Annotated in this window: 45 protein-coding genes and 2 tRNA genes (1 of these 47 only partly in view); 14 read left to right on the forward strand and 33 right to left on the reverse strand. The window is 70.4% G+C overall.

Annotation, left to right across the window (positions count from 1 at the left end; translation table 11 throughout):
* From G9H71_RS02065 to G9H71_RS02095, 7 genes are all read right to left on the reverse strand, one after another.
* On the reverse strand, positions 1-1541 hold the 5' portion of the coding sequence (locus tag G9H71_RS02065; RefSeq protein WP_166277043.1) for a methyl-accepting chemotaxis protein. Its footprint begins 46 nt before the window's first position; only the first 1541 of its 1587 coding nucleotides appear in the window; its start codon is at positions 1539-1541; its stop codon lies off the left edge, out of view.
* 772 nt (positions 1542-2313) lie between these two features.
* Positions 2314-2880, reverse strand: a complete 567-nt coding sequence (locus G9H71_RS02070) for a hypothetical protein (RefSeq protein WP_166277046.1) — start codon at positions 2878-2880, stop codon at positions 2314-2316.
* A 57-nt stretch (positions 2881-2937) separates the two neighbouring features.
* Positions 2938-3882 carry a hypothetical protein gene (locus G9H71_RS02075; protein WP_166277049.1) on the reverse strand — a complete coding sequence of 315 codons (945 nt, stop codon included), beginning with the start codon at positions 3880-3882 and terminating at the stop codon, positions 2938-2940.
* Positions 3883-3891: 9 nt separating this feature from the next.
* Positions 3892-4227, reverse strand: a complete 336-nt coding sequence (locus tag G9H71_RS02080) for a nucleotide pyrophosphohydrolase (RefSeq protein WP_166277053.1) — start codon at positions 4225-4227, stop codon at positions 3892-3894.
* A 576-nt stretch (positions 4228-4803) separates the two neighbouring features.
* Positions 4804-6702, reverse strand: a complete 1899-nt coding sequence (locus G9H71_RS02085; RefSeq protein ID WP_166277056.1) for a hypothetical protein — start codon at positions 6700-6702, stop codon at positions 4804-4806.
* Entirely contained in the window at positions 6699-7157 is a 459-nt protein-coding gene (locus tag G9H71_RS02090) for a hypothetical protein (RefSeq protein WP_166277059.1), read from the reverse strand. The genes G9H71_RS02085 and G9H71_RS02090 overlap by 4 nt, the downstream gene beginning before the upstream one ends.
* Before the next feature lie 115 nt (positions 7158-7272).
* Positions 7273-8349, reverse strand: coding sequence for a dsDNA nuclease domain-containing protein (locus G9H71_RS02095; RefSeq protein ID WP_331272685.1), 1077 nt, complete (start codon positions 8347-8349; stop codon positions 7273-7275).
* Between the two features lie 468 nt (positions 8350-8817).
* Here G9H71_RS02095 and G9H71_RS02100 point away from each other — a divergent pair, with 468 nt between their 5' ends.
* On the forward strand, positions 8818-11310 hold the full coding sequence (locus G9H71_RS02100; RefSeq protein WP_166277065.1) for a DEAD/DEAH box helicase: 2493 nt from the start codon (positions 8818-8820) through the stop codon (positions 11308-11310).
* Positions 11311-13157: 1847 nt separating this feature from the next.
* On the opposite strand, the gene G9H71_RS02105 is transcribed toward G9H71_RS02100, so the two are convergent.
* Positions 13158-13379, reverse strand: coding sequence for a helix-turn-helix domain-containing protein (locus G9H71_RS02105; protein WP_231133986.1), 222 nt, complete (start codon positions 13377-13379; stop codon positions 13158-13160).
* A gap of 208 nt (positions 13380-13587) precedes the next feature.
* Between G9H71_RS02105 and G9H71_RS02110 the strand changes: the two genes are divergently transcribed.
* Both G9H71_RS02110 and G9H71_RS02115 read left to right on the forward strand, forming a co-directional pair.
* Positions 13588-14145 carry a hypothetical protein gene (locus tag G9H71_RS02110; protein WP_166277068.1) on the forward strand — a complete coding sequence of 186 codons (558 nt, stop codon included), beginning with the start codon at positions 13588-13590 and terminating at the stop codon, positions 14143-14145.
* 133 nt (positions 14146-14278) lie between these two features.
* Complete coding sequence (locus tag G9H71_RS02115; protein ID WP_231133987.1) at positions 14279-15316, forward strand: tyrosine-type recombinase/integrase; 1038 nt, start codon at positions 14279-14281, stop codon at positions 15314-15316.
* A 4-nt stretch (positions 15317-15320) separates the two neighbouring features.
* Here the strand turns inward: G9H71_RS02115 and G9H71_RS02120 are convergent.
* Positions 15321-15394 (reverse strand) — tRNA-Ile (locus G9H71_RS02120).
* A gap of 593 nt (positions 15395-15987) precedes the next feature.
* Between G9H71_RS02120 and G9H71_RS02125 the strand changes: the two genes are divergently transcribed.
* Complete coding sequence (locus tag G9H71_RS02125; protein ID WP_166277074.1) at positions 15988-16314, forward strand: hypothetical protein; 327 nt, start codon at positions 15988-15990, stop codon at positions 16312-16314.
* Between the two features lie 60 nt (positions 16315-16374).
* Here the strand turns inward: G9H71_RS02125 and G9H71_RS02130 are convergent, their stop codons facing one another.
* Both G9H71_RS02130 and G9H71_RS02135 read right to left on the reverse strand, forming a co-directional pair.
* Positions 16375-16863 (reverse strand): hypothetical protein, encoded by a 489-nt coding sequence (locus tag G9H71_RS02130; protein ID WP_166277077.1) that lies wholly within the window; start codon positions 16861-16863, stop codon positions 16375-16377.
* Positions 16860-17207 carry an STAS domain-containing protein gene (locus tag G9H71_RS02135; protein WP_331272686.1) on the reverse strand — a complete coding sequence of 116 codons (348 nt, stop codon included), beginning with the start codon at positions 17205-17207 and terminating at the stop codon, positions 16860-16862. Before G9H71_RS02135 ends, G9H71_RS02130 begins: the two co-directional genes overlap by 4 nt.
* A gap of 198 nt (positions 17208-17405) precedes the next feature.
* On the opposite strand from G9H71_RS02135, the gene G9H71_RS02140 reads away from it, so the two are divergent.
* The 3 genes from G9H71_RS02140 to G9H71_RS24895 are packed head-to-tail and all read left to right on the forward strand — an operon-like array spanning position 17406 to position 20124.
* Positions 17406-18119, forward strand: a complete 714-nt coding sequence (locus G9H71_RS02140) for a response regulator (protein WP_166277080.1) — start codon at positions 17406-17408, stop codon at positions 18117-18119.
* Positions 18116-19522: a sensor histidine kinase gene (locus tag G9H71_RS23310; RefSeq protein WP_166277083.1), complete on the forward strand. Its 1407-nt coding sequence runs from the start codon at positions 18116-18118 to the stop codon at positions 19520-19522. The genes G9H71_RS02140 and G9H71_RS23310 overlap by 4 nt, the downstream gene beginning before the upstream one ends.
* Positions 19519-20124: a GerMN domain-containing protein gene (locus G9H71_RS24895; protein WP_166277086.1), complete on the forward strand. Its 606-nt coding sequence runs from the start codon at positions 19519-19521 to the stop codon at positions 20122-20124. Before G9H71_RS23310 ends, G9H71_RS24895 begins: the two co-directional genes overlap by 4 nt.
* A gap of 8 nt (positions 20125-20132) precedes the next feature.
* Here G9H71_RS24895 and G9H71_RS02155 read toward each other — a convergent pair whose 3' ends face one another.
* Together G9H71_RS02155 and G9H71_RS02160 are read right to left on the reverse strand one after the other, a co-directional pair.
* A complete protein-coding gene (locus tag G9H71_RS02155; protein WP_166277089.1) occupies positions 20133-21428 on the reverse strand; it encodes a DUF1501 domain-containing protein in 1296 nt (431 codons plus the stop codon).
* A 5-nt stretch (positions 21429-21433) separates the two neighbouring features.
* On the reverse strand, positions 21434-22954 hold the full coding sequence (locus tag G9H71_RS02160) for a DUF1800 domain-containing protein (RefSeq protein WP_166277092.1): 1521 nt from the start codon (positions 22952-22954) through the stop codon (positions 21434-21436).
* Positions 22955-23304: 350 nt separating this feature from the next.
* Between G9H71_RS02160 and G9H71_RS02165 the strand changes: the two genes are divergently transcribed.
* On the forward strand, positions 23305-23481 hold the full coding sequence (locus G9H71_RS02165; protein ID WP_166277096.1) for a hypothetical protein: 177 nt from the start codon (positions 23305-23307) through the stop codon (positions 23479-23481).
* A gap of 45 nt (positions 23482-23526) precedes the next feature.
* Here G9H71_RS02165 and G9H71_RS02170 read toward each other — a convergent pair.
* Positions 23527-23599, reverse strand: a tRNA-Asn gene (locus G9H71_RS02170).
* Positions 23600-23876: 277 nt separating this feature from the next.
* Between G9H71_RS02170 and G9H71_RS23015 the strand changes: the two genes are divergently transcribed.
* The 3 genes from G9H71_RS23015 (at position 23877) to G9H71_RS02185 (ending at position 25913) form a co-directional block, all read left to right on the forward strand.
* The gene (locus G9H71_RS23015) at positions 23877-24269 is read left to right on the forward strand and encodes a mediator of RNA polymerase II transcription subunit 8 family protein (protein WP_196791519.1); all 393 of its coding nucleotides are present in this window, start codon (positions 23877-23879) and stop codon (positions 24267-24269) included.
* Between the two features lie 70 nt (positions 24270-24339).
* A complete protein-coding gene (locus G9H71_RS24900) occupies positions 24340-24759 on the forward strand; it encodes a DUF5709 domain-containing protein (RefSeq protein ID WP_166277099.1) in 420 nt (139 codons plus the stop codon).
* Between the two features lie 29 nt (positions 24760-24788).
* Positions 24789-25913, forward strand: a complete 1125-nt coding sequence (locus tag G9H71_RS02185; protein ID WP_166277102.1) for a DNA topoisomerase IB — start codon at positions 24789-24791, stop codon at positions 25911-25913.
* A gap of 36 nt (positions 25914-25949) precedes the next feature.
* Here the strand turns inward: G9H71_RS02185 and G9H71_RS02190 are convergent, their stop codons facing one another.
* The 8 genes from G9H71_RS02190 to dusB form a co-directional block, all read right to left on the reverse strand.
* Entirely contained in the window at positions 25950-26441 is a 492-nt protein-coding gene (locus G9H71_RS02190) for a hypothetical protein (RefSeq protein ID WP_166277105.1), read from the reverse strand.
* Positions 26442-26714: 273 nt separating this feature from the next.
* Positions 26715-32168, reverse strand: coding sequence for a ThuA domain-containing protein (locus G9H71_RS02195; RefSeq protein ID WP_166277108.1), 5454 nt, complete (start codon positions 32166-32168; stop codon positions 26715-26717).
* A 481-nt stretch (positions 32169-32649) separates the two neighbouring features.
* Complete coding sequence (locus tag G9H71_RS02200) at positions 32650-33891, reverse strand: RNA polymerase sigma factor (RefSeq protein ID WP_166278946.1); 1242 nt, start codon at positions 33889-33891, stop codon at positions 32650-32652.
* Positions 33892-33981: 90 nt separating this feature from the next.
* Positions 33982-35835 carry a DNA primase gene (gene dnaG, locus G9H71_RS02205; RefSeq protein WP_166277111.1) on the reverse strand — a complete coding sequence of 618 codons (1854 nt, stop codon included), beginning with the start codon at positions 35833-35835 and terminating at the stop codon, positions 33982-33984.
* Positions 35836-35970: 135 nt separating this feature from the next.
* Positions 35971-36498, reverse strand: coding sequence for a SixA phosphatase family protein (locus G9H71_RS02210; RefSeq protein WP_166277114.1), 528 nt, complete (start codon positions 36496-36498; stop codon positions 35971-35973).
* A 153-nt stretch (positions 36499-36651) separates the two neighbouring features.
* A complete protein-coding gene (locus tag G9H71_RS02215; RefSeq protein WP_166277117.1) occupies positions 36652-37890 on the reverse strand; it encodes a deoxyguanosinetriphosphate triphosphohydrolase in 1239 nt (412 codons plus the stop codon).
* The gene (locus G9H71_RS02220; protein ID WP_166277120.1) at positions 37891-38505 is read right to left on the reverse strand and encodes a YdcF family protein; all 615 of its coding nucleotides are present in this window, start codon (positions 38503-38505) and stop codon (positions 37891-37893) included.
* A gap of 103 nt (positions 38506-38608) precedes the next feature.
* Positions 38609-39964, reverse strand: a complete 1356-nt coding sequence (gene dusB / locus G9H71_RS02225) for a tRNA dihydrouridine synthase DusB (RefSeq protein ID WP_166277123.1) — start codon at positions 39962-39964, stop codon at positions 38609-38611.
* Positions 39965-40312: 348 nt separating this feature from the next.
* On the opposite strand from dusB, the gene G9H71_RS02230 reads away from it, so the two are divergent.
* Positions 40313-41269: a type IV toxin-antitoxin system AbiEi family antitoxin gene (locus G9H71_RS02230; RefSeq protein WP_166277126.1), complete on the forward strand. Its 957-nt coding sequence runs from the start codon at positions 40313-40315 to the stop codon at positions 41267-41269.
* 301 nt (positions 41270-41570) lie between these two features.
* Here G9H71_RS02230 and G9H71_RS02235 read toward each other — a convergent pair whose 3' ends face one another.
* Both G9H71_RS02235 and G9H71_RS02240 read right to left on the reverse strand, forming a co-directional pair.
* On the reverse strand, positions 41571-42956 hold the full coding sequence (locus G9H71_RS02235) for a glycine--tRNA ligase (protein WP_166277129.1): 1386 nt from the start codon (positions 42954-42956) through the stop codon (positions 41571-41573).
* Positions 42957-43001: 45 nt separating this feature from the next.
* Complete coding sequence (locus G9H71_RS02240) at positions 43002-43433, reverse strand: antibiotic biosynthesis monooxygenase family protein (protein WP_166277133.1); 432 nt, start codon at positions 43431-43433, stop codon at positions 43002-43004.
* Between the two features lie 288 nt (positions 43434-43721).
* Between G9H71_RS02240 and G9H71_RS02245 the strand changes: the two genes are divergently transcribed.
* Both G9H71_RS02245 and G9H71_RS02250 read left to right on the forward strand, forming a co-directional pair.
* Positions 43722-44012 carry a DUF6703 family protein gene (locus tag G9H71_RS02245; RefSeq protein WP_166277137.1) on the forward strand — a complete coding sequence of 97 codons (291 nt, stop codon included), beginning with the start codon at positions 43722-43724 and terminating at the stop codon, positions 44010-44012.
* 76 nt (positions 44013-44088) lie between these two features.
* Complete coding sequence (locus G9H71_RS02250) at positions 44089-44499, forward strand: Fur family transcriptional regulator (protein ID WP_166277140.1); 411 nt, start codon at positions 44089-44091, stop codon at positions 44497-44499.
* 105 nt (positions 44500-44604) lie between these two features.
* Here G9H71_RS02250 and G9H71_RS02255 read toward each other — a convergent pair whose 3' ends face one another.
* From G9H71_RS02255 to ybeY, 9 genes are all read right to left on the reverse strand, one after another.
* Entirely contained in the window at positions 44605-45903 is a 1299-nt protein-coding gene (locus tag G9H71_RS02255) for a YibE/F family protein (protein WP_331272688.1), read from the reverse strand.
* Positions 45890-46795, reverse strand: a complete 906-nt coding sequence (locus G9H71_RS02260; protein ID WP_331272689.1) for an isoprenyl transferase — start codon at positions 46793-46795, stop codon at positions 45890-45892. Before G9H71_RS02260 ends, G9H71_RS02255 begins: the two co-directional genes overlap by 14 nt.
* Complete coding sequence (gene recO, locus G9H71_RS02265) at positions 46792-47523, reverse strand: DNA repair protein RecO (RefSeq protein WP_166277149.1); 732 nt, start codon at positions 47521-47523, stop codon at positions 46792-46794. The genes G9H71_RS02260 and recO overlap by 4 nt, the downstream gene beginning before the upstream one ends.
* 102 nt (positions 47524-47625) lie before the next feature.
* Positions 47626-49326 (reverse strand): 2-isopropylmalate synthase, encoded by a 1701-nt coding sequence (leuA, locus tag G9H71_RS02270; RefSeq protein ID WP_166277152.1) that lies wholly within the window; start codon positions 49324-49326, stop codon positions 47626-47628.
* A 339-nt stretch (positions 49327-49665) separates the two neighbouring features.
* The gene (locus tag G9H71_RS02275; RefSeq protein ID WP_166277155.1) at positions 49666-51450 is read right to left on the reverse strand and encodes a S8 family serine peptidase; all 1785 of its coding nucleotides are present in this window, start codon (positions 51448-51450) and stop codon (positions 49666-49668) included.
* Positions 51451-51595: 145 nt separating this feature from the next.
* Entirely contained in the window at positions 51596-52765 is a 1170-nt protein-coding gene (gene era / locus G9H71_RS02280) for a GTPase Era (RefSeq protein WP_166277158.1), read from the reverse strand.
* A complete protein-coding gene (locus G9H71_RS02285; RefSeq protein ID WP_166277161.1) occupies positions 52762-53118 on the reverse strand; it encodes a cytidine/deoxycytidylate deaminase family protein in 357 nt (118 codons plus the stop codon). The genes era and G9H71_RS02285 overlap by 4 nt, the downstream gene beginning before the upstream one ends.
* On the reverse strand, positions 53115-54581 hold the full coding sequence (locus G9H71_RS02290) for a hemolysin family protein (RefSeq protein WP_166277164.1): 1467 nt from the start codon (positions 54579-54581) through the stop codon (positions 53115-53117). The genes G9H71_RS02285 and G9H71_RS02290 overlap by 4 nt, the downstream gene beginning before the upstream one ends.
* Positions 54578-55051 carry an rRNA maturation RNase YbeY gene (gene ybeY, locus G9H71_RS02295; protein WP_166278949.1) on the reverse strand — a complete coding sequence of 158 codons (474 nt, stop codon included), beginning with the start codon at positions 55049-55051 and terminating at the stop codon, positions 54578-54580. Before ybeY ends, G9H71_RS02290 begins: the two co-directional genes overlap by 4 nt.
* Positions 55052-55122: the final 71 nt, after the last annotated feature.

The raw sequence follows: 55122 nt of genomic DNA on the forward strand, positions 1-55122 counted from the left end.
CGGGAGACCTCTTCGGCCGTCCCCGCGGTGTGCGCCGCGCCCGTCGTCGTCTGGGCTGCTGCGGCGGCGATGCCGGCGATGTTGGACGAGATGTCCTGCGAGCTCGTCGACACCTCGGTGACGTTGCGGACCATCTCCGCCGTGGTCGCCGACTGCTCCTCGACCGCAGCGGCGATCGTCGACTGCAGCTCGTCGATCCGACCGATGACGTCGGTGATCTGCGCGATCGCCAACGAGGCCGCCTCGGCGTCGGCCTGGGTGGCGCCGACGCGCGCCGTGATGTCACCGGTGGCGCGGGCGGTCTCCTGCGCCAGGTCCTTCACCTCGCCCGCGACCACGGCGAAGCCCTTGCCGGCCTCGCCCGCGCGGGCGGCCTCGATGGTCGCGTTGAGGGCCAGCAGGTTCGTCTGCTCGGCGATCGAGGTGATGAGCTTGACCACGTCGCCGATCTCGCGGGACGACGCGCTCAGCCTGTCCAGCGTCTCCTGAGCGGCGCGGGCGGCAGCGACCGCGCTCGCCGCGGTGGCGGTGGCCTCGGAGGTCGACGTCGCGATCTCGCGGATCGCGGCGGTCATCTGCTCGCCGGCGGCGGCAACCGTGCCGATGTTGCCGGAGATCTGCTGGCTCGTGGCCGACACCGACTGCGCCTGGGCCGAGGACTCCTCCGCCCCCGAGGACAGCTGCGTGGCGACCCCGGTCAGCTCCTCAGACGAGGACGCGAGCGTGGTGGCATTGGCGGCGATGTCGCGGATGGTCTCGCTGAGCCGGTCCATCGTCGCGTCCACCGCACCGGCCAGCTTGCCGACCTCGTCCCGGCTGTCGTAGGCGACGCGCTGGTCGAGGCGGCCCTCGGCGAGGCCCTCCACGACGACCAGCGTCCGGCCAAGGGGGCGGGCGACGCCGCGGGCGATGGCGTACGCGATGCCGACGCCGAGCACGACCGCGACCGCTCCGACGACGAGCAGCAGCACGACGGACCCGTGGTAGGTGTCGTTCCCCTGGTCGGCCAGGTCGACCGCGGCCTGAGCCTCGGCCGTACGGAACTCCGTCAGCATCCCGAAAAGCTCGTTCGCCGGCGGAGTCACCTCGGCCTTGCGCAGGTCGATGAAGCCCTGGATGTCACCGGAGTCGGCGAGCGGGATGAGCTTGTCGGCGGCGGCCTCGTACTCGGCCAGCTTGGCCTCGAAGGCATCCCGGGCCTGGGCCGTCGCAGCGGGCGCGCTGGCGAGGTACGCGTCCCAGGCCTGGGTCAGCGCCTGCTGGTCCTCCTCGAGCGCGCTCTTCACCTCGGCCCGCCCGGCCGCGTCCGGGCTGAGGCCCAGGTTGGCGTAGTCCATCCGGACCTTAAGGAGAGCCGAGCGGGTGTCCCCCACCGTCTGGACGGACGCCACGCCGGAGGTGGACATCGTCCGCAGGCTGTCCTGCAGCCCGCCCAGGCGGTTGATGCCCACAGCGACGGCAACGATCAACAGCAGACAGACGACCCCGAAGCCGGCAGCGAGCTTCGCGGCGACACGGAGGTTGCGCACACGGTTCAGCATGTCCAGACCATCGGACGAGTGCGCCGGTCTCTTGAGGTTATCCCCCATGCATCATCTAGATCGGTCGAGCGGCGCGAGCGCAGCCAGGCTCCTGCCGCACGGGCTGCTGTCCGTCGTGGACGGCCCTTGGGGGGCCCGGCGAAGGTGTCGGGGCTCGCGTACCTCGTCGGGGCTTCGCGGGCGAGGCATGGTGGGGCGGGTGGGGCTCGAACCCACGACCCAGGGATTATGAGTCTGTTCGCGGTAGGTCGTTGGCCTGGTGCATACAGCGCATCGCCGCAGGTCAGGCTCTCGCGAAGCCCTGCCCAGCCCCGCCCGCTTCTGCCTGGTCCTGTGTGTCCTGCGGACTGTGTGCGGACCGCGAGAGCCGGTCTGCGACGCCGTACAGCAAGACGCTTGAGCGTGTGCCGTCGCTCTTGACCCCGGTCATGCTTACTGGCGTTCGCGTATATGTGTGACTAGTGCCCGAGGAGTCTGACTGACATGCCGTAGCTGCGGAGCTACGCAAGGTCAGCATCATCAGCGATGTCCCAGTGCATGGGTTGGTCACGCGTCGCAACCGTCCCGCGGGGCGGCTAGGGAACAGCTCGAAGTGCGTTTCCTGTTAGCATCTCGGTCTGTGCACGAAGGCACTACATGGCCTTCGCTTGAGTGAAGGACGTGCAGGGTGATCATCCTTCACGGAAGGTCAGCGTGGGAGTTCCTCCGCCGCACGGTTCACCAGCCTCCAGATGCTCAAGCAGCAGAGCTGCCTCTACCGCGAGGAACAGCTTCATAGCCGCCCCTCGCTCTTAAGACGCTTTATCACCCGACGATTGCGGGCCTTGGTGACCAGTCGGGTGCCTTGCCACCAGCGGGACAGCTTGCCGAGCTCTCGGAGCTCACCAGTGATGGTTCGTACCCAAGTCTTCCCTGAGTTGTCTCGGAACAGTAGAACCTTGTCAAAGGCGTAGTGGTGGTCTCCGATGGCCTCCTCCTTTCCGCCGGGTAGGAGAACATCCGCTCGCACCCCCCAGCTGTCCAACACGGACCTCCCCTTAGCCAACCAGAAGACCACGTCGTAGATTGGCTCGTCACTAAGGTTGGCAACGACATAGTAAGTCCAGGTACGGTGCTTACCCTCAACCTGCTCCGGGAGCCGGGCACGCCGCTCGGTATAAAACGCCACCTTTCTCGCCTGTTCACGGCGCCGAACCTTGGCGTCGCGCCTGATTACGTAGAAGGTGGCGAAAAAGGCAAGCGATGTGCCCGTGGCGGACACCCACTGCCCGAGGGTGCCCCAGTTCTGCGCGTCGAAGTGCGGCGTCTGAAGTGCGGCGACCAACGCATCGCTAGACATCGCTTGTCCTACGAGTGAAACCCACTCCGGGTGTGCGTCGCCTGCTTGCCTGCCTTATCATCGGCGCTCCCGGGAGTGCCGGCTGGCGTGAGCGGCGAAGTACTCGCCCATCCGCGCGGTATGGCCGAGCACGGCTTTGCCTGCGAGACGCGCAATTGCGTTGTTCAAGTCTTCTGTTGCAACAGTCAACTTCTGATTCCGAACCACCCTGCCCGTCTCGTCGACCATCACAAAGCCTCGCTCAAACAGTTCGTCGCAGCCGAGAGTGCATGCCGGCATCATATTGGCGGAATCCAAACGTTCCGCGGTCGTAGAATCAGCTCGCCGCTTGATGTGCGCCAATCTCAGAAGCGATATGGGCAACTCCCGATGACATAGGCTGCACGCTAGTGACGCGTGCCGCCCGAGGATTGCGCGCCGGAACTGCTTCTGCTCCTTCCGCACTAGGGCAAGTGCCAGGCCGTCTAGCCCCTCAAGCCCGGATAGTAGTCGGTCGGGAACTAGCGGCTCGTCGTCGTCTGGCACTGGATCGTCGTCCTCGTCCAAAGGTGGCGGGCCGACAACGGGCATACCCCTGTGATGCACCGCCCCATGCACGGCTTCGATTCGCGCCTCTCCCCGTACTGCCAGCGGCGCGCCTGGCAGCTCAATCGGGGAATCCAGTGCCACTCGGTAGGGGTAGACGTCGTTCTTCCATAACGGCGTCGTGTCCTCGCGTAGAGGTCGAACGACCCGCGCAACTGTGACCGAGTTCAGTGACGCATGGCGCCAAGCCGGATGATGCAGAGGAGTGCGTGGCCATCCCGAAGGCGGATCAGTGGTCTTGACCCCTTGAGCGAAGACAAGGTAGGTCGGCCTGGACAACGCGCGCAACTGATCCATTGCTGCGTCGACCTCCGCACCCAGAGAGTCCTGCTTCCAGCCCCATGTGAGGTTGTTCAACCCGGTGTTGAAGTTTTTCTTGGCAGCCTTACCCGCGTAGACGTACAAGTACCGCGACATCTCTTCCCCCTAGCGATCCCGACTCCACTTGCCGCGCCACTCCGCCGCGGGGAACCGGGCCTCGTTCCGTTCGATCTTGTCTGTCACAGCAGTCTGCAGGTCTACACCGACCACGTCCGCGAAACGCAGAAGATAGATGAAGACGTCAGCTAGCTCATCCTGAAGCCTGCTACTCGAGACGGAGGCGTCGTCAACGACCCACTGATACAGCTCTGCTAGCTCGCCAACCTCGCCTATCAGCGCAAGCAGCAGGTTCTTCGGGGTGTGGACCCGGGTCCACTCACGCGCCTCCGCGAAGTCCCTCAGCCGAGCCTGCGTTGCAGCGGTCCAGTCCTGCTCCGACATGGAAGACATCCTGCACGAGGCGGTTGCCGCGACACAGGCCAACCGTAGATGCGGTGGTGCCGCGTGACCCCGGATCGTTGAGTGTGTTCCCAACAGGGGGATGACCAGGCCTGAGGACGTGTTGACGCAGGTGAACGGCTCTTCCGTTCCGCCGGAGACCGATTACACCTCCCCACGCACCCCTAGTTTGCGGACTGCCTGCGACTGCTCGAGCCTTAGCGCACCGTGCCTACGGCGCTACCCGCGCTGATGTCTGTCGGTGTCCCCGAGGCCGCCTACGGCTGCTCGTGGAGGGCAACTTCACGCTCGGACCCGGTTCGACCATCAGTCCCTGCAAGGGCCAGTTCTGTGACGAGAACTGGCTCCTCCGGAGAGTGGACGAAGCGACGGCCTCCGAGGAGTCTCCCTGGTCACGACGGCAGCCGGCCGCATCTTGACCCGGGGATGCTGGCACACGACAGCTTCATTTGGGCACGTCTCGCGTGTAGGTCTAGCTGACGAACTGCTACCGCCGAAGTAGGTCCGGAGAAACTCCGCACGTTCGCGCGGCTGGACGAACAAGCAAGCCATCGACGGCTACTTCAGGTACTCACGTGGCATACGGATGACATGAGCTGCCTTCATAGCTCCGCGCACTGGTTTAGCCTGAGTGCTCACTACCTGCGTACGGGTCTCCAGCGCAGCGTCAAATAGGAGGCGCAGCGCCACCTCAACTCGGGCGTCAGGTAGGCCATGCTGGTAGGGGTTGTCCAGAAGCAGAAGACCCGGGGGGCAAGCACGGTCACCCAAGTCAAGCTGAAGGTAGAGGATGGCGTAGCTGTACGCAAAGAAGAAGAGGACGCGCGCCTCGGCTCCCAACTGCTGATCCCAAGGGCGCGACCCGACGAAGAAGGTCATGTCGTCGCCGTTCAGCACCACATAGTCATGACCCCACCCATTCCCGGAGAAGTTGCGTAGGAACTCATTCATCCTCCCGGCGAACACGGTACATCGATCCGCGATCTCCCGGCGGGGATCGGGCAGGTCTCTGGCCTGTTGCAATAGGTCATCGAGTACGGCCTCGGCATCCTCGACGGCGGCAACTGCTACCTCAACTTCCTTGTAGATCGCGCGCACGGCGGGAAGTGAAGCCAACTGGACTTCTACCCGGGCCTGCCGCGCAGCGAGTTCCTCTAGAGCAGCCACGAAAGGAGCGAGCACTGAGGCTCTCTCATTGTTTAGCCGACCCGCTAGTTCCGCCCGTTTCTGCCCCAGGTGCGACAAGCGGCTGCTTTCATTCTCAAGGTCGACTAGCGCATCCGAGATGGCGTCATTCAAGTCAAGGATTTCGGAGGCCAGGGCACGCTTCTCGATCTGAGCCCGTCTCTTGCGTTGGTCAGGAGATACAGGCTGACTACAGACGTAGCATTCGCCAGACTCTTGACGAGCCCTGCGACTGACCGTCTGGGCACAGGCGGGGCAGACGCGGACAGGTGTTTCGTCGAAGACGTCGACGGCGGAGATCAACCGATCAAGTCGGTCTTGATCCAAGACAGCCTCAGCTAGGGAGTGCCTATGTTCTTCCAATACAGATTCCAAGCCGGCCACGGCCTGTGCTGCCCGCGTCTCAGCCTCGGCTACAGCCTTGTACTGCTCTCCGAGATTACTGTCGTGCCCGGCGGCAGTGGCCGCCCCAGCTTCGGCCCCGCGCTCAGTTATGTCTCGACGTGCTCCCTCGATCTCCGCCAGAGCTGCTAGCAAGTGTTGTCGCGCCTGGTCCAAGTCCTCCGCTCCTTCTGCTGGCGGAAGACCAAGTTGGCGCAGAACGGCGCCCGCCGCCGCGTCAGCAGTTTCACGAGCCTGGGCCGCCACGATTCGTCGGGCGATCAACTGTCGGTCGGCCTCGACGATGGCATACTCAACGTTGTTGTACCTTTCTGGCGCAAGCCCTAAGAAGTAAGTTGTTACAGCCCGACGCAGGTACTCCTCCTCCTTGTTGGCGAACGACGTCCAAGACTCCTCATTCCGATGGACGTGTCTTAATAGAGCTCTGAAAGTCAGCGGAATCAGCTTGGATGCCATCTGAACGTTCTGCGCCATCGGTATGGTCAGAACCGGCCAGTCGAGTCTACTGAGCGCCCAAGTGGAGAACTCTTCGGGCGAGAGCAGGCTGCCGTCTACCTCAACTCTCCCGATAGACCCATGTTCGAGACGTCGGACGATCTCATGAATGTTTCCACGGATTCGGACCGTCAGCCTAAACTCGGCGTACTTTTCGGCGATCGACGAGCCGACCCGGTGCTGCGGCCCTTTAGTTGAACCAAGCACGTAATGGATGATCTTGAGCGTCGTAGTCTTCGACGAGTTTGGTGGGCCGTACAGGATGGTGTGCGAGCTCGTGAAAGAGAACTCTTCGATTTCGCCGTTATTAGTGACAAGCACGAGCCGCAGCACGCGCAGTCCCTCCGGAACATCGATCGATGCGCGTGCGCTCACAGCGCGATCCTCGACCTCATAGCAGCGTCGCCTACTTCTCTCGGAAACAGCTCGTAGATGAGCTCCTTGAGTTCCGTCCCAGACATCTTGGCTAGGGTTCCTGACATCACCGCACACCTCGATACGATGGGGCCGAACTCAGGACGGGACACGAGCCGGTCCGCAACGTCAACTCCTGCTCGCGTCAGCACGTACCTCTCAACCTTGCGGCCCTTGCGCACAGACAGCAGCTTTCGGGTCTCCAGGAACGACACGAAGTTCCGATACCTCGGGTCCCAGGGGCCGTACCGATAGCGAATCATGGGAGCCTCGATCTCCCCGTCGCTCACAGCGGAATGTGATCCCGCCTCACCTTCGAGCCCTTGCAACTGAGCTAGTGCCCGCTGCAAGAACTCGGGGTAGCGGACGAAGAAGTCGAGCTTGGCGAGCTTGGTCCTACCCGTCAGGGTCGGCACGTCGGGTTCCTCACTACACAAGCGGAACAGGATCAATAGCCTCGCCGCGTGGAACTCAGGGCTCTCGTCAGGGTCCAAAGGGCGGTGCAGGGGTGGAACAAGCGCCGCCCCAACCTCAAGAATCGGCATATCGGTTCACACACCGAGCGGTCACGTCGTGCAAGGCACCCTGCAGCAGCCGATTGCCAGCGGCGGGGAACTGCGCCGATCCGGCCGCTGTCACGGCCTTCAGTGTCTCGAGATAGGCGGTCTGCGGGTCTTGGATTCTGCCCGCCCGTCTAGCTGCCATCACTAAAGCACAAGCCGCGTACACCTCGTCCGCGATTTCGTCGAACTCGCGGCGCCGCTCGCCAACAGCATCTCGACGCGCGCTCCTGAAGCTGCGCAACTGTGCTTGTGCTGCTCGAATCTCCGCGTCAGGCAGTTTGACCGGCCGCAACTTCTCCTCGAGAGTTGGTTGTGGCACCGCGGCGATAGCGCGACCATCACCGCACACGCGATTGGCTACTTTGACGAGCAGAGCGAGGAAGCTTTCCCGGTTGTGATGCTCCACCTTGCTGGCCCTGGCGCTGCGGGCAACGGCTTCAAGTAGTTGCGCTATGACCTCTTCAACCTCAGCCAGCAAGACGCCCGTGCTTGTAACTTGCTCGACTTGAGGCGCAATCCTCTGAGCAGCTTGGCGCTCAAGGTCCTCAATACTGCGGCTTGAGACAATGACTCGAAAGCCACGGAGGCAGCCGGCAACGCTGAAGCCATCAGGAAGCCGAAGACCTTGTAGCCGCTCACAGACGTCTTTGATCGCGCGTTGAGGTACAGGCGCTTCGGCGAGCTTCTCGGGGGAGAAGGCGTACAAGTCTCGCAGCGGAGTCTCGTTCAGTACTAGGTCAAACCTGTCCCCGATAGTGAGACGCTTGCCCGAGAATAAACGCCCCAAAATGCTCGTTGCCGGGTTGCCGCCCACTTCTGGACGGCACACGCTCGCAATGCTGTGTCGCGAGCCAGGGCCTTCAAGTGTCTTGACCTGCCTATAGATTGAGCCGCGCTCGTCCGAGCAGTGGATGTCCTCGTCAGATTCCCAGCCAACTGAATGATAGGTACCGGCACAGAGCTCCAGACAATCCATGAGCGTTACCACGTCTTGGTACGCGAACCCGCGCCGACTGCGACGACCTCCCCCGCCCGGTCCGTGCACCCCTATGCCCTCGCTCCCCGTCAGCGAATTGTCCAGACGCGGGATGCTACTTGCTTAGACGCGTGATCCGCGGCAAGTTGACAGGTTGCGTCACGGGCGCAGCGGTCCACGCGCCCCCCTGACGCGCCGCTACGCCTACGCCAAGTGGGCGGTCTGCCACCAGAGCGCCAACCAGAGGCGTCGAGTCGACTGGCCGTCTGGTGGGCTTCCCGACGCGAGGGGAGAGCGCCTGGGCACCACAGGATGACCAGCAGAAGCCACACAAGGGCGAGCTGACGGTCGCTCGCCCGCTGCTCTGCCTGCGTCGCGGAGGCAGCTGCGGTGGGCGCCGTCAACCGGGGCGTGCACCGAGCGGGGCGACGTTTCCGAGCATGTCCCCTTCTCGGCAGGCGACGACAGGGCTAGTCTCCCGGTTCGAAGGCGAACTACGTCTCTCGCTTCAGCCGACTCACATAACCGGGGGAACCAGTGGCAGGTCTTGACTTCGGCCGACTAGGCGGGCTTTCCGCCTCCGACACGGAAGTGCACCCCCGGGAAATCTTCGCTGCGCTGCCGGAGAAGATTTCGAAGTTTGAGTACCTGCGCGACGTGCAGCGTGAAGTCTTCAACGCCTGGTACGAGCGGCGCAAGCAACGCGACGTCGTAATCAAGATGAACACGGGGAACGGCAAGACAGTGGTGGGGCTGCTGCTACTGAAGAGCGCCCTAAACGAAGGTGCCGGGCCCGCTGCGTACTTCACCCCGGACAACTACTTGGCGGATCAGGTCGAACAGACCGCGCGTGAGCTTGGTCTTAGGACCTCGCGCGACCCTAGAGACCCGATGGTAGCCGCCGGCACCGCGATTCTTGTGACGAATCTGAAGACCTTGTTCAATGGCAGGAGCAAGTTCGGCGTCGCCTCTGAGGGGCGCAAGATCAAGCTCGGTACCGCTTTGATCGACGATGCGCACGCATGCTTGTCCGTCACCGAAGAACAGTTCCAGTTGCGCATCCCTTCGAACCACGACGCGTACAAGGCACTGCTATCGCTCTTCGAGGCCCCGCTACAAGACCAGTCCCCGGCCCAGTTCCTTAGTCTGAAGGACGGGGACCGTACGGCTGCGATGCTCGTACCAGCATGGAGTTGGTTCGACGAGCAGAAGCGCGTGATAGCTACCTTGCATCCTCACCGGCAAGATGCCGAGTTCGAGTGGACGTGGCCCCTGCTGCTCAATGCGCTCCCCTTCTCTCGGTGCGTATTCACGCCTGAGGCAGTCGAGATCAAGCCCTACTTCCCGCCGGTGCAGGAGGTGCCGAGCTTCGATCAAGCAGCGAGACGCATTTACCTGACCGCGACACTGGCCGATGACAGCGTGCTTGTCACCCACTTCGCCGCCTCGGCGACCTCTGTACGTGAGCCAATCACGCCGAGCGCGGCAGACGATATCGGTGACCGAATGATCATCGTTCCACAGAGCGTTCAGCCGAGCTGGACCGACGACCAGATCAAGGGCTACCTCGCCGAGCTCGCGCAGCGCCGCAACGTCATCGTCATCGTCCCTTCTAATTCGCGAGCCAAGTACTGGGGTGACGTGGCGGCTGCGACACTCACCGCCAGCAATCTGCAGGCTGGGGTGACACGACTGAAGGCTGGGCACGTTGGACTCGTCGTGCTCGTCGGCAAGTACGACGGCGTGGACCTGCCGGACGACGCCTGTCGAGTCCTGGTGATCGATGGGCTGCCGGAGTACTACAGCGGGGTGGAGCGCGTCGAGGCATCCGCGTTGAGCGACACTATGGCGATGACTGGGAGGCACCTCCAGCGGATTGAACAGGGCATGGGCCGAGGTGTCCGCTCACGAGACGACTACTGCGTAGTTCTGCTACTAGGGGCCAAACTGGTGTGGCGTCTACACGACGCCCCTGCGGCAGAGTTATTTGGACCCGCTACGAGGGCGCAGATGGCGCTGTCAAAGGAGGTTGCAAGTCAGCTCTCCTCGGGAGACTTGGACGACCTCAAGGCTGCGGTCGAGCAGTGCCTCCAGAGGGTTCGAGGCTGGACCACTGCTAGCCGCAACGCCTTGGTGGGCGTCAAGTATGGACCCGGAGCGGTACAGCCGGCCGCTGAACATTCCCGTCGAGCCTTCGAGCTTGCTCTGCAGTCACGGTACGGCGAGGCGCAGGGGGCTCAGCAGATGGCCGTGAACGCCCTCGCTGAACCGAGAGAACGCGGATGGCTTAAGCAGATGCTCTCCGCCTATCTACATCCGGAAGATGCTGTGCGCGCCCAAAAGAACCAGATGAGTGCACTGGACGACAACAGGGCGCTGCTTAAGCCTGAGCAAGGTATTGCCTACGTTAAGCTGAAGGGAGCCGCGGGACAGCAGGCTGTGGCTGCGAGTGAATTCCTGTCCGCCACCTACGAAAGCGGCCAGGAGTTGCTGATCGGCGTCAACGCGATGTTGGCCGATCTCGACTTCGATGACGACCCGCTACGAGTAGACAGCTTCGAAGAGGCCGTCGCGAATCTGGGTCGGCACCTCGGCTTCGTGACCCAACGGCCCGAGAAAGACTTCAAGCGCGGACCGGACGGACTGTGGGCACTCGGTGGCCTCAACTATCTCGTCATTGAGTGCAAGAGCGGTGCGGTCACAGACTTCATCCGGAAGAAGGACCTTGACCAACTCTCCGGCGCGGTGAGTTGGTTCCATACCGAGTACGAGGACCCCGCGGCCTGCACACCTGTGATGTTTCACCGGGTGAGCAAGCTTCACCAAGAAGCTTCAGCTGCACCCGGCACCCGCGTGGTCACCGAGGCGCAGCTGACGAAGTTGCGAACCGCGGTGCTCCAGGTGGCCACCGCCCTTGCGGTCGACGACGCTTTCCGGAACCCTGACTTGGTCGGTGAACAACTCCGCTTGCGAAAGCTGCAGGGTCGAGGAGTTGTCGAGGCGTACGCGTCGAGCACACTCATGCCCTAGTGCAGTGTCGGAGCGGCCACCGAGCGCTGCCGGTGGCCCTCCGGCCTGCCTTCCCTGCCACAACAACAGAAATCCGTAATGAGTCGCTTATGCTGTCGCGGCTCGGCTAAGGCATGTCTCTGATGTTGAGCGCGTTCGGCTTGATGATCCTGGGATGAAGCGCGGATCGCTGCTGATGACATTCGGGCTCGGGGCGAGCCGGTGCTCCCGCAGGTCGAAGGGAGGATGGGTCCGGCGACACCTTGGCCCTGCCCGAGCTGCTGACCGAGCAGCGGGTCCCGCGGAGGGGGCGGGGCGGTCCCCGCACCACGCCGCAAGCGCGGCGCAGGGACAAGGCGTACTCCTCGCGCAGGACCCGCGCGCCTGCGCTCGCAAAGCCAGGGCGTGACGCCCGAGCCCGCCGACCAGAAGCAGCACCGCAAAAACCGCATCTCGGCCGGCGGGCGGCCATTGAGGCTTCGACGCCGTGAATCACAAACGCCGTAACGTCTTAGGGCGCTCGCTCAACACCGAACAGTGGCGAGGCCTCACCAGCCGCCACGACAAGCTCGCCCTCGTTCAGCTTGGCGGAATGTCCTCCGCGCGACCACCCCTTCTGGGGGTCATGACCTTCCAGACACGCCCTAGTCCCGTCGCCGTGTCTTCACCCTGTACTCGCTTGGTGCTTGACTACGGAAAGTTTCTCCTGCCTCGATCCTTCGCTTGTTGCGCCAGGCGGCTGCGCAGTGACTACACGCCCACCCGGCCTGCAACATCGTGATCTCGTCGCCCGCTCCGAAGGTCTCTCCCCCCAGGGCGCAGGTGCCACTGTATCTCGCTTGCATGTGTATTGCCCTTCTGTTGGTGCCAACATCGACAGGTGATGCTGAGTGCAGTGCTCGAGGCCCTTGGCGCCTCGACCCCTTACATTTCGCCTTACATGCCCCCCCACATGAGTGGCACTACTCGTTCGTAAGGCAGGTGGCTGGCGCACGCATATGCGCAGGTCAGCGGTGGGAAGGACTCGGTAGCCGCTCGCGGCCATGTACCACAGCTTCGTTCTTTGAGCCGATGCGGAGAACTTCTGCAAGAAGCACGAGTTACACCGGATGCGGCGCAACTCCCAGCAGGACCACGACACTGGCAGGCGCACCCTGTCGTCCTACTGCCGACCGGGCGCACCCTCGCGGCCTGGTGGCTCCACCAAACGTGTACCGCACAGACGGCTTGACGTTAAGCAGCAGGGCGCTCACGCCTTAGAGGAGAATCACTCAGCCCCACGCTTGTTCTCTCTCTATAGAGCTGTCCGGCGTCACCGCAGGTCAGGGCCGCTGTCCGGGGACCAGGACTACCGCTTGAGCGTCACGCTCGGAATCCGCGCTTCCTGGCCTTGAGCCCTTCGGCGAGCTGTAGAGGATCGATCCAGCCGCCGCTCAAGCCGCCAGTCCAGGAGAGTTGGTGACCGTGGGTCGAGCACGGTGCCGGTCGGTACTTCACGTCCGCATCCCAAACCTCCATGGGCAGGACAACGCAGCGATCCGTCGATGCCGGTGAGATCAAGCCCTGTTCCATCAGCCGCCTCAGTGTGTTCCTTACATGGCGGTCGCCGTACGGCCGGACCTCTCCGGTGTTCTTCTGCAGATGCAGAAGGTCTGCTTGCAACTGTCCCTCCTCAAAACGAGCGTGTCCCCCTGGACCTGCGATCGCCGTCGCCAACAGGAAGAGCCTGAGGTCAAGGCTCAGTTCCGTACCCTGCCGTGCGATGCGCCCGCACGCGGGACCGTGCAACTTGCCCCAAAGGAGGGTCCATCCTCCAGGGAAACGGGGGCGGGCAGCAGGAGCGTTCGGCACGTTAGCTCGTGGAGTGTTCACGTCGTGGCCTGCCGGTTCAGCCACTCTTCCACATCCTGATGCCGAAACCGAAGCTGCTTGCCGAGACGCAGTGCGGGCAAGTCGCCCACATTGTTGTAGACCCAAGACTTGGGCTTGGCGATGTAGCTCGCCAAGTCCTCCACGGTGAGCAATCGTTCGCTCATTGTTAGACCTTTCGTGACGGTGACAGGACTCGCGTTGCGATCCGAGAGCTTCATCGGCCCCAGGTTCAGACACCTGTGGCGCCAACCTGGGGATGATTCGCTGCTAGACTAAGAGCCCCTAGGTTCCACCGAGCTACCCTTGAACCTGGGTAGGAGAAGCACGAGTGCGAGGTAGGCGGGGTTGGAAGAGCGAGTGATCTTGTCTCGTGCCGATGTCAAGCGCGGGCTCTATGAGCACGTCGTTGCAGTCGGAGGGTGGTGTGTGGTGATCACTCTCGGCATGCAGGCGTCTCGTCTCGTAGTCGCCGAGTTGCGCGTAATCCCGTGGTTGGAGGGCCTGCCGGAGGACACGGAGCCGGCTTGGCCAGGGACCGCTGACGCCGTCGAGCAACACGTGCCCGAAGGAGGCCTCACGACCTCCGCGCTCGGCGCGCTTCACCTGGGTCGCCTCGTCGAGCAGGCGAGAAGGGAGGCGCGCGTCGCGATCCCTGTCTTGGAAGCCGAAGGCGAACAAGCGGCAGGCATATGGGCAGGCAAGCTCCGTGAGGAGCGGCGCGCGGTCGGACGGCGTGGCTACGACGACGGGTACTACGCGGAGGTCGCACGCGACTTCGCTCGCGAGCGTCTCCGAGGCGGTCGGGGACCGATCAAGCGCCTGGCGGCTCAGTGGTTCGTCTCCGAGGAGACAGCACGCAACCGCGTCCAAGAAGCGCGACGGCGTGGCCTTCTGACTTCCGCACGCCCGGGACGAACCGAGGGCGAGCTGACCGACCGAGCACAAGAGCTGCTGATTCAGCGAGAGGAGCAACACGGTGGCTAGCGCGACAAAGCGCGGACAGGGCAGATGGCTCGGGCGGTACCGCGGCCCGGATGGCAGAGAACGCACGAAGACGTTCGCTACGAAGCGCGACGCTGAGCGATGGGCGCAGGAGCAGGAGCGGAAGGTCCGGACGATGGACTGGACCGATCCGGTGCTCGCGAAGACGACGATCGCAGAGTGGGCCGATCACTGGGTCACGACGCTGCACGTCGCGCCAAGCACGCTGGACTCCTACCGCTCGATTCTTAGGGGGTTGGTGATTCCCCGGTGGGGAGCCCTACGGCTGGATCAGGTGACGTTCACGGCGGTGCAGTCATGGGTGGCGGGCATGACCGGTGCGAAGGGGCAGCTCCTCAGCGCCTCACGCCGACGACATGCGGCGCACCTTCTGACCGCGATGCTGGACGCTGCGGTCGCTGACGGGCGTCTTCCGAAGAACCCGGCACGCCCTCAGGGAGGCGCCGGGAGGAAGGGCATGCTGCCCAAGCTGCCTGCAACGGGCGGGCATCGCTACCTGCGGCACGAGGAGCTGCAGAAGCTCGCGGCTCACGCGGCGTCGTACGAGACGCTGGTCCTCGTTCTCGGCTACTGCGGGGTGCGCTGGGGAGAAGCTGCCGCACTCAGGGTCCGGTCCGTTGACCTGCTGCGCGGGCGGCTTCTGGTCACGGAGTCTGTGTCGGAGGTGGAGGGCGGGCTCTCCTACGGGCCGACGAAGACGCACCAGGCCCGAACCGTCCCGGTGCCCTCGTTCCTGCGCAAGCAGCTCGACGCCCTGATGGAGGGCAAGTCGCCGGACGACCTCCTGTTCACGTCGCCTGAGGGCGCGTCGCTGCGCAACGGCAACTTCCGCAAGCGTGTGTTCCTCCCCGCGATTAAGGCTTCAGGCCTGCCCGCTCTCCGTATCCACGACCTGCGGCACACCGCCGCGTCGCTTGCGGTCGCCTCCGGGGCGAACGTCAAGGCCGTGCAGAAGATGCTGGGGCACGCCAGCGCCACGATGACGCTGGACACGTACGCGGACCTGTTTGATGACGAGCTGGACGCCATCGCCGAGCGGATGGACGAACGCGCTGCGCAGGCGCGTGCGGACTCCCTGCGGACTGCGGACGGCTCAACCTTGGTTTCGCTGCCCGCGTCAGAGGTGCAGCAGGTCGCTGACTTGCGCAGATGATCGGTGGGGCGGGTGGGGCTCGAACCCACGACCCAGGGATTATGAGTCCCCTGCTCTGACCGGCTGAGCTACCGCCCCCGACGGCCGAGGCCGCAGCCCGACTCTGCCATCCCGGCCCGGCCCGGCGCAGCCCGACCCGCCCAGCACGGCACAGCCCGACCCGCCCAGCACGGCGCAGCCCGACCCGCCCAGCACGGAGTCAGCCAGCGTGCGTGGCTGCTGTCACGGCCACGACTGCGGGCTGACTCCGCTCAGGCCCTCGACCGGCACCCAACGCCCCGCCACAGTGATCGTTTGGCGCCCATGGCTGCTGGGACAGCCGATCCGGCCGAACGTCTCCGCCGACCCCGACCCGCGACTCGACCCGCCCCGACCCGACCCGACCCGACCCGACCCGACCCGACCCGACGGAGCATGCGGCGTCTAGTGCCGCACTCACGACAGCAGGCGCCGCGCGCCTCGAGCGCGACCCCCGGGTGCGGCCCCCGACGACTCCCGCCGGGCGCCTGCGCAACCCCGCGGTGGCACCGGCGGCTCGCCGCCCACTCGACCGACGAAGGTGCCACCTCGCGACAGCAGACGCCGCGTATGGACGCCCGGCCCACGTATCGACCGCGTTACGTCTTCGCCGACCGGCTGCAGCCGAGCCCGCGACCCGCCGACGATGACTCATGGCACACGCTCAGGACCCGTACGCCGAAGCGCCCGTCGTCGCGACGATCGCGGCCCGCCTCGCCGAGGACCGGCGAATGACGATCGACGAGCACGACGAGATCATGGTCAAGATGTTCGCCGAGGCGCAGCGGGCGCTGCCGCCGCTGGCGTTCCACGCTTTCGTCGCCTGCTCCTACGCCACCCGGCGTGGGCTCGCCACGGACGAGGAGCTCGACGCGCTCGGGGACGACCCGTACGTCGTGCTCTTCGAACTGGAGCGGCGCGGGATCCTGCAGGAGCTGGCGCGCACGGTCGACGCCATCCCACGCCAGCGTGAGCCCTGACCCCAGCCCGGAAGCAACGCCCGGAGACAAGCCCGTCGAGCCACACGGTCGCGCAGAAAGCTAGACCGCCAGCCTCCGCGCGACGACGACGGCCGTCCCCGCCCCGTCCGGGGACAGCTCGGCGGACCAGGCGCGCACGACCTCGTCCGGGTCGGCGCAGTCGCCGAGCACGAGCGGCATCCGCGCGACGGACTCGAGCGGGAGCGCCTCGAGGAACGACGCCGAGAACGCCGCGATGACCCCACCCTCCTCGAGCAGGTCCTCGGCTGCGCTCGTGCCGCCGATCATGGGCAGCGGAGCGACCAGACCGTGACGGACGACGAGCGCGGACGGCGCGGCGCTGCAGGCGACGTCGACACGGCCGTCGCTCCACAGCCGGAGCACGACCTTCGAGCCTGCGGGCTGCCCGTCGTGCAAGATCACCTGCACGCGCTCCCCGGACGACGTCGCCACTGCCCGGCCGCGGCCGCCGGACGCGGTGCTGACCTGCCACCCCGCGAGCGACGGGGCGGGTGCGGCGAGCCCGGGGTGCAGCCCGACCGTGGTCACCGGGCCCACCCTCCCTGCCGGTCACGGATGTGGAAGACGCGCCACAGGGCGGTGCGGTAGAGCAGGTCGACCACGCCCGGCTCGCAGCCGACGAGCTCGACGCGGCCACCGCGTACGCGACAGAGCCGGTGCACGCCGAGCAGGCTCGACACGACGTCGGAGGAGAGGCTCGGGACGCCGCTGACGTCGACGACGACGGTGCGCGCACCTGACAGGACGGCGTCGCGCAGCTCCCAGCGCAGCTGGCTCACCCCGTCCGCGGGGTCGAGTTGAGAGAGGATGACGGTCACGGTCTCGTTCGCGGGCTCGGCGGTCGGGCGCTCGGGATGGACGGTCTCGATCACGTCGTACTCCTTGCTGCGTAGCCGCCGGGCGACGTGCTGCGCTCCCCCGGAGAGCGGGCCCGACGTGGTGCTTGCGACGCCCTCAGCCTGCGCGACCTTCCTTGCGGTGGATAGGCCAGAGATATTGCAGTCGTATGACTAGACACGGCCATGGGCCGTAACACGGAGGGACTAGCCGGGGCGTGCGAGCATGGCCCGGTGGGAGAGCGCATTCTCGTCGTGGAGGACGACGACCGCATCAGAGCCATGTTGCGACTCGCGCTCGAGGACGAGGGCTATGAGATCGACGAGGCCCCGAGCGGTGAGGCCGGCGTCGAGACGATGCGGTCGACGCCCGCCGACTACATGATCGTCGACGTCATGCTCGGCGGCATGGACGGCTACGAGTGCATCCGTCAGGTACGCCGGTTCAGCGCCGTGCCGATCGTGGTCGTCAGCGCCCGCTCGGACACCCACGACGTCGTCGCGGGGCTGGAGGCCGGCGCGGACGACTACGTGACCAAGCCGTTCCAGATCAAGGAGATCACCGCCCGGCTGCGCGCGCTGCGCCGGCGGGTCAAGCGCGGCGTGGAGCCCATGGACGAGCCGCCGAGCGACGAGGTCGTCCTCGACAGCGGCCCGGAGGGCGACCTCGTCCTGTCGGCGGCGAGCGGGACCGTGCGCCGCGGCGCGGACGAGATCCACCTCACGCTCACCGAGTTCCGCCTGCTGTGCGAGCTGGCGGCCGAGCGGGGGCGCATCCTGAGCCGGTCCGCGCTGCTGGACAAGGTCTGGGACCACGGCTTCCACGGCGACGAGCGGATCGTGGACGTCCACGTGCGACGGCTGCGCACGAAGATCGAGCCCGACCCGAGCGACCCGCGGGTGATCGTGACGGTGCGCGGGCTCGGGTACCGCCTCGACCGCCGGTGAGGAGGCTCTGGCGCTCGTTCCTTCCGGGCAGCCTGCGCCACCGGGTGGTCCTCGCGTTCACCCTCGGCGGGCTGGCGATCTGCGCCGCCTTCGCCGCGTTGTCCTACTCGGTCACCCGCAGCTACCTGCTCGAGCAGCGCGAGCGCACGGTCCTGCGCCAGGCCTACCTCGACGCCAGCCTGCTGCGCGGCCAGCTCAGCGCGTCCGGCACCAGCCCGGCCGACGCGCTCGCCGCGCTCGCACCGCAACGGACCGGCGCGGTCCTGGTGTCGCGGGGCGGTGAGTGGTTCTCCTCATCCCTCGAGGTCGGCTCCGACGTCGTGCCCACCTCGCTGCAGCGGGCCGCGGGCGAGGGCGCGCCCGCGCTGATGCGCGCCGACGTGCTGGGCACACCGTCCGTCGTCGTCGCGATCCCGGTCCCCTCGGTCGACGCAGTGGTCTACGAGGTGTCCCCGCTCGCGGAGCTGCGGACGACGCTGCGCGCGCTCGCCGTCGTGCTCGGCGCGGGAGCCGCGGTCGCCACGCTGCTCGCCGCGGTGCTCGGGCTGCGGGCCAGCCGGGGCGTGCTGCGCCCGCTGGACCCCATGGCCGGCACGGCCGCGGCGATCGCCAGCGGGGAGCTGTCCCGGCGGCTGCCGCGCACCGACGACCCCGACCTGGCCACCATCGTGGGTAGCTTCAACAGCATGGTCGACGCGCTGCAGCAGCGGATCGAGCGTGACACCCGCTTCGCCGCCGACGTCAGCCACGAGCTGCGCTCGCCACTCACCACGCTGGTCGGCAGCGTGGACGTGCTCGTGTCCTACCGCGACCAGCTCCCGGCCCGCTCGGTGCGTGCCTTGGACCTGGTGACGGCCGAGCTGGACCGGCTCCGGATGCTGCTCGAGGACCTCATCGAGCTCTCCCGCGCCGACCCCGAGGCCGTCCGCAAGGCCGCCCGACCGCTCGACCTGCGCGAGCTCGTCGAGGCCGCGCTCGTGGCCGACGGCGACTCCCCCGCCCTGCTGCGGGCAGCCTCGGGCCCCTTCGTCGTGGAGGGCGACCCGCGCGCGCTGCGCGGGGTCGTCACGAACCTGCTGCACAACGCCGATCGGCACGGCGGCGGGGTGGTGGGCGTGTCGCTCGAGCGCGCAGACGGCTCCGTCCTGCTCGCCGTGGAAGACGCCGGCCCCGGCGTACCGGTGGCCGAGCGGGAGCGGGTGTTCGAGCGCTTCGCCACGCTCGGCGGCGCCCGCGGGTCGGCCTCCAGCACGGGGCTCGGGCTCGCACTCGTGCGCGAGACGGTGGAAGCGCACGGTGGAGCGGTCTGGTGCTCCGCGCGTCCACAGGGCGGCGCGCGGTTCGTCGTCTCGCTGCCCGCCGACGCGGGCGCTGGCACGACCGTCGACGGGGTGACGGCGTGAACCGCCGGACCGCGCTCCGGCTGCTCGTCGCCGGCCTGCTCCCGGCTGGTGCCGCGGGATGCGGCGTCAGCTCCGACAGCGGGCTGGAGCGCATCCCACCGGAGGACGTCCCCTACGGGCTGCTCGACGAGACCCCCGCGGCGGGAGGCAACGATCGGACGGCCAGCGCCGCCCCCGGACGGCCACGGGTCTTCTTCCTCGACGACGAGCTGCTGGTCGGGGTCGCCCTCTCCCCCGCCAGCCGCAACCCGCGCGCGGTGCTCGACCAGGCCGTACGCGCGCTCGACGACGGGCCGGACGAGGCCTCGCAGGCACGCGGGCTGACGACCGCGCTGCCGCCGCCGCTCACGCTCACGGTGCTCGACGTGACCGACGGCGTGGTGACCATCGACCTCGGCGGAGAGGCGAACGGCCTGTCCAACCAGCAGAACACGCTCGCCGTGGGGCAGGTCGTCCTGACGGCCACGTCCGTCGCGGGCGTCGACGCCGTGGTGCTCGCCCGCAAGGGCGAGCCCATCCAGGCCCCGGTGGGCGACGGGGCGCTCACCTGGCGCCCGCTGGTCGCCTCCGACTTCACGATCTTGCGCCGCAAAGCCTCCTGAATCGCGATTCAGGTTCTCGGGATCGCAACTCCTGGTCGGTCCGATGCGGCGAGGCCGGGGAAGACCGAGCCGGTCGGCACTCCGCAGCGCTTCTCGAGGATCTCGGCGAGGATCGAGCGGTAGTCCGTCGTGCCGGCGAGGTCGCCGTCGACGAGGCTCGGCGCGGCCAGCCCCGGCCACCGGCCGTGCACGCGGCCGCCGACCACGCCACCGCCGAGCATGAGGACGCAGTTGCCGTGGCCGTGGTCGCTGCCGCCCGAGCCGTTCTCGCCGACCCGCCGACCGAACTCGCTCAGGGTGATCAGGGTGACCCGGCCCAGCAGCTCCCCGAGGTCCGCGGCGAAGGCTGCCAGCGCGGACCCCAGCTCCTTGAGGTGCCGGGTCATCCAGCCCGAGTCGACGGTCCCCTGCCCGACGTGCATGTCCAAGTCGCCGTAGTCGACGGCGACCGCGCGCAGCCCCACGTCGGCCTTCACCAGCCGGGCGACGTCCTGCAGCGCCGTGGCGAGCGAGTTCCCCGTCGGGTACGTGACGCCCGGGGTCGGCGTGTAGCCCGCGTCCTGCAGCACGGACAGCGCGTCGAGCACGCCGAGCGCGTTCTGCGCCGGCGCCCCGACCAGAGCGGGCGCGCCGTTGTGCAAGGTCTGCAGGGCCGAACGCCACTTCGCACGTTCGGTCGGGTTGGTGGCGGCGTTGATCTTGAAGGCGTTGACCGACTGCATCGTGAGCTCGGGGTTCGCTCCCATGAACGCGGTCCCCGCGAGCGGGCCGCCCACCTTGGTCGCGCCGAACGCGGACGTCCCGGCACTGGCCCCGATGGTCCGGTCGATCCAGCCGCTGCGCAGCGAGGACCCTGGCGCCGCCCGCTCCATCTCGTCCATCGCCTCGAAGTGGCTGCGGGTGGGCGCGGCCTGCCCGACCGCGTGCACCGCGCCGAAGGTGCCCTCCTGCCAGAACGGCAGCAGGTCCGACAGCGACGGGTGCAGGCCGAACATCGAGTCCAGCTGGATCGCCCGCGACGCCGGGATGGCGATCGTGGGGCGAGCCAGCGCGTACGCCGGGTCGCCGACCGGGACGACGGCCTGGAGCCCGTCGAGCCCGCCGCGCAGGCTCACGACGACGAGCACGTCGCCGGTGTAGCCCGGCTCGGCGAACGCCACCCGGGCGCTGGTGAGCTCCCCGAGAGCGGTCCACCCCCCGGTCGCGGCGGTGAGGGCGAGGGCCGCGGCGCCGGTCAGGAAGCCGCGGCGCCCGGTCTGGCAGGAGCAGGGCTCGGCGCTGGTGTCGGCGGAGGTCGGAGTCATCGTCATCACCGCAGGAAGAAGTCGGGGGCGTCGAGGAGCATCGCCACGAGCGTCTGGAGCTTGGAGGTCGCGGCCGCGGAGGTCGCGGTGAGCTTCGTCGCGGGCGTCACGCCGAGGTAGGCGCAGAGCGCGTCGCGTTTGGCGGGGCTGCGCCGCTGCAGCAGCCGGTCGCAGAGGACGTCCACCAGCTCCCCGTGCGTCGCGGGCAACGGGGTGGGCAGCCAGGCGGCCCGGGCCTGGTGGACGAGGGTCTTCGCCTGGCTCGCCGTGGCCAGCGAGTAGTGCAGGTTCCAGCGGGCCACCGTGGCGGACGACGACGACCACGCGGCCGCCACCTGCGGATAGCCGTTCGGGGCCGCCCATCCCTGCGGCGGCTGGCCGACGTTGTTCGCGGCCGAGACGAGGTACTTCACCCCGTCGACACCGGCGGGCTCGGGGCCGATGCCGAGGATGCGGACCGTCGCCACGACGTCCTCGAACGGCATCCTGGCCTTCTGTCCGGGGCTGGAGAAGAACCAGGCGTTCTGGAACAGCGCGGTGAGGACGGGCGCGATCCGCGTGTCGTTCTGCAGATAGACCTGCGCCAGCCACTCGACGAGCTGCGGCGGCGGTGTGTCGGTGATGAAGCGCTCGACGAGCTTGTGGGCGATCCGGCGCGCGGTCGCCGGGTGGTGGGCCAGGTAGTCGAGATAGGCGACGGCGGCAGCCTCCCCGTCGGCTGCAGTCGAGTTCGGGTGTGTGAAGCCCATGATCGTGACTCGGCCGACGTAGTGCCGGGACGGCACGAACGCGTACGTCCAGTCCGTGCTCGTCACCGTGAACCCGGTCAGCAGCAGCGCGGCCTGCTTCACGTCCTGCTCGGTGTAGCCCGCGTCGACCCCGACCGAGTGCAGCTCGAGCGACTCGCGGGCGTAGTTCTCGTTGGGCTTGTTCTTCGTGCTGTTCGCGTTGTCGAGGTAGCGCAGCATCGCCGGGTGCTTGGCCGAGGCGATGAGCATGTCGGCGAAGCGCCCCAGCGCGTGCGCGCGGATGACGTCGCGGTCGTAGAGGTGGCGTACGTCCCACACCTCGCTCGAGGGGTTGGGCACGTTGAGGTGGTTGGCCCAGAAGTCGACCATCACCTCGAACAGCTGCCGCCGGGACCAGACCGCCCGTGCGACCGTGGCCTCCCGCAGCGCGTACATCACCGCCCAGTTGCCGTTCGGGAAGGCCGCGCGCACCTCGGCCGCACTCATCGACAGCATCGGCCAGCGGGTCAGCAGCTCGTCCGTCTGCACGTCGTCGATCGACGCCGGGTCGAGCTGCGCGCTCAACCAGCCCGCCAGGCCCAGCGCCCGCGCCTCGTCGAGCGCGGCCTGGGTGGGGCCGTACGTCGCCCGGCTCAGCAGGTGCAGGTTAATGTCGGCCGGCGCGATCTCGGCCGCGCTCGCCGAGGAGGCACGCGTGGAGAGGGCGGCCGCGGCGCCGGCGGCGAGAGCGCCGCGGAGCAGGGCGCGACGCGCGAGGGGAGAGGACGGGACGGTCATCGCAGGGCCTTCCGCCGGGGATGCGACGGGGAGAACGTCCCGCAGGCCGGGCATCGGCGACAATGGCGATATATGACTATGCGTTCGAGGAGGATGTCTGTTCCTCGTCGGCGCCGAGTGGTGAGCCGGCAGCCCTCGATCTCGACCGGGCCCCCGGCTCAGCAGACGCCACCGTGCCGGCCCGGCGTGCATCCGACGGCCGGTGTGGCCGCCTGGACGGAGGCTGTGCGCAGCGCCGCTTCGGCTCTGTTCAGCAGCAGCCGCGGGGCGTGCCCCTCGTCTGGACGGCACCCGGGGCACGCCCATCTACCCCGGCCCCGGCATGCCGGGCGCTCCGGGAGAATGGCCGCATGGACTGGGTCAACATCGGCATCGGGCTCGTCATCGCCGTGCTCGGCGCGACGCAGGCGGCGGGGATGTGGCAGAGCAAGGTGGAGCCCGCGAAGCGGCCTACCGCGCGGAAGATGGGCGCCGCGGGCGTCGTCGTGGGGCTGGTGTTCGTGGTGCTGGGCCTGACGGCCGGCTGACCGTGCCGCCACGACGGCCGCGACCCCGAAGGGGCGAGCGCGAGGCTCCCGCAATTGGACTCGAACCAATAACCTGCCGGTTAACAGCCGGCTGCTCTGCCAATTGAGCTATGCGGGAAGAGCACCAGCCGGGGCCGGCGCAACGGGGATCAGAGTAGCGCATCCGCCCGGCCTGGCCTCGGGGAGCCCCGCGCCCGGCACGGCGGTCGGTTCTGCGGACGGAGGCCCCGCCCAGGCCGCTGCCCGGCGTCCAGCAGCATGCCGGCTCGCCCTCCCTGCGGCCCGTCGTAGCTCAGGTGTCGCCGCCGCCCCCGCCGGGAAGGGCACAGGGGCACGCACGGGGACGGCAGACGCACAGACCAGCAGATGCACACACCAGCCAGGAGGCGGACGCGATGCGCAAGCTCACGTTTCTCGCCGGCTTCGCCGCCGGCTACGTCGCGGGGGCGCAGGCCGGCCGCGAGCGCTACGAGCAGATCAAGAGCCTCGCCCTGCGGACGGCGAACGACCCGCGGGTGAAGGAGACGGCGGACAAGGTCCAGCACCAGGCCGCCGACCTCGCCGGCACGGCCAAGGAGCAGGCCGCCAGCGTCGCCGGCACCGCGAAGGAGAAGGTCCAGCACAAGATGGAGGAGCGCCGCTCGGACTCCGACGCCTCCGCGTCCACCGGGACGGACTCCTACGGCACCACCGCCGAGGACAGCGTCTACGTGGTCGACATCAACGACCGGGCGGGGGTCGGCACGGGCAGTGGCCCGACGGGGACCAACGACCGCATGGGCCTCTGAGCCCACTCCGCCGCACGACGTGGGCGCCGGCCTCCGCCGCCCGCACGAGAGACGAAAGGACCTGCCACCGGTGACGGTTCCCAACCCCGAGAACCCCGGCCTCGACCCCGCGTTCCCTGACATCGTGGACGACGCCGCTCCCGAGCGCGCGCGTTACGTCGACCCGCAGGAACCGGCGCTGCCCGGGGACAGCTACCTCGGCGCACGCGCCAAGGGGACCACGGTCGAGGAGCAGATCGAGGGCGAGTCCCTCGACGAGAAGATCGCCCGCGAGGTCCCCGACACGCTGGCGGACCCGGCTCTCGACCGCCCCGGCGTCGTGGACGAGCTCAGCGACGACACCGACCCCGAGCAGCCGGCGGGCCGGCTCATCGAGCCGGACGAGGGCGCGCACGGGGACGACGAGGCGGACATGATCGCGACCAGCGCGCTTCTCGGTGAGACCGACGTGTCTCCCGAGGAGCAGGCGATGCACATTCGGCAGGCCTGATCCCGCTCCACAGACGACAGGAGACGAGCGTGCCGAGGCTGCGGCGTGCCGAATGCTCGCGCCCCGGCATCACCCGGCGCCGCTACGGCAAGGGCTGGGTCTACTTCTGGCCGGACGGCCGCAAGGTGACCGAGCCCGATGTGAAGGAGCGCCTCGACGCGCTCGTCCTCCCGCCCGCGTGGAAGGACGTCTGGATCTGCCCGTGGCCCAACGGGCACATCCAGGCGCTCGGCACCGACGACGCGGGCCGCCGGCAGTACCGCTACCACGACCAGTGGCGCATCCAGCGCGACCGCGAGAAGCACGAGCGCGTCCTCGCGTTCGCCGAGCGCCTGCCGGCCGCCCGCGAGCAGGCCCAGGCCCACCTCGTGCAGCGCGGGATGTGCCGCGACCGCGTCCTGGCCTGCGCCTTCCGCCTGCTCGACCTCGGCTTCTTCCGCATCGGCAGCGAGGAGTACGCCGAGGAGAACCAGACCTACGGGCTGGCCACGCTGCGGCGCGGGCACACGACGATCGAGGGGCGGCAGATCACCTTCGAGTACCTCGCCAAGGGCTCCAAGGAGCGCGTCATCTCCATCGTCGACGAGGACGTGCTGGCGGTCGTGAAGGAGCTGCTCGACCGCGACGACCCCAACCCCGAGCTGCTGGCCTACGTCGACGATGACGGCGCGTGGGCCGACGTGAAGTCCGCGGACATCAACGAGTACGTCAAGCAGGTCGCCGGTGACGACGTGTCCGCCAAGGACTTCCGCACCTGGCATGCGACGGTCCTCATGTCCGTCGCGCTCGCCGTGTCGTCGTCCGCCGCCGACAGCGCCACGGCGCGCAAGCGGGCCGTCTCCCGTGGCGTCACCGAGGTCAGCACCTACCTCGGCAACACCCCGGCCGTGTGCCGCAAGTCCTACATCGACCCGCGCGTCATCGACCTGTTCGAGGACGGGGTCACGATCGCCCCGGCTCTCGAGCGGCTCGGCGCGGACGCGAGCTTCGGGGAGCCGGCGACCCACGGCGAGATCGAGGCGGCGGTGCTCAAGCTGCTGGGCTCGCCGGCCGCCGCGGCCGAGCGCCGGCTCGCGAGATCGAGTGCGCGCTCGTCCAAGGGCAAGGGGGCCAAAGCCGCCAAGGGACGCCCGCGGCTGCGTACGGCCGCCTAGCGCTCGGCAGAAGGGTTCGGCCCGCGGAAGCGGGCCTCAGAGCCCGAGCGCCGCGCGCAGCTCGGCCACCGCGTCGTCCACGCGCTCGCGCACGGCCGGGTCCCGCAGGTCGATCCCCGCCTCCGGTCGCACCTGCCACACCAGGTCCTCGCTGTCGGGCATCCGACGGACGGCGACGAGCACGCCTCGCTCCCCCACCAACGTCACGCGCCGCCTGGCCACGATCGAGGACTGCACCCGCTCCCGCACCGCCTCGGGCACCCGCCCCGGGTCCGGCAGCCGCACGGTCCAGCGGGCGCCGTCGACGCCTGTGACCCGCAGCTGCGCCTCGTCCGCGTCCCAGCCGGCGGCCAGCACGAGATGCCACGGCAGCCGCTCCGCGCCGGGCAGGAGGAGCGCGCGGTCCGTCACGGCCACCGTGCCGCCGTTCTCGTCGGCTTCGGCCGTCAGGACGCGCTCCCCAGGCTCGAGGGACGAGGAAGCGACGCCGTCCTCGGTCGGACGACGCCGCTTGTCCAGGAAGCCCACGCCCGCAGCCTACGTGCGCCGGACCGGCGCTCTGCGGGAGCTGACTCCGCCAGTTCGAGGGCGCTCGTCGAGCTGGGCCGTCGAAGCCGCGGGGTCCGGGGGGCTGGGCAGGGAACCGGCGCCGGGGCGGAGCGCCCGGCCCCGGCGCCGGTCGTGGGGCCGGCCTGCACCCGGGTCCCCACGGCTCGGCCCCTTGCGGCGTCCGGCCCGCCGACCGAGGAGGTCGACGGGCCGGAGCGCTCGGGGGAAGCCGCGCTGCTAGCTCAGGAGCTGCTAGCGGGCGGCGGCCTCCGCAGCCTCGGCGGCCTTGAGGCCGTCGAGGAGGTACTGAGCGTCACGCATGAGCAGGTTGCGGATCATCGTGTCCTGCGCGTCGCCCTTGATCTGGTTCTTGGCCTTGGCGATGAACTGGTCGAGGAAGGCGATCGCCTTGGCCTCGGACCCGACCTCGGCCTGCTGCTCCGCCCGGACGAGCCGGTCGGTCAGCTGGGTGTAGGCGCTCGCGCTGAGCTGGCCCGCTGCGCGGTACGAGTCCATGAGCGCCTGGATGTCGGCGAACGACGTGGTGACGGTGAACGTCGTCGTCGACGTCGTGACGTTGCCGGCCACGTCGGTCGCGGTGACGACCAGCGTGTGGGTGCCGAGCGACAGCTGGCGCAGGGTGAGGGCCGTGCCCGAGGTGAAGGGCTGCCCGTCCAGCGTCGCGCTGCTGGAAGCGATCCCGGAGGCCGGGTCCGCCGCCGTGAACGTCACCGTGCGGTTGGCGCCCGAGTCACCGTAGGACGCACCGGCGGCGACGCCGGAGACGGTGACGGCCGGGCCGGTGGCGTCGACCTTGAACGTCGCGGTCTTGTCGGCCTCGACGTTGCCGGCCTTGTCGACCGAGCGGTAGACGAGCGTGTGGTTGCCGTCCGCGGAGACCGCGACCGGAGCCGTGTACGCCGTCCAGTTGGCCGCACCGTCGAGCTTGTACTCGGTGCGGTCGATGCCGCTGCCGCCCTGGTTGTCCGTGCCGGCGAGGGTCACGGTCACCGCGGACTTGTACCAGTCCGCACTGCCGTTCGGCGAAGCCGGGTTCAGCGAAGCGGTGGTCGTCGGAGCGACCGAGTCGGCCGGCGTGGCGCCGAGGACCCGGAAGTAGTCGAACTTCGCCGGGGCGTTGAGCGTGGACGCCGCACCCAGCGTGTAGAGCCCGACCCGGCCGGCGGCCGCGACCGGGGCGTTCGTGACCGTCGCGAATTCGGTCCACGTGGTGCCGTTGGCCGAGTAGGAGCCGGTGAACACGTTGCCGGCCTTCTTCAGCCGCAGGTACCAGACGCCCTGCGTGAGGTTCGACGCCGACGGCTGCGGGTTCTGCACCGCGTCGCCGACCTCGCTGCGGATCTCCAGCCCACGGGCGACGGCGCTGCCCGCGGCGTTGGTGGTCAGGTAGTCCATCTTCACGTAGTTGTCGTCGTCGACGTACGCGATGAGGCCCGCCTGCTGGTACTGCTGGGTGAACGCGCTGGCGTCGACCTTGGTCTCGACGGTCCAGTCACCGGCCGGCTGCGGCTGCAGGACGAAGTTCTTCGGCCCCGTGTCGTTGGTGCCGTAGATGTCACCGGTGGTGGTGTCGAGCTCGAGGTTGCCCCCGGCCACGCGCATGCGGGCCGGGTCGGGACGGACGACGCCCCAGCGGCAGCCGTCGAGCGACGTGCCCTCGAACTCGTCGTTCGGCCCGGTGGCCGTCGCCTTGTCGTCCGGCGTGATGGAGAACCAGTCGAACGAGGCGTCGATCGGGGCCTGCGGCCGGCCGCTGCCCTGCAGCGCGATGAGGCCGATCTTCGGGTTGGTGATCCCGGCGAGCGACTTCGTCTGCGGCATCGCGGTGAACGTCGTGCCGTCGGAACTGTAGGACGCGTTCAGCGTCGTCCCGTTGCTCGTGAAGCGGACGTACACCGTGTCGGGGTACGTCGCCCCGAGGTTGGCGGTGTTGGACTCGCCGACCTCGTTCGGCGTGGCGTTCTCCTCGCGGATGAACTGGAAGACCCGCTGTGCGGCATCGGCGGCACCCGTGCTCCGGCCCTGCAGGACCATCTTCGCGTAGTTGTCGTCGTTGCCGTAGATGATCAGACCGGCCTGGGTGTACGCCTGGCGCGCCGGCAGGGTCAGCTTCGCGGTCGCGGTGAAGGCGCCGCTCGGCAGGTCCTGCAGGACGATGTTCGGCGTGTCCGTGTTGCCGGTGCTGTAGATGTCGGTGTTCGACGTCTTGAGCACCAGGCTGCCGTTCTGGACCCGCAGGTCCTGGTTCTCCCGGACGACCGTCGTCCACCGCGTGCGGTCGAGCGTCGAGCCGAGGAAGTCGTCCGAGCGGCCCGTGAAGCACTGCGTGCTCGGGGCGTTGACCACGACGTTGACGGTCACCGTCGTGGCCGCACCGCGCGAGTCGGTGACGGTGAGACGGGCCGTGTAGTTGCCCGGCGTGGTGTAGGTGTGCGAGGGGTTGGCCGTCGTGGCCGTGCCGCCGTCACCGAAGGTCCACGCGTAGGTGAGCGGCGAGTCGCCGTCCGGGTCCGAGGCGGTCGTCGTGAAGTTGACCGTCAGCGGGGACGTGCCGGTCGCCGGGGCGCCGGCCGCCGTGACGACGGGACGCTGGTTGTCGGTGACGCCGCGGCCGATGAACTCGACCCAGTTGACGTTGTACTGGCCCGAGGTGGCGACGAAGTACAGCGTCGTCGACGCACGGGTGACGTCCTGCGGGAGCGTCAGCTCGTAGTTCGCCCAGCTCTGCCAGCCGCCGGCCGGGACCGTGATGGTGCCGATGGTCGTGCCGGTCGGGCTGCCGACGCGTACGGCCATCGTGCCGCCCGGCTCGGACGCACCACGGACCCGGATCCCGGTGACGTTCTGCAGGCTCACCGGGTTGAAGGCGAACCAGTCGTCCTTCTCGATGAAGCCGATGTTCTGGCCGCCGCCGGTGTCGGACGTCGTCTCGGTCTGGACACCGGCGTCGCCACCGCTGGTCGAGCCCGTGACGCGCCCGGTGGAGGAGAAGTACTCGGCCTCCTTGTGCTTCGGCTGCAGGACGATGACCTGCTGCGCCGTGAGCGGGCCGGCGGCACCGTTGCCCTTGTCGGTGTAGGTGGCGGTCAGGACGCCGAAGATGTTGGCGCCGATGTGCCCCTCGTCGCCGGGGATGGCGACGCTGCCCTCGCAGCCGCGGTACTGGCCGTAGCCGTGGGCGTGCTCGTCATGGCCGAGAGCCGGCTGGACGACCACGTTGTTGCAGTCGATCGTCCCGTCCTCGGGGTCGGTCACCGTGACCTTGTACTTCACGGTGTCGCCGAACTCGAAGACGCCGCCGTTCGGCGGGATCTCGACCGTCACGGTCGGCGCGGTGTTGCCCGCCGTGATCTGCTGCGTGGCGACGGCGGTCTGGCCGTCCTCGTCGGTGACCGTCAGGCGAGCAGTGAAGGTGCCGGCGGTCGTGTAGTTGTAGCTCGCGGTGGCCGTCGTGGCGTCGGTCGTGCCGTCGCCGTTGAAGTCCCACGCGTAGGTGACGGCGGTGCCGTCGGGGTCACGCGAGCCCGCGGCGTCGAAGGCCACGTTCAGCGGGAGCGCGCCCGAGGTCTTGTCCACGGTGATGCGGGCGATCGGCGCCCGGTTCCCGGAGACGTAGTCGATGCGGTAGATGCCGGAGTCGGCGTTGTTGCCGCCGAAGCCGGAGCCCCAGTCGATGACGTAGAGCGCGCCGTCCGGGCCCCACTCGATGGCGTGCGTCCGCTTCCACGTGATCTGCGGAAGGATCCGGTTGATGTCCGTGGGAACGCCGGGAGTGTTGCCCGCGAACTGGAAGGAGTAGAGCCGGCCCTGGTTCCACTCGCCGAAGATGGCCTTGCCGTCCCAGTAGGCCGGCCACTTGCGGTCGGACTTGAGGTTGGCGTCGTAGACGTAGGAGCCGCCGGCCATGGGCGCGCCGCCGCCGCCGATCTCGGGGAAGAGCGGGTTGGTGCCGTAGCCGTACCAGACCGTCGCCGGGATCGCCGGCGGCAGCTTGGTCAGGCCGGTGTTGTTCGGCGAGTCGTTGGTCGGGCCGCCGGCGCAGTCGAACTTCGGGCCGGACGTGCTCGTGGCGAAGTTGTAGTCGTTGTAGGCGACGTTGTCGCTGACGCAGTAGGGCCAGCCGTAGTTGCCCGGCTGCGTCAGCGCGTTCCACTCGACGCGGCCGTCGGGGCCTCGGTTCGGGTTGGCGGCACCGGCGTCGGGGCCGTACTCGGCCACCATCACCGTGTCGCTGCGCGGGTCAAGGTTGATCTTGAAGGGGTTGCGGAAGCCCATCGCGTAGATCTCGGGACGGGTCTTGTCCGTGCCCGGCGCGAAGAGGTTGCCCTGCGGGATGGTGTAGGTGCCGTCCGCCTCCGGGTGGATGCGGAGCACCTTGCCGCGCAGGTCGTTGGTGTTGCCCGAGGAGCGCTGAGCGTCCCAGGAGGAACGGCCGGCGCGCTCGTCGATCGGGTTGAAGCCGTCCGACGCGAACGGGTTCGTGTTGTCGCCGGTCGAGATGTAGAGGTTGCCCTTGGTGTCGAACTTCATGTCGCCACCGACGTGGCAGCACTCCGCCCGCTGGACAGGGACCTCGAGGACGACCTTCTCGCTGGCCAGGTCGAGCGTGTTGCCGTTGAGCGTGAAGCGCGAGACGCGGTCACGGTTGTTGCTGTCGTTCGGCGAGTAGTACAGGTAGAGGTGGCCGCTCGTCGCGAAGTCCGGCGCGAGCTCGATGCCGATGAGGCCGAACTCCTGCACCGTCGTGACGTTGACGCGGCCGACGGTCGTGGTGCCGCCGTTGGCCCCGATGACCTGCACGCGGCCGTCGCGCTCGGTGTAGAACGTCCGCCCGTCGGGCGCGACGTCGAAGTCCATCGGGTTCTGCGTGTTCTCGTCGAGGGCGACCTTGTCGAAGCTGCCGCTCTGCGAGGCCGAGCAGTCGGCGTCGAGGACGCCCGCGGCGGTCTGGATGCCACCGAGGAGGAGCTTGAGGAAGGCCGGCTCGGCGTAGGACTCCTGCGTGTGGCCCTGGCCGGTGTACCAGGCGCGGCCGCCGTCGTAGTCCTGGCACCAGGTGATCGGGTGGTCCGACCCCATGTTGCCGCCGGAGTAGCTGCGCTCGTCGTAGGACTGCAGCACGTGGACGGTGTCGCGCGGGTTCGTCCGGTAGTTGTACAGCTCGTCGAACCGCGTGGCCGACGCCGGCAGGTGCGCGGTGGACGGGTGGACCCGGTCCTCGGTCTTCACCGTGACGTTCTGGTTCTGCGGGTGGGAGTCGAAGTAGGCGCCCACCAGCTTGCCGTACCACGGCCAGCTGTACTCGGTGTCGGAGGCCGAGTGGAGGCCCGCGTAGCCGCCACCGGCCTGGATGTAGCGCTGGAACGCAGCCTGCTGGGCGTCGTCGAGCACGTCACCGGTGGTGGAGTTCCAGATCACCACGTCGTACTGCGCGAGGTTCGCGTCGGTGAACTTGGACGCGTCCTCGGTGGAGTCGACGGTGAAGTCGTTCTCCTGGCCGAGCTTCTGGATCGCGGCCAGGGCGGCCGGGATCGCGTCGTGACGGAAGCCTGCGGTCTTGCTGAACACGAGAGCCTTGAAGGGCTCGGCCTCTGCGGCCTGTGCCGGGGCCAGGACGCCGACTGTCGGCAGTCCGAGGGCCGCGGCCACCGTCAGCGCCATCAGGCGCTTGATCGGTCGTACCACGATGTTCTCCTCAACGCTGGGGAAAAGCTCGATGGCGCTCTTTGAAATGCAGCAACAGCGGACAACGCTGTCAAATCGGTCAGGCCCGGTGCAGCGGGCAGATGGACAGGACGACGGGGCGCCCCCGGCAGGAGCCGGGGAAGCGCCTCCGGGCTTCAGGCCGTGCGGTGCTGGCGTCGGACGCGCACGAGCGCGCAGGCGGACCGGGCGTGCGCAGCGCACAGCGGTAGCACAAGGACCCCCCAACTCGCACGAGAGCGAGCACTCGAGCACGGCAGTCTTTGACGTGACGGCGCCGTCGCGGCAAGTTTCGCGGGCGCTGCAACAAACTAGGGTCCGTGCGGCCCCCGGTCAACGCCCTCAAGGTCACTTCTTGGCGTCGAAACAGATGATTGCCTTGGGCCGACAAAAGCGGCCCGCGGCCGTAGGAAAACCGCAGTCACAGCGTCTCCCGCCACGGCACGGGCGACGCCGAGCGGGCTCAGAGGTAGTCGCGCAGCTGCTGGGCGAAGGTGGGCTGGCGGAGCTTGGCGAGGGTCTTGGCCTCGATCTGCCGGACCCGCTCACGGGTGACGCCGAACCGCTGCCCCACCTCCTCCAGCGTGTGCACCTCACCGTCGTCGAGGCCGTAGCGCAGCCGCACGACCTGGCGCTCCCGCTCACCCAGGCAGGACAGGACGGCGTCCAGGTGGTCGTGCAGCAGCGAGGAGCAAACCGAGTCGACCGGGGTCACGGCCTCGACGTCCTCGATGAGGTCGCCGAGCTCGGAGCCGCCGTCCTCGCCCACCGCGAGGTGGAGCGAGACCGGCTCGACGGCGACGCGCAGTGCCTCGACCACCCGGACGACCGGCAGCTGAGCGCGCTCGGCCACCTCGTCGGGGGTGGGCTCCCGGCCGAGCTCCTGCAGCAGCGAGCGCTGGCTGCGCAGCACACGGTTGATGCTCTCGGCCATGTGCACGGGGACGCGGATGGTGCGCCCCTGGTCGGCCAGCGCGCGGCTGACCGCCTGCCGGATCCACCAGCTGGCGTAGGTGGAGAACTTGTAGCCGCGGGTGTAGTCGAACTTCTCCACCGCGCGGATCAGGCCGAGGTTGCCCTCCTGCACGAGGTCGAGCAGCGGCAGGCCGCGGCCGGCGTAGCGCTTGGCCACCGACACCACGAGACGCAGGTTCGCCGCGACCAGGTGCTCCTTGGCCCGCCGCCCCTCCCGGGCGAGCACGCCGAGGTCGTGGCGGAGCTGGGCGTCGTGGCGCAGCTCGGGGTCGTCGTCCCCCGTCTCGAGCCGCTCGGCCGCGAAGAGCCCGGCCTCGACCGAGCGGGCCAGGGACACCTCCTGCTCGGCGGTGAGCAGCGGGACGCGGCCGATCTCGCGCAGGTAGACGCGCACGAGGTCGGCACCGACGCCCGGCGCCTCCTCGTCGAGCGCGGGAACGGTGTCCTCGAGCTCCTCGACCACGTCGACCGCCGCCTCGGCCGCGGCGGCGAGGTCGGCGGCAGCAGGCTCCAGTCCAGGCTCGAGCCCGGGCTCGGCGCCCGGCCCGGGGTCGAGCGCCTCGAGCGGCTCGAGGGAGCCGGGAGCAGCAGAAGCGGCGGCAGAAGACGGCATGTCGTCGGCCGGCCGACGCGGAGCGACGAGGTCCGGGACGACCTCGAGCACGGGAGCATTGGGCCTCGCTGAACGGAACGTGCCGGCCCCCCGGGCATCGTCCCGTCGCACTGTCATGGGCACGGCTTCAGTGTGCTCCAGCTCACCGCGCTCAGCAGCCACTTCCCAGCATTGCCAAGGCTTCTTAGGACCGTCCGGGGGCGCCGGTCACCCCTCGCCGAGTGCCCGGTCACGGACGGTACGACGCTGGTTGTCGAGAGACATCAACTCCCGCTGCAGCGCGGACATCTCCTCCACGTCCTGCGACGGGTCCAGCCGGCGGATGCGGCCGAGCAGCTCGTCCATGTGCCGGCTGATCGCGGCCTCCTCGACCCGAGCGAGCACCTCGACGACGTAGCGCCGCTCCGCCCCGGGCGTTGCGGGCAGCGGCTCCACCGCGAGCGTGACGACCGCGGTGCGTACGTCGTCATCGGCCGCCGCCTCGCGCACGGCCCCCACCCAGGCCGGCCCGGGGACCGCCGCCCCGGCCCCGCCCGCAGCCCGCACCGCAGCGGCCACCGCCATGTGCATGGGGTGCGTGAAGACGGACTCCGGCAAAGCGTCGAACGTCGCGCCCACCACGTCGGGCATCTGCAGCGCGGCCTTGACCGCCTCGCGCTCGGCCACGAGGAAGGCCCTGCTGGCCGCTCGGGGCGCCGGCACCGCCTCCCGCGCCGCCGCCCGTCGCGCGTCGTTGACGCCGCCACGCGCCTGCGCGACCAGCTCGTTCGGGTCGTCCAGGCCGGTCATCACGGCCAACCGCCGGGCGTACTCCTGACGCAGCGAGGCGTCCCGGATCCGCTGCACGATGCCCATTCCGGAGCGGCGCGCGGCCGTGCGGCCCTCGGCGGTGTCCATGTCATAGCGCCCGACAGCCGAGCGCAGGGCGAACTCGAACAGCGGCACGCGGCTCGACACCAGCGCCCGCACGCCCTCGGGGCCACGCTGCAGGCGCAGGTCGCACGGGTCGAGGCCGTTCGGCTCGACCGCGACGAACGTCTGGGTCACGAAGCGCTCGTCGCCCTCGAACGCCTTGAGCGCGGCCTTGCGACCGGCCTCGTCCCCGTCGAAGGTGAAGACGACCTCGCCGCGGAACTCGTTCTCGTCCATGAGGTAGCGGCGCAGCGCCTTCGCATGCGCGTCCCCGAACGCCGTGCCGCAGGTCGCCACGGCCGTCTGCACCCCGGACAGGTGGCACGCCATCACGTCGGTGTAGCCCTCGACCACGACCGCCTGCAGGCTCTTGGCGATCTCGCGGCGCGCCAGGTCGATGCCGTAGAGCACCTGCGATTTCTTGTAGATCGGCGTCTCGGTCGTGTTGAGGTACTTCGCCTGGATCCGGTCGTCGTCGTGCAGCCGTCGGGCGCCGAACCCGATCACCGCCCCGGCGGAGTCGCGGATCGGCCAGATCAGCCGCCCGCGGAACCGGTCGTACGGCCCGCGCCCGCTGCGCCCCACCAGCCCGCCCTCGACGAGGTCGTCCTCGCGGAAGCCCCGGCCGCGCAGGTGGCGCAGCAGCGCCTCTCCCCCGGCCGGCGCGTACCCGACCCCGAACTGCTCGGCCGCGGCGCGGTCGAAGCCGCGCTCGGCGAGGAACCGACGCCCCACGATCGCCTCGGGGCCGGTGAGCTGCTCGACGTAGAACTCGGCCGCCGCCTTGTGCGCCTCGATGAGCCGTGTGCGCTGGCCGGCCAGCTGGGTGTCGAGGGCGCTGCCGTCCTCGTAGCGCAGCTCGATGCCGGCCCGGGGGGCGAGCCGCTCCACGGCCTCGGCGAACGAGAGCTGCTCGAGCTGGCGGAGGAAGTCGATCGCGTCGCCGCCGGCGTTGCAGCCGAAGCAGTGGAAGGTGCCCATGCTGGGCCGGACGTTGAACGACGGGGTCTTCTCGTCGTGGAAGGGGCAGAGCCCCTTCATCGCGTCGGCGCCGGCCCGGCGCAGCGTGACGTGCTCGCCCACGACGTCGGCGATGTTGACGCGCTCCTTGACGAGAGCCACGTCCTCGTCCCGGATCCGTCCCGCCACCAGCGGAGTGTACGCAGCGGCGGGGCCCGCGCCGCCGGGCGCGTCCCCAGCCCCGGCCGGTCTCCTCCCGCGTCGGCGGGGACAACGGCGACCAGCCGGCCCAGACGACGCCGACCGCTCCGGCGGGCCGCTCCGTCAGCCGACCGCCTGGCGGGGAGCAGGCTCCTCGGAGGCCACAGGATGGGGAACCGCGGACGCGACGACGCGCAGCGGCGGCAGGTAGTGCGCGGCGCGCCTGGCGCCCGCGTCCTCGATGACCCAGCTGGCGCCCTTGGGCGTGGTGGCCGGCTCCTTCGGCAGCGCGACGGCCCCGTTCTTGCGCCAGCGGCGCAGCAGCGCCGAGAGGGTCTCGCCGTGGGTGCAGCAGACGGCGCCCTGCAGGCCCAGGCCGGAGAGGAACGCGTCGACCGTCTCCGCGTCGGCGTCGCGGGCGAGCTCCGGGCGCTCCTCGACGTCCAGGCCGAGCTGGTCGGCGAGCGGGCCGAGGGTCTGCCTGCAGCGCCGCGCGGGGCTGGTCAGCAGCCGGGTGACCGGGAAGCCGCCGAGCACCTGCTCGAGGCCGTTGGCCTGCTCGCGCCCCTGGTCGCTGAGCGGGCGCTCGAGGTCGTCGAAGGGCCACAGCCGCTTGTCGCCTGCATGAGCGTGCCGGACGAGGATCAGCACGTGCTCCTCCTGACGACCAGGCGCCGCCCCGAAGACGGCCACCGCTGCGACACCGAAAAGCAATCGTTGCAACGTGCAGTGTTCATGTGGCTGCCACGGTAGCGGTCGGTCCCGCCGATCGCACACGGCCGGTCGGTGGTCGTGATCTTCGCCTCAGGAGGCCTGGTGCAGCGCCGCGTGCAGCGCCACCGCGGAGGAGTCCGTGAGCGACGCGACGGCGTCCACGACCGCGCGCAGCCGGGCGTCGGGTCCCGCCGCAGCCTCCCAGTCCTCCCGGTAGGGCTGCGGCAGCGCCTCCGGTGCCCCCTTCTGCAGGAGCCCGACCAGGTCCGCGACCACCTGCCGCTGCCGGGCCAGCTGCGGACGACGGCCCTCCCCCTGCATCACGAAGCACCAGGCCACCGCCTTGAGCACCGCCACCTCGTGGCGGAACGGGACCGGCACGACCAGGTCGGTGGCGTAGCGCGCGAGCGGGCCGTCCCCCGCGACCGCCCGCGTGGCCTGCTCCGCGGCAGCGCTGAACCGGCCGACCAGGCGGCTCGTCAGCCGCTTGAGCCCGGCCAGGGCGCGCCGGCCGCCGTCGTAGCCGTCGGGCCACTCGGGCAGGGCCAGCAGGCGGTCGAGCGCCTCCCGCAGCTCGTCCGCGCAGCTGCCCGGGGCGTACACCCGCTCGGCCGTCGCGAGCACCTGCTCCGCCGCCTCGGTCGAGCGCAGGGCACGCAGGTCGATCAGCCCCGCCTGCACGCCGTCCTCCACGTCGTGGACGGAGTAGGCGACGTCGTCCGCCCAGTCCATGACCTGCGCCTCGAGACAGCGCCGCCCCGCCGGCGCGCCGGCCCGCAGCCAGTCGAAGACCGGCCGATCGTCCGCGTAGACGCCGAACTTGCCCGGCGCGCCGTACGCCGCCGCCTCCTGCCGGGGCCACGGGTACTTCGTCGCGGCGTCCAGGCTCGCGCGCGTCAGGTTGAGCCCGACGCTGCGCCCCTCGGCGTCGAAGGCCTTGGCCTCCAGACGGGTGAGCAGCCGCAGCGTCTGCGCGTTGCCCTCGAAGCCGCCGACCGCGGACGCCTCCGCGTCCAGCGCCTGCTCGCCGTTGTGCCCGAACGGCGGGTGGCCCAGGTCATGAGCGAGGCACGCGGTCTCGACCACGTCCGGGTCGCAGCCCAGCGCGCGGCCCAGGTCGCGCCCCACCTGTGCGACCTCGAGCGAGTGGGTCAGCCGGTTGCGGACGAAGTCGTCCGTCCACGGCAGCACGACCTGCGTCTTCGCGCCCAGCCGGCGCAGCCCGCTCGCGTGCGTGACCCGCGCCCGGTCCCGCTCGAAGGGCGAACGCCCGGCGCGGGAGGGCGGCTCCTGCGCCCACCGCGCGCGGGCCGCCTCGTCGTAGCCCACTCACGGCCCCTTGCTCAGCAGCCTGCTGCCGCGCTCGCCGAGCAGCGAGTACGCGGCGTACGCGAGGGTCTCCCGGGCGACGTAGCGCGCCGACCGTGGCGTGCCGGTCGACGGGCCGGTACGCGTCGGCGAGGTGACCGCGTCCAGCCCGAGGTCGCGCGCCATCGCCCGGCTGCGCAGCTCGTGCCAGGGGTCGGTCACCAGCACGGCCGACCGCCACCCCTGGCGGCGCATCTCGGCGCTGACGGCCTCGAGGCTCTCGTAGGTGTCGGTGCCGGTGGGCACTGCGATGACGTCTCGCGCCGGAACGCCCTGCTCGATCAGCCACTCCTTGCCGGCCCGCGCCTCGGTCGACCGGTCGCCCGGCTGACCGCCGCCCACGGTCACGACGCGCGGCGCGGCCTTCTCGGCGTACAGCGCCTTGGCCTGCTCCAACCGCGCCTCGAGCACCGGCGCGGGGCTGCCGTTGCGCTGGCTCGCGCCGAGCACGACGATCGCGTCCGCCGGCCCGCGGTCGTCGATCCCCGCCACCTGGACCACGCGGATCGCGGTGACGGCGAGGTAGACGGCTCCGGCCAGGACGGCGAGCACGACGATACGTCGCAGCAGGCGCATGCGCCGGGCCCTCCTCGTCCGTCGGTGCTGGCTCGTGCCGGCCCGTGCCGGCTCGTGCCGGCCTCGGGTACCGGCGCAGAACGTACCCCGAGCCGGGGACGGTTCAGCCGCCCGAGACCGCCAGCTCCTCGTCGGCCTCCAGCGCCACGCACGCGGTGTCGGCGTCGTCCAGCCAGCCCTCGGGGAGGACGAGCCGCTTCTGCGGGCTGGTGCGCCCCCGCGGACGCCCGAGCTCTGCTTCAGGGAACGGCTGATCGGTGTCGAGCTGGCCGAGGAGGTCGTCCAGCTCGGCCAGGCTCGACACGAGCCCCAATTGCTGCCGCAGGGTGGAGCCGACGGCGAACCCCTTGAAGCTCCAGGCCATGAACTTGCGCAGCTCGCGAAGGCCGCGCTCCTCCCCCGTCCACGCGGTGAGCAGCTCGGCGTGCCGGCGGACCATCTCGGCCACGTCCTTCAGCCGCGGCAGCGCGGTGTGGGGCCGGCCGTCGAAGGCGGCGGCGAGGTCGGCGAACAGCCACGGGCGCCCCAGGCAGCCCCGGCCCACGACCACCCCGTCGCAGCCGGTCTGCTCGACCATCCGCACGGCGTCGGACGCCTCCCAGATGTCCCCGTTGCCGAGGACCGGGATGTCCACGGCCTCCTTGAGCCGCGCGATCGCGTCCCAGTCGGCCGTGCCCGAGTAGCCCTGGATCGCCGTGCGCGCGTGCAGCGCGATCGCGGCGCACCCCTCGTCCTGCGCGATGCGCCCGGCGTCGAGGTAGGTCAGCAGGTGGTCGTCGAGGCCCTTGCGGGTCTTCAGCGTGACCGGAGCGCCCTGCCCGCCCATGACCGCCGCCCTCAGCACGTCGCGCAGCAGGCCGCGCTTCCACGGCAGCGCCGCGCCGCCGCCCTTCTTCGTGATCTTCGGGACCGGGCAGCCGAAGTTCAGGTCCACGTGGTCGACGCCGTGCTCGTCGACCAGGATCCGGACGGCCTCGCCGACGTAGTAGGGGTCCACGCCGTACAGCTGCACGCTGCGCGGCACCTCGTCCGGGCCCGGCTTGAGCAGGTGCAGCGTCTCCCGGTCGCCCTCCACGAGCCCCCGGCTGGTGATCATCTCGCTGACGAACAGCCCCCGCCCGCCCGCGGCCTCCCGGCACAGCTGGCGGTACGGCGCGTTGGTGATCCCGGCCATGGGCGCGAGCACCACCGGCAGACCCACCTCGAGGCGTCCCAGCCGTAGCGGTGGGGCGACCGGGCGCGCCGGCGTCGGCTCCAGCTCGACGCGGCCCCGGGCTGCCTGCGGCTCGGCGCGGTCCCGGGCCGCCTGCGGCTCGGCGCAGTCCCGGGCCGCCTGCGGCTCGGCGCGGTCCCGGGCCGCCTGCGGCTCGGCGCAGTCCCGGGCCGCCTGCGGCTCGGCGCGGTCCCGGGCCGCCTGCGGCTCGGCGCGCGTCGGCGTGTCCGGGGCGTACGTGCTCATGTGTCCAGTGTGCCAAGGGCGTCGGCCGCAGGCCCTCCGCGCGCCCTACGGCCGACGCTACGCCCGCCCGCAGCCACGCCCGCCCGTGCCCGCCGGGCTCGGTCGTATGAATGTCGCCTTCTGCGAATAGGTTCGTCGCAGTGGCGCATTCATCGGAGCGCAACTTGCGACGATGTGGCATTCATCCGATCTGCGAGAGCGGGCGACGGTCATCTCGCGCCTCGCACCACTGAGCCGGCCACGAGGGCGCCCGGGCGCGTCGTCCACAGGACGGCAGCGGATGAGCATGAGTCCACAGTCGAGCGCGACGCCCCCTCGACCGGCGGCACGACCGTCCAAGCTGCGGTCATGCCACGTCCGAGCCAGCGAGTCGACACCGTGGCGCTCGATCTGTTGATCCAGCGCGACGACGGCGTCATGTCCCACGCGGAGCTGCAGGAGCTCGGTGTGCCGCTCTCGAGTGTCGGACACAAGTGCCGTCCGGGAGGGCCGTGGCAACGCGGCTTGCCGGGCATCGTGCTGGCGCACAACGGGCGGCTCACCCGGCGGCAGCAGCTGGTGGCAGCGCTCAAGTACGCCGGCCCCGACGCCGTGCTCACCGGCGCGACCGCCCTGGAGACGTACGGCGCCCGCTCCCGCGCCGCTGCTTCGGTCCACGTGCTGGTCCCGCAGACACAGCACCGGTCCTCGTCCGGCTTCGTCGTCGTCGAGCGCACCTGGCGGCTGCCCGTCGCCGTCCAGCAGGCACGGCTTCCCCTCGCACCGGTCGCCCGTGCCGTCATCGACGAGGCGCGGCGTACGAAGGGCCTCGATGACGTGCGAGCTCTCGTCGCGGAGAGCGTGCAACGGCTCCGGTGCGATCCCCTCGACCTGGCCCGTGAGCTCGCGGCCGGACAGCGGCGCGGGTCAGCCCTGGCCCGGATGGCGCTCGAGGAGGTGCTCGTCGGAGTGCGCTCGTCCGCGGAGGCCGACGCGCGCAGCGCACTGCTTGCCGGGGGCGTCCGGCTGCCCGAGTGGAACGTCGCGCTCTACGACGCGCACGGCGAGTTCCTCGGCGTCGTCGACGGCTGGTACGACGACGTGGCCGTCGCGCTCGAGATCGACTCGATGGAGTTCCACTTCACGGCCGCCGACTACAAGCGCACCCAGCGCCGGCAGGCGAAGCTGGCGTCCGCCGGGGCACTCGTCGTTCCGGTAGCACCCGGCGACGTCCGCCGCGATCGGGCTTCCTTCGCCCGGCTCGTGGGCGAGACCCTGGAACGAGCCGCCGGGAGGCCGCGCCCCGACATCCGCCGCGCTCCCTGAGCAGCGGGCACACCTCGACCCACCCACGCATTAGCGCGCCGTCGCACCTCCGCCGCCCGCGTTGGCAGAGTGCTGCACTCACTAGCCGGGATTGGCAGAATGCCGCACTCATGCCGCGCCCATCGGCAGAGCACCACACTCGCGCAGCCCACGATTGGCAGAATGCCGCACTCATACAACCCCGGTTTGGCAGAATGCCGCATTCACGCGATAGGTTCGCATGAATGCGGCATTCTGCCAAACGAGGCGCGCGCGGCCTTGGGGACCGGAGCGGGTGCGAGCCGGCGGGCCGGGCGGCGGGTCAGCAGCCCAGCAGGCGCCCGGCCAGCCAACCCTCGACCTGCGACAGCGACACGCGCTCCTGCGTCATCGTGTCGCGGTCCCGGACCGTCACGGCGTCGTCCTCGAGCGTGTCGAAGTCGACGGTCACGCAGAACGGCGTGCCGATCTCGTCCTGGCGGCGGTAGCGACGGCCGATGGCGCCGGCGTCGTCGAACTCGACGTTCCAGGACTTGCGCAGGGTCGCGGCGAGGTCGCGCGCCTTCGGCGAGAGGGCGGCGTTGCGCGAGAGCGGGAGCACGGCGACCTTGACCGGCGAGAGGCGCGGGTCGAGGCGAAGGACCGTGCGCTTCTCCAGGACACCCTTGGCGTTCGGCGCCTCGTCCTCGGCGTAGGCGTCGAGCAGGAACGCCAGCGTGGCGCGGGTGAGGCCGGCGGCGGGCTCGATGACGTACGGCACCCAGCGCTCGCCCTTGTCCGCGTCGAAGTACGACAGGTCGGTGCCGGAGTGCTTCGCGTGCGTCTTCAGGTCGAAGTCCGTGCGGTTGGCGATGCCCTCGAGCTCGGCGAACTCGGTGCCGCCGAATCGGAACTTGTACTCGATGTCCACGGTGCGCTTCGAGTAGTGGGAGAGCTTCTCCTTGGGGTGCTCGTAGAAGCGCATGTTCGACTCGGTGAGGCCGAGCCCGAGGTACCAGTTCCAGCGCTCCTGGAGCCAGTACTCGTGCCACTGCTCGTCCGTGCCCGGCTCGACGAAGAACTCCATCTCCATCTGCTCGAACTCGCGGGTGCGGAAGATGAAGTTGCCCGGCGTGATCTCGTTGCGGAACGACTTGCCGGTCTGGGCGATGCCGAAGGGCGGCTTGCGCCGGGCCGACTGCATGACGTTCATGAAGTTGACGAAGATGCCCTGCGCGGTCTCGGGCCGCAGGTAGTGCAGGCCCTCCTCGTCCTCGACCGGGCCGAGATACGTCTTCAGCAGGCCGTTGAACATGCGCGGCTCCGTGAACGCGCCCTTCGTGCCGCAGTTCGGGCAGTTGACGTCGGAGAGGCCCTTCTCCGGCAGCCTGCCGTGCTTGGCCTCGTACGCCTCCTCCAGCTGGTCCGAGCGGAACCGCTTGTGGCAGGCCTGGCACTCGGTCAGCGGGTCGACGAAGGCCTCGACGTGGCCCGAGGCGGTCCACACCTCGCGGGCGAGGATGACCGAGGAGTCCAGGCCGACGATGTCCTCGCGCTGCTGGACCATCGTGCGCCACCACTGCCGCCGGACGTTCTCCTTGAGCTCGACGCCGAGCGGCCCGTAGTCCCACGCCGAGCGGGTGCCCCCGTAGATCTCGCTGCTGGGGTAGACGAAACCCCGGCGCTTGGCGAGGCTGACGATGGTGTCGATCTTGGCGTCGGTGGCCACGGAGGTTCTCCATCCGGCTGGCGGTCGGCGGGCAGGCGGGACAGGCTACCGCTCGGCAGGGCCCTGCCCGAACACGCCGTCGCCCCGCGCAGGAGGCAGGTCGACGGCCACCCCCGGAGCGCTCGCCGACCCGATTCCGACGCTACCGGCGTCCGCCGCCAGCCGCGTCGTGCCCTCCGTCCCGCCGTCGTCGTCGTGGCTCAGCAGCACCTCGTAGGCCGTCGGCTCGTCGATCGCGGTGGCGAGCACCGGCACGGCGGAGACCTTCACCTCGTACGCCGACAGCGCCCGCCGGTAGGCACCCACCGACTCCCACTCGGTCGTCAGCGCCCACAGCGCGGGGTCGTCGGTCGCGCGGCCCACGGTGCCGCGCCGGAAGCCGGGCCGGGCGGCGAGGACGGCGAGGGCGGTGCGCGCCGAGTCGAGGAAGGCCGCCCCCTCCTCGGGAGGTACGCGGTGGCGCGTGACTGCGAGCATCCGCGCATCGTGCCGCACGGCGCGCGAGCCCGTCGTCCGTGACTGCGAGCATCCGCGCATCGTGCCGCGCGGGCGGGCGAGCCGCGGCCCCGTGAGCGGGTCGGATGCGGCACGATGCGGCAGATGCCGAAGAGACGTCCCGCCGGGCGGCGCCCGGCCCCCCGTCGGAACGCCGACGCGCGCGGGGCCGCGCGCACCGGTGCCCCCGCGCCCGCCCGTCGCCCACGACCGGCAGCACGCTCCGCCGCCAGTACCTCCGCCACGGGCACCTCCGCCACGGGTGGCGAGGTGACGGGCGGCCCGCTGCGCCGGGCCGTGAGCAAGCGCAGCGCCCAGCCGCTCGCCGCCGTGAGCCGTCTGCCGCGTGCCGTGCTGCCGGTCGTGCTCGGCGTGCTCCTGGTGTCCGGCCTGGCGTCGCCGCCGCTGCTGGGGATCCTCTGCCTGCTGCTCGTGCTGGCCTTCGTCGGCTGGCTCGGCTACCTCTCCTGGCCGCTGGCGACTGCGGGCGGCCGCGCGGGGCGGGTGGCGCTGGTGGTGCTGATGCTCGGTGCGATCGGGCTTCGCGTCGCAGAGCTGTGAGGGATATGGCGGAGCGGGCAGTCGGAATGCCGCCGGCGTCGGGCATGCTGAAGGGTCAGCAGAGAAGGGAAGCGACGTGAACGAGAGCACGACGGGGGCTCCCCGCCGCAGCACGCGGCAGCGCAGCGCGGTCTCCGCCGTCCTCGACGAGACCGACGAGTTCCGCAGCGCCCAGGACCTGCACGCCCTCCTGCGCGAGCGCGGCGAGGCCGTCGGGCTCACGACGGTCTACCGGACGCTGCAGGGGCTGGCCGAGGCCGGCGAGGTCGACGTGCTGCGCCGCGACGACGGCGAGGCGGTCTACCGCCGCTGCAGCACCGGCCACCACCACCACCTCGTCTGCCGCCACTGCGGTCGGACCGTCGAGGTCGAGGGGCCGTCCGTGGAGCGCTGGGCCGACTCGATCGCCGCGAAGAACGGCTTCGTCGACATCGCGCACACCGTCGAGATCTTCGGGACCTGCCCGGCCTGCGCGAAGGGCGCCTGAGCGCGGCGAGCCCTTGGTGCCCCGGTCGCGGCCGCGGCTCCGGGCGCACGAGCTGGCTGTGGGCGGTCGATCGGCGGCCGCGTGACGAGCGACCGCGAGCGGCGCTCAGCCGGCCGGTCGGCGCGCGGTGAGACGTACGACCAGCACTCCGAGCCCGGTCGTCAACGGCACGGCGAGCACCAGCCCGATCGCACCGACGAGCGAGCGCACCACCTCGGCGGCGACGTCCCCGCTCACCACGACCTGGCTCAGCGGCGCGGTGGACAGCTCGATGAGCAGCAGCACGGGGAGCGCGGCCCCGGCGTACGCGAAGACGATCGTGTAGACGGTCGACGCGATGTGGTCACGGCCGATCCGCATCGCCGAGCCGAAGAGCCGCCGGGCCGACAGCCCGGGCTGCAGTTCGTGCAGCTCCCACACGGCCGAGGCCTGCGTGATGGTCACGTCGTTGAGCACCCCGAGCCCGGCGAGGACCACGCCGCAGACGAGCAGCCCGGACAGGTCGATCTGGCCCGCGAGGGACACCAGGCTCGCGTCGCCCTCGGACCCGACCCCGGTCAGGTGCGCCGCCGCACCGGCCCAGGTCGCGAGCAGCGCGGTGAGCGCGACGCCGAAGAGCGTCCCCAGCAGCGCGGTCGTCGTGCGCACCGAGACCCCGTGGGCGAGGTAGAGCACCACGAGCAGGATCGCGGAGCTGCCGACGACGCCGACCAGCAACGGGTCGCGCCCGACGAGCAGCGCCGGAAGCATGAACTCCAGGACCGCGATGCCCGTGACGACGAGGCCGACGAGCGCGGCCAGCCCACGCAGCCGGGCGACGAGCACGACGAGCAGGGCGAAGCTGATCGCCAGCGCGGCCAGCGGCAGGCCGCGCACGAAGTCGAGGAAGAGCCACGTCTCCGGGGCGTCGGCGGACGCCGGCACGTGGGCGAGGCGTACGCGGTCCCCGGGCGAGACGCCCGACTGGACCACGTCGGGGGCGAGGTCGACCTCCACCCCGTCGCGTCCGGGCAGGGCCACCATGGCGTATGCGCAGGTGACCGCGGGCGCGTCGGGGGCCGCGGCCGCGTCGCCGGTGCTGGTGCAGTCGTAGGGGCGCACCGACGCGACGGTGCCGTCGACGAGCTGCAGGCCGTTCGCCGTGCCGAGCGCGGAGGGGGCCGTCGGGCGCTCACCGCGCGGCCAGAGCAGCACCAGGCCGACGACGGTCGCGATCGTCGCGACGGCCACCGCCGCGGCCAGGACGGCGCGGACGAGCGAGGCCTGCCGCGGGTCCGCGGGCTCGCGTCTGCGCCGGCCGCCGGGGCGGCCCACGTCGTGGGAGTGGCCGTGGCCGTGCGGTGTCATCGGGCGGCGGCCCGGCCGCGAGCCGGCGCCGGGCGGGCCGCCGTCAGGCAGGCGCACCGTCGGGCACGGCCTCGGGCGAGGCGTCGGGCGCCGTGCCGTTGGCGGCCGCGGCCCCGGCTGCCGCGGCGCCGGCCGTCGTGCCCTCGGCCTGGAGGTTCGGCTGGGCACCGCCGTAGCGACGGTCGCGCCGGGCGTACTCCTCGATCGCCTGCCACAGGTGCCGGCGGTCGAAGTCGGGCCAGAGCGTGTCGAGGAAGACCATCTCCGCGTAGGCCGACTGCCAGAGCAGGAAGTTCGACGTCCGCTGCTCGCCGCTGGAGCGCACGAACAGGTCGACGTCGGGCATCTGCGGGTCGTAGAGGTAGCGCGCGAAGAGCTTCTCGTCGACCTTGCGCGGGTCGAGCCGGCCCGCCGCGACGTCCTCGGCGAGGGCACGCGCGGCGTCGCCGATCTCGGCCCGGCCGCCGTAGTTGACGCACATCGTCAGCGTCAGCACGTCGTTGTCGCGGGTCTGCTCCTGCGCCACCTCCAGCTCGGAGATGACGCTCTTCCACAGCCGCGGCCGGCGCCCCGCCCAGCGCACCCGAACGCCCATGGCGTCCATCTCGTCACGCCGGGCGCGCAGCACGTCCCGGCTGTAGCTCATGAGGAACTTGACCTCGTCGGGCGAGCGCCGCCAGTTCTCGGTCGAGAAGGCGTAGGCGGAGACGTTCTTGACGCCGATCTCGATCGCGCCGCACACGACGTCGAAGAGGCTCGCCTCCCCCACCTCGTGGCCCTTGGTCCGCGGCAGGCCGCGCTGCTTGGCCCAGCGCCCGTTGCCGTCCATGACGACGGCGACGTGCTGCGGGACCAGCTCGGCCGGCACGCTCGGCGGTCGGGCGCCCGACGGGTGCGGCGGCGGGGGCTCGGGGGTGCGCCGGGCGCGCCGGGACGCGCGCGGGCTCACACGCGCTCCACGAGCCGCAGCGAGCGCAGGCCGCGCTCGAGATGCCAATTGAGGTACGCCGCCACCAGCCCGTGCCCTTCCCGGCGGGCGCGATCCTCGCTCGCGTCCGCGCTCGCCCAGTCCCCCGTCAGCAGCGCCCCGAGCAGGGCCAGCGTCGCCGGCGCGGGGGCCGCCGAGCCGACGGGTCGGCAGTCGGGGCAGACCGAGCCGCCGGCGGCCACCGCGAACGCGCCGTGCGGGCCCGCCAGCCCGCAGCCCGTGCAGGCGTCGAAGCTCGGCGCGTAGCCCGCGACCGCGAGCGAGCGGACGAGGAACGCGTCGAGGATCAGCCCCGGGTCGTGCTCGGCCGCCGCCAGCGAGCGCAGCGCCCCGACGAGCAGCAGGTAGTGCTGCACGGCGGGCTCGCGCTCGGCGTCGGTCAGCCGCTCGACGGCCTCGAGCATCGCGGTCCCTGCGGTGTAGCGCGCGTAGTCACCGCCGAGCACCGCGGCGAACGGGGTGATCGTCTCGGCCTGCGTGACGATGTCCAGCGAGCGCCCGGTGTGCAGCTGCAGGTCGACGTGCATGAAGGGCTCGAGCCGCCCGCCGAACTTCGACGACGTGCGGCGGACCCCCTTGGCCACGGCCCGGATCCGGCCGGTCTCACGGGTCAGCAGCGTGACGATCCGGTCGGCTTCCCCGAGCTTCTGGGTGCGCAGCACGACACCCTCGTCCCGGTAGAGGCCCACACTCCCCATGCTGCCACGCCCTGCCGACCGCCCGGGCGCCGCCGTGCCGACGACGCCCGGGCAAGATCGCGCAGGAGTGGGCTCAGCGCCGGCTCAGCGGCGTCAGCGCGGGGTCGTCGCCCGGTTGACGGCCGACACGAGCGCCCGCAGCGACGCCGTCACGATGTTCGCGTCGATGCCGACACCCCACAGCACCCGGTCGCCGACGGCGCATTCGAGGTACGCCGCGGCCCGCGCGTCGCCACCGGCCGAGAGCGCGTGCTCGGCGTAGTCCAGGACCCGGATGTCGATGCCCACGGTGGACAGAGCCTGCGTGAACGCCGCGATCGGGCCGTTGCCGATGCCCTCGAGCTCGACCTCGTTGCCGTCGAGCCGGACGCTCGCCCGCAGCGAGTCGCGCTCGCCCTCCGCCGCCGAGGTGTGGTGGCCGAGCAGGCTCAGCCGGCCCCACGGCGCCGCGGGGTTCGGGAGGTACTCGTCCTGGAAGATGTCCCAGATCTTGGCCGGCGCGACCTCGCCGCCCTCGGCGTCGGTGTGGCGCTGGACGACCTGGCTGAACTCCATCTGCAGCCGGCGCGGCAGGTCGAGCGAGTGCTCGGACTTCATGATGTAGGCCACGCCGCCCTTGCCGGACTGGGAGTTCAGCCGGATGACCGCCTCGTAGCTGCGGCCGACGTCCTTCGGGTCGATGGGCAGGTAGGGCACCTCCCAGCGGAACTGCCCGACCGGGACGCCCGCCGCGGCCGCGTCGCGCTCCATCGCCGCGAGGCCCTTGTTGATCGCGTCCTGGTGCGAGCCGCTGAACGCCGTGAAGACCAGGTCGCCGCCGTACGGGTGGCGCTCGCCCACCGGCAGCTGGTTGCAGTACTCGACGGTGCGGCGGATCTCGTCGATGTTCGAGAAGTCGATCATGGGGTCGACGCCCTGGGAGAAGAGGTTCATTCCCAGCGTCACCAGGCAGACGTTGCCCGTGCGCTCGCCGTTGCCGAACAGCGTCCCCTCGATGCGGTCCGCGCCGGCCAGATAGCCGAGCTCGGCGGCGGCCACGCCCGTCCCACGGTCGTTGTGCGGGTGCAGGGAGAGCGTCACGCTGTCGCGGTAGGCCAGCCGACGGTGCATCCACTCGATGGAGTCGGCATAGACGTTGGGCGTCGCCATCTCGACCGTGGCCGGCAGGTTGATGATGGTCTTGCGGTCCGGCGTCGGCGCCAGGACGTCGTTCACCGCGTCACACACCCGAAGGGCGAACTCGAGTTCGGTGCCGGTGTAGGACTCCGGGGAGTACTCGAAGTAGACGTCGGTGCCGGTGAGGTTCTCGGCGTACTTGCGGCACAGCTGCGCGCCCATCGTCGCGATCGAGCAGATGCCCTCGAGGTCGGCGTTGAACACGACCCGCCGCTGCAGGGCGGAGGTGGAGTTGTAGAAGTGGACGACGGCCTGGTCCGCACCGCGGATGGCCTCGAACGTCCGCTCGATGAGGTGCTCACGGCACTGGGTCAGCACCTGGATGACGACGTCGTCCGGGACGAGGTCCTCCTCGATCAGCTCCCGGACGAAGTCGAAGTCGGTCTGGCTGGCCGACGGGAAGCCGACCTCGATCTCCTTGTAGCCCATCGACACCAGCAGCTCGAACATCTTGCGCTTGCGAGCCGGGCTCATCGGGTCGATCAGCGCCTGGTTGCCGTCGCGCAGGTCGACCGAGCACCACTGCGGCGCCTCGGTGATCGTCCTCGACGGCCAGGTGCGGTCCTCCAGCTCGATCGGCTGGAAGCTCGAATAGGCCGAATACCGGGAGTACGGCATCGGCGAAGGCTGCTGTTGATTCCTCACGGGTCCCTCGTCTCGCTCCGGAACGGGCGGCCGGGCATGCGCGGCTCCGCGACGAGGGGCCGGCCTGTCAGAGGGCCTCGTCGCGGCGGCTAAGGAGGAGGTCTCCACGGAGGAGGGTGCGCGCCATGCCCCCTACGGTAGGCCACGCCTCGTCCGGTCTGCCACTCGCCCACCGCCCTCCGGACGGAGGCCGCACCGGTCCAGCCGCGGGCACGGGTCGACGCGGGCCTGGCCGACCTGGTTTCGTGCCCCGGTACGACGACGGCCCGGCCCCCACGAGGGGACCGGGCCGGGGCGCCAGGGCGGGGAGGGCTAGCGCGTGGTGCGCACCCGGACGACCCCGCTGCGGGCGGCGGGGGCGCCGCTGGCGCCGGCGAAGCGCCACTGGAACTCAGTGGGCACGCGCACGGCGGTGCGCAGCTGGGCGACGCCGCGCTCGTCGGTGACGACGGGCTTGCCGCACGACCAGCGGGAGGTGCCGACCGGGCGCTGGCACGGCGTCACGCGCCGCGCCGCGCGCGGGGCCCAGGTGACCCCGTCGACGAGCCGGGCGGTCAGGACCGCTGTGCGGCCGGCCCGGACCGGGGACGTGCCCGAGGCGAGCAGGGCGCTCCAGGGCCGCAGGCCGCGGTAGGCGCTCGCGATGCCTCCGCTGACGGTGCGCCCGGCCAGGGCGGCCACCGGCTTGCGACCGGCGACGATGCGCTGCACGACGCTCGCTGCCGGCAGCTTGCCCTTGCTCAGGAGCAGCGCGGCCTCGCCGGTCACGTGGGGGGCGGCCATGGAGGTGCCGTCCTCGTAGATGTAGGCCTGGTCGTAGTTGCCGCCGGACAGCACGCCCGGAGCTGTGCTCCAGATGGACACGCCGGGAGCACCGATGTCGACGCTGCGCCGCCCGTAGTTCGAGAACGACGCGAGCCGGCCGCGGTTGTCGACGGCGGCGACCGTGATGACGTTCGAGGCCGTCGAGGCGGCCGGGTAGGGCACCGCGACGTCACGGGCACCGGCGGCCTGCGCGCGGAGCGCGGCGTCGATGTCGACCCGCATGAGGTTGCCGTCCTCGTCGACGACGCCGTTGCCGGCGGCCGCGACGATGACCATGCCGTACTCGCGGCCGAGGGCGGTCATGATGGAGTCGAGCTCGGCCCGGTCGCGAGTGGTGGTCGCCTCGATCTCCCAGCTGGCGTTGACGACCTTCGCGCCGTGGCGGGCGGCGTACATCAGCGCCTCGAGGATCTCGTTGGAGCCGCAGACGTCGCCGTTGACCTTGGTGCCGATCGCCTTGAGCGGCATCACGGTGACGCCGGGGGCCACCCCGGTCACGCCGACGCCGTCGTTCGACGCGGCGATCGTGCCGGCGACGTGCGTGCCGTGCAGGTCGTTGAGCTCGCGAACGCCCCCGGACTCGTAGTACTCGTCGGCGTCGTAGACGGTCGCGTCGTCGTGGCAGAAGTCCCAGCCGTTGACGTCACCGCGGTAGGCACCGGACGTCGCGGGCTTGGGGTTGACCCAGATGCTCGGCGCGATGTCAGGGTGGGTGATGTCGACCCCGGTGTCGATGACCGCGACGACGGTGGACCTCGTGCCCGTCGTGGTCTGCCACGCCTCGGGCGCGTCCACGTCGACGTTGAACGTCCCCTTCACCGACCCCTGCTGCTCCAGCCCCGGCACCGACTGGGCGTCGTTGCGCAGGCCCCAGAGCCGCCCGGAGCCGAGGTAGTCCGGCGGGGCGTCGCGCTTCACGCGAAGGTCCGGGACCGCGAACCGCACGCCCGGCTGGGACCGGAGCTCCGCCGCCACCGCCGACGCCGACGCGCCCGCGGGCACCGGGACGACCTCGGTGGTGGAGCCCGCGCCGGAGGCGGTGGTGCCCGCGGCGGCCGAGACCGAGGCACGCGCCACGGCCCGGTCGGCCGGCGTCGCGGCGTCGTCGTACCAGACGAAGACGCTGCCACCCGTGGCGCTGGCCGCGGAACGCCCGTCCGCCGCGCCCGCGGAGCTGGCCGCCACCGTGACCGCGGGGACGGTGAGGCCTGCTGCGACGAGGGCCACGGCGGTCGAGGCGGCCGCGCGCGCGACGGGACGTGGGAGAGGCATGCAGCGCTCCTGACCGAGATCGAAGGAGGCGACGCCGGCGGACGCCACCTCAAAGCGCAAGTCTTCCAGACCCGGCGGGGGAAGTGCGGACAGCGCCGCGCGAAGCTCGCGAAAAAGGACGCGCCTCACATCCCGCGGGGGGCGGTCAGAACCCCAGGCGGGACAGCTGGCGCGGGTCGCGCTGCCAGTCCTTCGCGACCTTGACCCGGACGTCGAGGTAGACGGGAGCGCCGAAGAGCGCCTCGATCTGGGCCCGGGCCGCCGCGCCGACGTCGCGCAGCCGGGTCCCACGGGTGCCGATGACGATCGCCTTCTGGCTGGGCCGCTCGACGTAGAGCGTGGCCATGATGTCGATCAGCGGCCGGTCCTCAGGCCGGCCTTCCCGGTAGGACATCTCCTCCACGACCACGGCGATGGAGTGCGGGAGCTCGTCCCGGACCCCCTCGAGCGCGGCCTCGCGGACGAGCTCGGCGACCATGACCTGCTCGGGCTCGTCGGTCAGCTCGCCCTCGGGGTAGAACGGCGGGCCCTCGGGCAGCAGGCCCGTGAGCAGGTCCGCGAGGAGCGCGACCTGCTCGCCGGCCACGGCTGAGACGGGCACGACGTGCGCCCACTCGATGCCCGTCTCCTCACCGAGGCGCATGACCGCCAGCAGCTGCTCGGCGATGCGCTCCTTCGGTGCCCGGTCGGTCTTGGTCACGATGGCGACCTTGGGAGTACGCCGGACCTTGGCCAGCTCGCCGGCGATCCAGCGGTCGCCAGGGCCGATCCGCTCGTCGGCCGGCAGGCAGAAGCCGACCACGTCGACCTCGGCGAGCGTCGTCATCACGACGTCGTTGAGCCGCTCGCCCAGCAGGGTCCGCGGCCGGTGCAGGCCGGGCGTGTCCACGAGCACGAGCTGCGCGTCCGGCCGGTGCACGATCCCGCGGATCGCGTGGCGCGTCGTCTGCGGGCGGCTGGAGGTGATCGCCACCTTCTCACCGACGAGGGCGTTGGTCAGGGTGGACTTGCCGGCGTTGGGACGGCCGACGAAGCAGGCGAACCCGGACCGGTGGCCCGGCCGTCCGCCGGAGGCGGAGCCGGATGAGCGGGCACTCCCGGAGGCGGAGCCGGACGTGGCACCACCGGCTGCGGTGGCGGCGGCTGCGGCATCGTCGTCGTCCGCATCGACGTCCTCGGCGCCCGCGTCCTCGTCGAGGTCGTCGTCGTCAAGGTCCTCGTCGAGGCTCTCGTCGACGTCCTCGGGGTCGTACGCGGTGGGGTCGTACGCCCCGGGGTCGAACGTCGCGGGGTCGTAGGGCGGGCGCTCGCTCACGCGCCCACGCCGGCCTGCGACGTCCTCTGCACGACGCCGTCGGGCGTCGCGACATGGACGGGGGTGGCGACGCCGCCGAGGTCACGCACGGCGGCGAGGTCGTCGTCCGCCACCACGTCCGCCTCGGTCACGACGACCGCGGCCTCCAGCGTGCGGGCGCCGCTGGCGTACGCCTGCGCGACGGCCGCCTGCAGCGCGCTCAGCGCGAGGGACGGCAGCTCGACGGTGGTGGCGGAGTACGTGCGGCCGTCGCCGTCGCGTACGGCCGCGCCCTCCAGGGCGGAGAGGCGGGCCCGGGCGGACCGGGCGAGGGTCACCAGCTTGGCGTCCTCGGCGGACGTGTCGGGGGTCATGCCTGCACCTGCTCGTGCTCGGATCGGGAGTCGGTTCGGGTGCTCGCGGGAGGGGTCTGTGCGAGGGGGGCCTCCGCGAGGGGTACGCGACCCTCCTCCCCGGTGTCGGCCCCGCTCGGCGTGCGGCGCCCGCGCTCCTCGACAGCGGGAGGCTCCGCCGCAGCTGCGCGCTCGTCGCGCTCGTTCTGCGGGGTGTCGCGGACGCCGGGGTCGACCAGCACGGTCGCGACCCGGTTGCGCCGGCCCGCCAGCCCCTCGGCCGTCAACGTGATGCCCTCGACCTCGACCTCGGCCCCGGGGATCGGCACGCGGCCGAGCATCTTGGCGAGCAGCCCGCCGACGGTGTCGACGTCCTCGTCCTCCAGCTCGGCCCCGACCAGCTCCCCGAGCTCGGCCAGGTGGAGCCGGGCGCTGACGCGCAGCCGCCCCTCGGCGAGGTGCTCGACCTCGGGCCGGCCGCGGTCGTACTCGTCGCTGATGTCGCCGACGATCTCCTCGAGGATGTCCTCGATCGTGACCAGGCCCGCCGTGCCGCCGTACTCGTCGATGACGACCGCGATGTGGTTGCGGTCGGCCTGCATCTCTCGCAGCAGGGAGTCCACCGGCTTGCTCTCGGGCACGAACGCCGCCGGGCGCATGACGGACTCGACCCGCTCGGTCGACTCGCCGCGGTGGTAGTCGTGCGTCCGCTTGGCCAGGTCCTTGAGGTAGACCACGCCCACCACGTCGTCCAGCCCCTCCCCGATCACCGGGATCCGGGAGAAGCCGCTGCGCAGCGCGAGCGAGAGCGCCTGGCGCAGCGTCTTGCCGCGCTCGATGAAGACCATGTCGGTCCGGGGGACCATGATCTCGCGCACGATGGTGTCGCCGAGCTCGAAGACCGAGTGGATCATCTGCCGCTCGTCGGCCTCGATGACCGAGTTCTCCTGGGCGAGGTCGACGAGGTCGCGCAGCTCCGCCTCGGAGGCGAACGGGCCGTCGGCGAAGCCCTTGCCCGGGGTGATGGCGTTGCCCAGCAGGATCAGCAGCGAGGTGAGCGGCGAGAGCACGCGCGCGACGGCGCGGGTGGGGCCGGCCGAGAGCAGGGCGACGGCGTCGGCGTGCTGGCGGCCGAGCGTGCGCGGGCTGACACCTACCACGACGTAGGACACGACGAGCATGGCCCCGCCGGCAAGGGCGAGCGCCTGGACCGTGGTGTCCAGCGCGGAGACGCAGACGTAGGTCACGAGCACCGCGGAGAGGACCTCCCCCGCGCCGCGCAGGAACGTGAGCACGTTGAGGTAGCGGGCCGGGTCGGCCTCCACCGCCTGCAGCGAGGCGGCGCCGCGGCGCGACTCGCGGACGATCTCCTCGACGCGGATACGGCTGACGCGCGAGAGCGCGGACTCGGCCATCGCGATGACCGAGGCGGTCACCACGAGGACCGCTGCGAGGATGAGCAGCCAGAGCTCGCCGGAGGTCACAGCCGCCCTCCGGTGCGCCGGCGCTGCTCCTGCCAGGCGGTCAGCAGCTGGCGCTGCAGGCCGAACATCTCCCGCTCCTCGTCGGGCTCGGCGTGGTCGTAGCCGAGCAGGTGCAGGATCCCGTGCGTCAGCAGCAGGTGCAGCTCGTCCTCGGTCGAGTGCCCGGCCTGGCGGGCCTGCTTCTCCGCGACGACGGGGCACAGCACCACGTCGCCGAGCAGCCCGGGCTCGGGCTCCTCGTCGTCGCGGGTCGGGCGCAGCTCGTCCATCGGGAAGGACAGCACGTCGGTCGGGCCGGGCTCGTCCATCCACTGGACGTGCAGCCGCTCCATCGTGTCGACGTCGACGAGCAGGATCGACAGCTCGGCGAGCGGGTGGATGCCCATCGCGTCGAGGACGGTGCGCGCCAGCGCGACGAGCGCCTCCTCGTCGGCGGGGACGCCGGACTCGTTGTTGACGTCGATCGCCATGCTCGGGTCCGCGCCCTCGTCCCTGTCCTCGTCGTCGCTGTCCGGGTCGTCGCTGTCCGGGTCGTCGCTGT

The organism is Motilibacter deserti (genome assembly GCF_011250635.1).
GTDB classification, from domain to species: Bacteria; Actinomycetota; Actinomycetes; order Motilibacterales; family Motilibacteraceae; genus Motilibacter_A; species Motilibacter_A deserti.

Coding starts and splice junctions, on each gene's coding strand:
- G9H71_RS02275 (WP_166277155.1), bottom strand. CDS start 51,450: ATGCCTCTCCCACGTCCCGTCGCGCGCGCGGCCGCCTCGACCGCCGTG.
- G9H71_RS02285 (WP_166277161.1), bottom strand. CDS start 53,118: ATGACCCCCGACACGTCCGCCGAGGACGCCAAGCTGGTGACCCTCGCC.
- G9H71_RS02160 (WP_166277092.1), bottom strand. CDS start 22,954: ATGACCGTCCCGTCCTCTCCCCTCGCGCGTCGCGCCCTGCTCCGCGGC.
- G9H71_RS02165 (WP_166277096.1), top strand. CDS start 23,305: ATGGACTGGGTCAACATCGGCATCGGGCTCGTCATCGCCGTGCTCGGC.
- G9H71_RS23015 (WP_196791519.1), top strand. CDS start 23,877: ATGCGCAAGCTCACGTTTCTCGCCGGCTTCGCCGCCGGCTACGTCGCG.
- leuA (WP_166277152.1), bottom strand. CDS start 49,326: ATGCCGTACTCCCGGTATTCGGCCTATTCGAGCTTCCAGCCGATCGAG.
- G9H71_RS02070 (WP_166277046.1), bottom strand. CDS start 2,880: ATGTCTAGCGATGCGTTGGTCGCCGCACTTCAGACGCCGCACTTCGAC.
- ybeY (WP_166278949.1), bottom strand. CDS start 55,051: ATGGCGATCGACGTCAACAACGAGTCCGGCGTCCCCGCCGACGAGGAG.
- G9H71_RS02075 (WP_166277049.1), bottom strand. CDS start 3,882: ATGTCGCGGTACTTGTACGTCTACGCGGGTAAGGCTGCCAAGAAAAAC.
- G9H71_RS02115 (WP_231133987.1), top strand. CDS start 14,279: ATGGACTGGACCGATCCGGTGCTCGCGAAGACGACGATCGCAGAGTGG.
- G9H71_RS02155 (WP_166277089.1), bottom strand. CDS start 21,428: ATGACTCCGACCTCCGCCGACACCAGCGCCGAGCCCTGCTCCTGCCAG.
- G9H71_RS02230 (WP_166277126.1), top strand. CDS start 40,313: ATGCCACGTCCGAGCCAGCGAGTCGACACCGTGGCGCTCGATCTGTTG.
- G9H71_RS02125 (WP_166277074.1), top strand. CDS start 15,988: ATGGCACACGCTCAGGACCCGTACGCCGAAGCGCCCGTCGTCGCGACG.
- G9H71_RS02200 (WP_166278946.1), bottom strand. CDS start 33,891: ATGACAGTGCGACGGGACGATGCCCGGGGGGCCGGCACGTTCCGTTCA.
- dusB (WP_166277123.1), bottom strand. CDS start 39,964: ATGAGCACGTACGCCCCGGACACGCCGACGCGCGCCGAGCCGCAGGCG.
- G9H71_RS02105 (WP_231133986.1), bottom strand. CDS start 13,379: ATGAAGCTCTCGGATCGCAACGCGAGTCCTGTCACCGTCACGAAAGGT.
- G9H71_RS02080 (WP_166277053.1), bottom strand. CDS start 4,227: ATGTCGGAGCAGGACTGGACCGCTGCAACGCAGGCTCGGCTGAGGGAC.
- G9H71_RS02240 (WP_166277133.1), bottom strand. CDS start 43,433: ATGCTCGCAGTCACGCGCCACCGCGTACCTCCCGAGGAGGGGGCGGCC.
- G9H71_RS02220 (WP_166277120.1), bottom strand. CDS start 38,505: ATGCGCCTGCTGCGACGTATCGTCGTGCTCGCCGTCCTGGCCGGAGCC.